Origin of the sequence: Rhodococcus sp. NPDC019647, from assembly GCF_044389235.1 — a bacterium.
GTDB classification, from domain to species: Bacteria; Actinomycetota; Actinomycetes; order Mycobacteriales; family Mycobacteriaceae; genus Rhodococcus_F; species Rhodococcus_F oxybenzonivorans.
Genome location: NZ_JBIRXS010000038.1, coordinates 1 through 57,671 on the forward strand (window position 1 = coordinate 1; position 57,671 = coordinate 57,671).

Sequence of the window (57,671 nt, forward strand, 5' to 3'; positions counted from 1 at the left end):
CGGACCTGCACCGACACCTCGAACGACTCGACCACCACGACCGAACCCGACAAGCGGCATGACCCCCGACGAATTTATGAACCCAACCACTAAGTTTGGCACCGGAATACGACCGCCGCCCGGCACAGGGCCGGGCGGCGTGATACTGATCAGAGGGTGCCGAATCGATCTACGCGATGCGGTTGCCGATCGACCAGGCAATGGCCTGAGAACGGTTGGTCGCACCGAGCTTCCGCAGGATGTGCTTGACATGCGATTTCACCGTCCCCTCCGTGATGACGAGGGACTCGGCGATGTCGTTGTTGGTCGCCCCCGCCGCCATCAATGTGAACACCTCTTGTTCCCGGGAGGTGAATTCGGCGAGAGGGACCAAGCTGGGACGTGAGGCGAATTCCGCCGACGAGTCCACTCCAGCAGGATCGGAGTCGGCCCGGCCGACCGAGGCCATCCCCGATTCGCACAGCTCGTCCATCGTCGCCACCGTCGACGAGAGGATTTCCCTGATCTGGTCGCGTTGGCTCCGCAACCGCTCCATCAGCGACGTCCGCTCGTAGATGTAACCGACCCCCTCGGTGAAGGCCCACAAAACGTCGCGGTCGATCTCGTCGATCCGGCTCGGAACCGGGAAATGATCGGCATGCAGCAAACCGACAACGTTGTTGTCGAGGACCAAGGCCGACACGACGTACGACCGTGAGCGACCCGACTCGACGATGATCGGCCGGTATACCGGCGCGTTTTCGGTGTCGTAGACGATCGCCGGCCGATGATCGGTCAGCAGCCGCGCCTCAGGTGCCCGTTCATCGAACGGTATCCCGCGATCGATCCAGTCGGTGAACCATGAGTCCGATTCATCGCCCTCGCCCAGGTACGCCTTCCACGGTTTCCACGTTCCCGCCTCGACTCGCGACAACACCACCCGCCGGAATCCGCAACGAACGGCCACGTCCTCACAGAGGCGGTCGAGAAGGTCCGAGGTGCTCGGGACGGTCCGCAAGCGGTGGAGTCCCGCCGAACACTCGGCCAGACGCTCGGTCCTGCGGCCCATTTCGTTCAGGTACAGATCCATCGCCAACTGCTGCAGGTCGAGCACCGTCTTGGTCAGTCGCTCCACCTTGGCCGTGTCGGCTCCCGGCGCTCGTCGCAGCTCGTCGATACAGTGATGTGTCAGGACTGAAATCGCCTCAGCGGAATGGGCGGGACGCTCGTGCCGGATCCCCGGCAGAGTGGTCGAACCGACATCAGCGAAGATCTCGTCCCGGATGGCCTCCAGCCGAGTGATCAGCTCGAAGTCTTTACGCCGCCATCCCTGCAAGGATCCCCGCGCCGTCTGGTGCTGCGTCGTTGCGATCAATGCCTGTGTCATAGCGTCCGTCCCATCGAGCGTTTCATCTTCCCGTAGCGCGCGATGGCGCCGGCCCTGTTAGTGGCTCCCAGCTTGCGGAAGATGTGTTTCACGTGGGATTTCACCGTGCTCTCGGACACGGTGAGCTGGGCAGCGATCTCCGCGTTCGACGCGCCTTTCGACAGCAGTTCCACCACATCAACCTCCCGTGCGGTCAGTTGCCGTTCGGGCCGCCCTGAGACTGGCACCTCCGACGCTCCGCGCTCTGGCCGAGAAGGATCGACAGCCGCCGGAGGCAACATCCCGATGGGGGCGTCGAGGGTCAGCGGGCCACCGTGAACGTCGTCGATCATCGCTTCCGTGGCGCTGAAAACCATACCGAGACGATCACGCTGTTCACGCAGCCGCGCCGTGAGCACCATCCGTTCGTAGATCGGTCCCAGTCCGTCGGCGAAGAGCCGAACGATGTCACGGTCGGCGGACGTCAGCACCCGGCTCGAGATATTCGTGTCGGCATGAAGCAGGGCGACGACTGTTCCGTCGACCACTACTGGCGCAACGACATAGCTTGTGGTTCTCGACAACCTGATGAGCGGACGATACGTCCGGGTTTCTGTACCGGCATCGCTCACCAGCATCGGGATCCGGCGCCGTACAACATCGGCCTCGAGCGGCGACGCGCTCAAGGGGATCTCGAGATCGCTCAGATAGTTGCGCAGCGCGGCGGAGATGGCCTCGGAGACCAGGTGCAGGGTGTGCGGAATCCACATCGACCCCTGGATACGAGAGACCAAAACCCGGTCGAATCCTCCTGCGGTACAGAGTTCTTCGGCCGAGCTGCTGAAGAACTGGCCGGGCCCGGCGGCCGCCGAGCGTAGGCGGGCCAGCGAACCGAGCACTCGTTCCAGGCCTTGCTGGGGCGTCAGGCAGGCCTGCTCGTAGAGGACGCCCTGCGCTTGGTGTAGATCCTCGAGAATGGCGGACAAAACACCGGTCTCATCGATCGCGTCACCCCTGTTCGGGGCCTCGGTGAACGCCACCCCCGCCATTTCTCGCATCGCGGACGCCATCTCGCTCAGCCGGTGGGCGACGGACATCTCGGCGGCGGAAGTATTCACTGATCCTCCATGTCGAGGCGCGGGGCATCCATCGCCGCCATATCGGCGACATTCCTCCTCGGGATGCTGCGGCACTGCACCTGCCTTCAATTCACCATGTCGTGGCTCGAGATTTACTTACGCCTGCCATTGTGGTGACCCGGATCACTATTGTCAACGCGGCGACTTTGTATACCCCCTAGTCAGGAGGCGCATGCCGGAATCGAGTGAGGCTGGCTGATGGTTCGATAGTGAATTGCGCTTAACTATGGGGGTGAGGAGGGTCAGCCATACAATGCGCGGCGGGCGGCCAGGCGCACACGTTCCTGCACGTTGGGCATGCAGCGCAACCGTACCGTCTTGGATACGTCGTTGACGATTGTCAGAGCAGCGTGAACACGAAATCGCACCTCGGTGTCGTCGAGTTCGGGCCGGGATTCTTCCAGCAGCTGGAACCACTGCCCGACGTAGTCGTGCTGCGCGCTGCGCACAGCGTGCCGTCGGGCGGGTGGAAGGCTGAGTACTTCGGCGGTCAGCACGGCCAGCAGGTCGTAATGGATCATCGCGAACGCAATGTACCCATCGACCGCGGCATCCAGAGCCTCCCGGGAGGTGTCCGCAGAGAACAGCGCCTGCGAGAGCCCCAACTGGAGCGGTTCCGCGCCACGGTCGATCACGGCGGCCAGGAGATCGGCCTTCGTATCGAAGTGTCGGTAGACGCTGGCGCTGTGGACCTGCACAGCGGCTGCGATCTCGTCCATCGTGACTGCTTGGTATCCCTTCGCGCTGAACAGTCTGGTGGCCGCGCCCAGCAGTGCCTCGCGGCGCGATGCCGGCGCCATGCCGGCCCGTCTGGGAAGATTGGCGGCCGGTGCAGCTGCATTGTCCAACGGCGCCGCGCTTACGGCCATGGCCATGGTGGTGAGCAGCTCGATCAAACGCCCCGGCAGGATTTCGGTGCGGTGATAGCCCGGACTGGTCAGAACGGCAAGAGTGCACCACGCCAGCAGTTCCGCGTCAGCGCCGCTGACCCCCGGCACAGTACGGCCGAGCACCGCCGATAGGCCGGACACCACATCATGCAATCGGTCACGCAGGCCCGCCTGCTGCTCCAGTGGCAGGTGTCGAATCTCGCGATTCCACAGAACTCCGAGGACACGTCGAGTGCCGGCCGTTTCCGCCAGCCCGTGCAGCAGTGCCGTGAGGTCATCGGTTCTGTGCGAGTTCAGCAGCTCACTCGCCTGATCGAAGCTCTCGGCCACCGTGCAGGCGAGTAGTTCCTGTTTACTCCGAAAGTGCCGGTACAGGGCCCCGGCGGTGATTCCGACGGACGAGGCGATGTCCTCGGTGCCCACATTGTGGTAGCCGCGTTCGGAGAACAGGACGCTCGCGGCGGCCAGGATCTGGGCCCTGCGGTTGCGGGGACGCGGAGTGCTCGTGAGCCGAGCTCGCCGCGGGCGCACTAGTTCGTCGATGCTCCCCGCTCCTTTCGACGCATTCGATGTGGCTTGAGATTTACTTACCGGGGTTGTAGCTTTATTTTCAACCTAGCATGCGCCATCGCCGCTTTCTCGGCATTTACTTAGGTGCACACCGCCTCTCGTGTTTCTCGCAAGGAGTCTGACGTGTCCATTTCCGAAGCGTTGGCGAATCGATTGACCGTTCCGTTGATCGCCGCCCCGATGACGGAGGTATCCGGCCCCGACCTGGTGATCGCGGCGTGCCGCGAAGGCGTCGTGGGATCCTTGCCCACCCACAATGCGGCCACCACCGGCGAACTCGACCACTGGCTCACCCGCATCGAGACGGCCGTGAGCGAGGTCCCGAGGTCTGCGCCTTTTGCGCCGAACCTCGTGGTGCACCGATCGAACCGGCGACTGCGCGAAGACCTCGCGTGCCTGGTGGATCACGGCGTAGAACTCGTCATCACCAGTGTCGGGTCCCCCGAGCCCGCTATTGCCCCGCTGCGCGCGATCGGGTGCCAGGTCTACGCCGACGTCGCGACGTTGCAGCATGCGGAGCGGGCCATCGCCTTGGGCGTGGACGGGTTGGTGCTGCTGACCGCGGGTGCCGGAGGCCAGACGGGCTGGGCGAACCCGTTCTCCTTCGTCCGCGCCGTCCGCGCGCGATTCGACGGCACCATCGTTCTGGCCGGCGGTATCAGTGACGGCGTGGCGTTGCATGCCGCCCAGGTACTCGGCGCCGACCTCGGGTACATGGGAACGAAGTTCATCGCCACCGAAGAAAGTCAGGCCGACAGCGCCTATCGGCGTGCGCTGGTCGAGGCGAGCCTCGATGACATCGTGCTCTCGACGCAGGTAGGTGGCATTCCGGCGAGCTTGCTCAAGTGCTGGGTCGATCTGCAGGCCGGGGGCACCACGGCCGAGCATCCCGAACCGGACGGCTTCCGCCAAGACCAGCTCCTCAGTAACCGCACGGCGTGGAGTGGTGGGCACAGCGTCTCGGGCGTGGACGCGGTCCTTCCGGTCGCCAGGCTCATCGAGAAGACCGCCCGGGAATACCACGAGTCCCGCGCCAGGTCGATGGCGCGGGATGATTCCAGAGTGCGGGTCGTCACGTAAGTAGTTCTCGCGCCACCAGTTTCCACTCCTGAAGGTGCGGGTCGGTGGCGGGATCACGTGGATCGAGCGCGTAGGTCAGCGCGGTACCCCGCATCGAGGTGTTGAGTTGTTCGCGTACCACCTCGTAGCGGGGGCGTGCGCACAACTCGCGTCCGAAGAACGCGTCGGTCGTTGCTCGCACGAGTTGGCCCAGACGGCGTTCCTCCGGTAGCAGCGCTGCGCGTAGCTTGTCGTTGGCGCGGGAGGCCAGCCACAACTCGGTCGCTGCCCAGAAGTACGGCTGGTGGAAGGTGGGCCACATGATCTCGACTGCCCAGTCGATGCGCTCGGCGGGGTCTTGCGGCCAATCCTCGCGGTGCAGCATGTCCTCCATACGCGCCGTCGCGAGATGTTGGACGGCGGCCACGAGCAGCGCTTCCCGTGAGGGAAACTGGTGGAGGAGACGGCCACGGGAGACTCCGGCCTCCTGCTGGATCCGCAACGTGGTGGCGGCGGAGTAGCCGTCACGGAACAACACCGCCACGGCGGCGTCGAGTATCTGCCTGCGCGTGATCGCCGTCCGTTCTTGCTGGGTGCGCTTGACCGAGGCGTCACTGATCGACACCGATATCAGCTCCATCCGTTCGGAGAAAAGGGCCCTCATCGGGGTTGGCGCCACTGCCCGCAGTGGTGCCAACCCCGATCGTAAATGACGCCGTTACTCGTAGGTCTCTCCGCGCTCAGCCTTGGCCACCAGTGAGGCGGGTGGCTCGAAGCGAGTGCCGTACCGGGACGCGAGTACGCGTGCTCGCTCGACGAACGCCGCGATCCCACCCGGGTAGCCGTTGATGTACTGGAGGACGCCTCCGGTCCACGCCGGGAACCCGATACCGAGCAGGGATCCGACGTTGGCGTCGGCGACCGAGGTCAGTACCCCTTCGTCGAGGCAGCGCACCGTCTCGAGGGACTCTGCGAAAAGCATCCGTTCCTTGAGGTCGTCGAACGGGATCTCGGTGCTCCCCGACTGGAATACGTCGCGCAGTCCCGGCCAGAGGCCGACGCGGCTGCCCGACTCGTCGTACTCGTAGAAGCCGCCACCGGTCGACCGACCGCGACGATCGAGTTCCTCGACCAGCCGGTCGAGTACGGCCTCCGATCCGTGCTCGACCCAGACGTCGCCGTCCGCCTCGACCGCCGCACGGGCTTCCTGCCGAATCTTGCGTGGCAGGGTCAACGTGAGCTCGTCGAGCAGCTGCAGCGGTGGTGCGGGATAGCCGGCCTGAGCGCCCGCTTGCTCGATGATCACCGGTTCGATTCCCTCGCCGACCGCGGCGGCGGCCTCGTCGAGGAATTTCGTGATCACGCGGCTGGTGAAGAAGCCGCGGCTGTCGTTGACCACGATCGGGGTCTTCTTGATCTGCTGCGCGAAGTCGAAAGCCTTCGCCAACGTTGCCGGTGCGGTGTGTGCGCCAACGATGATCTCGACCAACGGCATCCGTTCGACCGGGGAGAAGAAGTGCACACCGATGAAGTCTTCCTTACGGTCGACGCCTTCGGCCAGCGTGGTGATCGGCAGCGTCGACGTATTAGAGCCCAGCACAGCGTCGGGGGCGACGACGTCCTGGATCGACTTGAAGACCGCCTGTTTGACCTCCACACTCTCGAAGACCGCCTCGACGACGAAATCGACATTCGCGAAGTCGGCCGGATTGTCGGTCGGGGCGATGCGGGCGAGCAGCGCGGTGGACTTCTCCTCGGTCGTCGTCCCACGCGCGAGGGCCTTGGCCTCCAGCTTTTCGGCGTAGGCCTTTCCTTTTCGAGCCGACTCGATCGATACGTCCTGCAGCACGACGTCGATTCCTGCCTTGGCCGAGACATAGGCCACCGCGGCACCCATCATCCCGGCGCCGATCACGCCGACCTTCCGCGCCGCGAACCTGGGATGCCCCTCCGGCCGGCTTCTGCCGGCTTTGATGCTCTGCAGATCGAAAAACTGGGCCTTGATCATGTTCGTCGACACCTGACCGGTGACGAGACCGACGAAGTAGCGTGTCTCGATCTGTGCCGCCGTGTCGAGGTCGACCAACGCACCCTCGGCGGCCGCGGCGAGGATGGCCCGGGGTGCCTCGAGGGGCGCCCCTGCCACGGTCCGGCGCAGGTTCGCCGTCACCGCCGGATTGAGCGCGGTACCACCGGGGATCCGGAACCCCTTCCGGTCCCACGGCTGTACACCGCCGTCGGGGTTGTCCTTGATCCACTTCTTGGCGGCGGGAACGAGTGCGTCGGCGCTGGCCACCAGGTCGTCGACGAGGCCGAGCGTCTTTGCGGCCGCGGGACTGAACGTCTTCCCGGTCAATAGCAGGCTCGTCAGTGCCTTCTCGAGTCCCAGCATGCGAACGGTCCGGGTGATTCCGCCGACACCGGGTAGCAGACCGAGCGTGACTTCGGGCAGTCCGAAGATCACCGATCTCGAATCGACCGCGATGCGGTGGTGGGTGGCCAGCGTGATCTCGAGGCCACCGCCGAGAGCGGCGCCGTTGACCGCCGCCACGACCGGACGGCCCAGGGTCTCGAGACGTCGGAACTGGGCCTTGATCCCATTCGCGAAATCCGTGAACTTGACCGCGTCCTGCGCGGTGGCCCGGACCAGGTCGTTGAGGTCGCCGCCGGCGAAGAAGGTCTTCTTCGCCGACGTGATCACGACACCGGTCACTGAGTCGCGCTCGGCCTCGAGCCGGTCGAGTGCGTTGCCCATGGACTCGACGTAATGCGAGTTCATGGTGTTTGCGGACTGGGCCGGATCGTCGAGGGTCAGCAGCACGATTCCGTCCGAATCCTGCGACCATGTGATGGTTGATGTTGCACTCATGTTGTTGCCGTTGCCTTTCAGACTCGCTCGATGATGGCCGCGATACCCATGCCGCCGCCGACACACAGGTTGATCAATGCGCGCCGGTCGCCGCGCCGCTCCAACTCGTCGATCACCGTTCCGACGAGCATTGCGCCGGTCGCTCCCAACGGGTGGCCCATGGCGATCGCGCCGCCGTTCACGTTGAGTTTTTCGTCCGGAATGGCCAGATCCTTCTGGAATTTCAGGACCACCGACGCAAACGCCTCGTTCAATTCGAACAGATCGATGTCGTCGACGGTGAGTCCGGCGACATCGAGGGCCTTCAGCGCCGCCGGGGTGGGGGCGGTGAGCATGATCGTGGGGTCGGCCCCGGTGACAGCGGTGGCGATAATCCGGGCTCGGGGTGTGAGGCCGAACTGCTTGCCGGCCTTCTCGTTGCCGATCAGGACCAGCGCCGCGCCGTCCACGATGCCGGAACTGTTACCGCCGTGATGGACGTGGTTGATCCGCTCCACCGACGTATACTTCTGCAGCGCAACAGCATCGAATCCGCCCTGCTGACCGAGTGCCGCAAAGGAGGGCTTCAGTGAGGCCAGTGACTCGACCGTGGTACCTGGGCGACGGTGTTCGTCGTGATCGAGCAGCGGGACACCGTTGAAATCCTTAACCGGAACAACCGACTTGGCGAAGTAGCCACCGGACCAGGCGGCCTCGGCGCGGGCCTGCGAGCGTACTGCGTAGGCGTCGACGTCTTCGCGGCTGAAACCCTCGATCGTGGCGATCAGGTCCGCACCGATTCCCTGCGGAGCGAAGTGGAGATCGTATGCGGTGGTCGGGTCGTTGAAGAGGGCACCGCCGTCACTGCCGAGCGGCACCCGCGACATGGATTCGACCCCGCCGGCGATCACGAGATTCTCGAAGCCCGACCGCACCTTCTGGACAGCGATATTCGTGGCCTCGAGGCCCGATGCGCAGAACCGGTTGATCTGCAGCCCGGCCACGGTCAGAGGCAGGCCGGCTACCAGTGCGGCAGCCCGGGCGATATCGCCACCCTGCTCGCCGACCGGGGACACCACGCCGAGCACGATGTCGTCGATGTACCCCGGATCCAGGTCCGGAAACCGCGCACGCAGTTCGTCGATCAGGCCCACCACGAGGTCGATCGGTTTGACCGAGTGCAGACTCCCGTTCTTGCCCCTACCGCGAGGCGTGCGAATGGCCTCGTATACAAATGCCTCTTCAGACAAGGCAACTCTCCTCGAATCGTGAACGAATCCCCTGGGAGGCAATCTTTGAAATGCGCGAGCCACAGAGGACGGAAGTGAAGAACCTGCGGTCGACTACTGTCGCCGACCGTTCGCTCACGGTATCGTCCAACCAACATCCAGTCAACCCTGACTGGATGTAAGGGAGTGTAAGGAGTTCGAATGCTGATCGACAGCAACATCGGCGGGTCCATCGACGGGACGGAAGGGGCGAACCTCTTCGACATACGCGAGCAGGTGGAACTCGCCGAGCGGGCCGGCTTCGACGGGGTGTGGTCGACGGAGGTCAGCCGCGACCCTTTCCTGCCGCTCCTCCTCGCCGCAGAGAACGCACCCCGACTCCACGTGGGCACCGCGATCGCAGTAGCATTCGCACGCAGCCCCATGACGCTGGCCACGGTCGCCAACGACATGCAATCCTTCAGCTCGGGGAGATTCACACTCGGACTGGGTTCACAGATCAAGCCGCACATCGAGCGTCGGTTCAGCATGCCCTGGTCCGCGCCGGCGCCGCGGATGCGGGAATTCGTCAATGCGCTCCGCGCCATCTGGGACAGCTGGCAGAACGACACACCCCTCGACTTCCGAGGCGATTTCTACAGCCACACCCTGATGACACCGATGTTCCGACCTCCGCGTAACGAATTCGGCCCTCCCCAGGTGATGATCGCCGCGGTGGGCCCGCAGATGACGTCCGTCGCCGCCGAGGTCGCGGACGGGATGCTCGTGCACGGCTTCACCACGGAACGATATCTCCGGGAAGTGACCGTCCCGCAGATCGAATCGGCGCGCACCAAGGCCGGAAAGACCCTCGAGGACTTCACATTGTCCTATCCCGGACTCGTCGTCACCGGATCTGATGAACGGCAGTTCGAGGAAGCGGCAACCGCGGTGCGCAAACAGATCGCGTTCTACGGGTCCACGCCGGCGTACCGGGCGGTCCTCGACCTCCACGGTTGGGGCGACCTGCAGACCGAACTCCACCGGCTGTCCAAGCTCGACGACTGGGAGTCGATGACACGGCTGATCGACGACACCGTCCTGCGCACCTTCGCGGTCGTCGGCGAGCCCGAGGCGGCCGCCGCCGAAATATCACGCCGCTTCGGCGACATCATCGACCGATTCACCCTGTACACCCCCTACGGCCTCGACGCGGCGACACAGGGCGCCGTGGTCTCCGGAGTGCACAATCGGCACACCACTCCCTGATCCGCGACGGTGGAGCTCGTCCGCCGTGGTCGCGCCGGTGAGGTCTGCGACGCCATCGCGCACCCGTTGGCGTAGCCGTTGGGTGGGCGAGGTCGATTCGACGAGCGCGCGACTCGACTGCAGGCGAAAGTACCGGTACGACACCGTGGGAATCTCCCTAAAGGTGGACCCTTATCCCCAAATGGTGTGAGGAACATGATCGCCCGGTCGGCGAGACTTGAATCACATCAGAGGATTTCACACGGTTGGGTCACAGTACGGGAGGAAGTAGATGTCGGTCGATCCTTCGGCGATCATCGTCGCAGTCGCCACAGCATTCGGCGGCGCGATACACGGATCGGAGGTCCCTCCGGCCTTGAAAGACTATGGCACCCAACAAGTACAACAGATAACCGATGCCGCACCCGCGATCGGGCAACAGGTCAACGACGCCGTCGAGCAGCTACCGCCCGAGGCGCAAGGCGCAGCACAACAAGTAATCACCGATACCGCGGATGCAGTCCAGGAAGCGATAGAAACCTACGCGCCACCACCCGAGAGCGCCTCTCCCCCACCGGAGACCACCGGCAACACCAGCGGCGAGATTCCTGTCACCGAACCCGAACCCGAACCCGACAGGACAATCCCCGAATACGGGGACACCGTTGAACGATTCGACTCGACGCCGCTTGCCGTCTCGGAGACCTCCCACCTCCCCACCGTGTCCGACGCCTCCACCCGGACGGCCTCACAGCTGGGGGCGATCGCAGTATTCGTCCCCTGGTTTCAGAAGGCGGGAAGTATCTGCGACGGCATCAAGGCTCCTGTCCTGGCGGCCTTGTACTCGGCGGAGAACAACTTCCGATACGGCGCCTCGGCGCCCGTGTCTCCGGATGGCGCCCGTGGTCCCGGCCAGTTCATGCCCGGCACCTGGGCAAAGTACGGGCGGGACGCCGACGGCGACGGAAAGGCGGACGTGCTTGCTGTCGGCGACTCGGTCATGGCGTCCGGGCATCTGCTCTGCGACATGTATGAGGAGATCGATTCGTGGAAGCAGGCCGGCATCGTCTCAGGTGACGTGCTGGACCTGACGCTCGCCGGTTACAACGCCGGCGTGGGAGCGGTCCGCCGATCGGGCGGAATGCCCTCGGGGCTTCCCGATTACGAGAATCAGACAAAGCCCTACGTGGCGAAGATCCGGGCAGCCGAATCCAGGTTCGCGTCGATCCTCGCTCCCGGGTCCGGCGACTGGGGAGGGGTCGGCGGCAGGATCGTCGAGGCCGCACTGCGTTATCTCGGTCTCCCCTACGTCTGGGGCGGCGGCAACGTCAACGGGCCCTCCGGTGGCGGTTTCGACTGTTCCGGACTCACCTCCTACGCCGTACACGCCGCAACCTTAGAAGGTGTATCGCTACCTCGCACCTCCGAAACCCAATGGAACATCGGCACCGAGATTCCCCTTGCCGACGCCAGACCAGGCGACCTGCTGTTCGGCAACTGGGGCCCGGCCGGCCCCGGGCACGTGGCAATCTACCTCGGCAACGGCAAAATGGTGCACGCTCCCACCACAGGCGACGTCGTTCGAATCGCGCCCGTGTTCGACGAGATGAAGGCTCGGCGAGTGGTGTGAGTCCGCGTCGACCAGCGCTGTTCGGAGTCGCCCCTTCATCCGGTACAGCAACACCGACACTGCCGCACCCGGGACCTTCACCCGCCGCGAAGTCGACCACAACGCGGAGCGCGCACCCGCCGCGCCGCAAAGATAGCGCGATCATCACCTCGGGGAATGCGGGTATGGCAGACGGGCTCGACAACCCCTGCGGCCTCGCACGGTCGCACCGGGAAGGAGCGGATTAATGACGACCGCACATCCCGCTCAGGGCCCCGGCCGACCCGGTTGCGACCTCGACTCCCTCCTCGCCATCACCGTGAAGGTCTTCAACGACAGGGGTTACGAGGTCACCAGCATGGAGGTCCTGGCCCAGCGGCTGGGAATCACGAAGTCGTCGATCTACCATCACGTGTCAGGCAAGACTGAACTGCTGGAGCTGGCGCTGTCGCGAGCGCTCAACGCGCTCTTCGCCCTCACCACCAAACGGCAAGCCACCAGCGGCCCGCACATCGACCGTCTCGAATACCTCGTCCGGCGCACCGCCGAGATCCTCGTCGCAGAACTGCCCTACGTCACCCTCCTGCTGCGCGTTCGCGAGAACACCCTCGTCGAACGCCGTGCCATCGCCCGTCGACGGGAATTCGACGTGTTCGTGCGCGACCTCGTCGTCGCGGCCGCCGAGGATGGGGATCTCCTACCCGGCATCGATCCCGTCCTCACCAGTCGCCTCGTGTTCGGCATTGCTCAACTCGCTCATCGAGTGTTACCAGCCGCGCACCGGGAGATCATCGCCGGATCTCGCCGACGCTGTCCTGCGCCTGACCTTCGAGGCGATGCGTCGCCGATAGGCGGCTGACCAGATCGGGGTCGGCCGCCTCCCCGTCCTGCGGTCGACACTGCGTCTTGGCCCCGGAATCATCGACCCTTGGTGGCGACCGCCGGCCCCGTTTCGAGCGGGCACGGCCAACTCCGTCGCGACATTCTGGCCTGGACATATCACCCACCTGCGGTTGCCGGCACACTCTTCGCGGTCGCCGGATACCCCGGAACTGCCGTCACGGCGCAGCCGCCTGCGAGGGCCTACGCTGAGATAACCTTGAAATCGATATGTGATTGCCATCACATCGGTCGGAGGTTGCATGAGCCGCTCATGGCAGAGCGTGGCCCGAACGCAGAGCTACACACCCATGACACACGCTCTGACCGGCGACAAAAAGGGATATGCGCATAGAGGATCGAGCTAATCGATGGACGAGTTCGACGAAGTCGACCTACCGAATACTCAGCGCGATCTGCGCCGCGACATCGCAGCGGAGTTAGACGCGGTCGGACTCGAGAAGGCGGAGGAGATCGGACGCGGAGGTTTCGGGGTGGTGTATCGCTGCACCGAGCGTTCCCTCGATCGAGTAGTCGCCGTCAAAGTGCTCACCTCCGATGTGGGCCCCGACGACCGCACTCGCTTCGTACGAGAACAACGCGCCATGGGCAAGCTCTCCAGCCATCCCCACATCGTCCAAATCCTCCACGTCGGCGTCACCGCGAACGGATCTCTCTTCCTGGTGATGCCGTACCACGAACACGGGTCTCTCCAAACCCTACTTCGGCAGAAAGGCCCCTTCCCCTTGCCGACCGTGCTCGGGATCGGAGTGAAACTGGCCGGGGCGCTGGCGGCCGCTCACCGTGAGGGCGTCCTCCACCGAGATATCAAACCTGCCAACATCCTGATAACGGGATACGGCGAGCCGCAACTGACCGACTTCGGCATCGCCCGGATCGGCGGCTATTTCGAAACATCCGCGGGCAGCATCGTCGGCACACCCGCCTTCACTGCTCCCGAGGTGCTCAAGGGACACCCTCCGAGTCCCGCATCCGATGTATACGGACTCGGCGCGACCCTGTTCTGCCTCATGACCGGACATGCGGCCTTCGAGCGACGCACCCGGGAAGGGATGGTTGCCCAGTTCGTACGGGTCACTAACCAACCAATCCCGGACCTGCGTGATCACGGTATTCCCGACAACCTGTGCACCGCAATCGAACACGCCATGGCGGGCGATCCCGCCGATCGACCCGCATCGGCCGACGCATTCGGGAACGAGCTCCGAACGGTCCAACTCCTGCACGGGCTGCAAATGGACGCGATGGCCATGCCCGCTGATCCGTTCCGAGCCACATCATCCCCGACCGGTACGGGCGGGGGTCCCGCGCCGAAGACGCTGGCAGCAGTGCCGAACACCCCGCCCACCGCCGCCACCAAATTCCGTCCCCCCACCTCGGCTCGGCCACTCGTCGAGCGCCGCCGCCTCCTCGAAACCCTCCGCGCCGGTGCTGGACGACGACTGACAGTGATCCACGCCCCCGCAGGTTTCGGTAAGAGCACCCTGGCCTCCCAATGGCGGCACGCTCTTATCTCCGACGGAATGCCCGTCGCCTGGCTCACCATCGACCGCGATGACAACAACGTCACCTGGTTTCTCGCCCATCTGGTGAAGGCGATCCACACCGCGCTGCCCACGATCGCCCCCGAATTGGAGCGCATCCTCGAAGACCACTACGACGATGCCACGCGGTACGTGCTGCCCTCGTTGATCAACGACATCCACGACGGTGGCCGCGCGATCGCCATCGTGATCGACGACTGGCATCGGGTGACCTCCACCGAAACCGTGGCGGCAATGAACTTCCTACTCGAGAACGGATGCCATCACGTCCAGGTTATCGTCGCGACAAGATCCCAGGCGGGTCTTCCCCTGAGCCTCATGCGAGTACGCGATGAACTCGTCGAGATCGGGCCGACGGCAATGCGCTTCGACAGCGCGGAATCCAGGGCATTCCTGGTCGACGTCAACGGACTCGCACTGGACGATGAAGAAGTGAGCAGCCTGCGCGAATCGACCGACGGGTGGGTCGCGGCGCTGCAACTGGCATCCCTGTCGCTACGCGGGCGCAGCGATCGCTTGGACTTCATCGCACATCTCTCCGGCGGCCACCATGCCATCCACGAGTACCTGGTAGAGAACGTCCTGAGCACGCTCGAACCGGCGATCCTCGAGTTCCTCCTGTCCACAGCCATCACGGAGAAGACCTGCGGTGACCTCGCAGGCATGCTGACACACGTTCCATCCGGCCAAGAGATGCTCGAAGACATCGAACGACGAGACCTGTTTCTGCAAAGCATCGATGACGAGAGGGAATGGTTCCGCTATCACCACTTGTTCGCCGATCTCCTCCATCGCCGCCTCGAACGCGTCCATCCGGGCCGTCGTGAAGAACTCCACCGGATCGCCGCGCACTGGTTTGCCAACCACAACATGCTCAGCGAGGCTGTCGACAACGCGCTTGCCGCCGGCGACACCGACCACGCTCTTCGACTGGTCGAGGACGGTGGCATGACACTCATCGAGGACTCGCGGATGACGACCCTCCTCGGGCTCGTCGCGAAACTTCCCCCGAACCTTGCTGTGACAAGTGCCCGACTTCAATTGAACATCGCTTGGGCGAACATATTGATGCAGCGTCCACGACAGATGAGAGCAGCACTCGACCTCTTCGATGCCGCACTCACGAACACCGAGGCAGACGAGGCTGCAATACATGCCCTTCGCATCGAGGCCGCCGTCGTCCAAGCATCGGTCAAACTCTTCGCCGATGAGATCTCCGGGGTGCAGGAACTCATCGCAGATTGTTTGCACCACCCGAACGCGGTGCGGCCCTTCCTCGCGTCAGGCGCCGGCAGCATCGCTTCCTTCGTGGCCCTCTACACATTCGACTTCGACGCAGCGCGCCGTTGGCAGGACTGGGCCGCCGCTTACCATGCGCAAACCAGCGGACCCTTCAGTGTCATGTACGGATACTGTCTGGCCGGCGTGGCGGCATACGAACAACTCGATATACCCGCGGCCGAGAATTACCTCCGATCCGCAGTGGCAATGACGGGAAAATCTGGGGTCCACGCTCATGCCGCACGACTCGCCGGGGCCTTACTCGGAGCCTTTCTCTACGAGATGGGACAGATCGCCGAGGCCGAACGGCTCCTGGACGAAAGCTACAAACTCGGCTCCGAGGGAGGTGGCCTCGTAGAGTTCATGCTCGCGACCTACGGCACCGGATCACGGGTCAAATTCTCCCTCCAACATCATGAGGAGGGTGAACATCGGCTCGACGAGGGCGCCAGGATCGCCGAATCGCTGCGGCTGCCCCGTCTGGCCGCCCGGATGGTCAACGAGCGGATCCGCGCAGGGCTTCCCGTCGGCGAAGAGATCCGCACGCGGTTGATGGCGTTGAAGGCGTACCGTCCGCAAGCAGACGGGATCGCCACCATCACATCCGAACTCGACGAAGACTCTTCGATCCGGCTCCTGCTACGTGAGGGTTCCCCCGACAGTGTGGCGCACGCCTGTGCGCGCGCGAAGGAACTCGTGCTCAGCATCGAAAGTCAGACCAGACCTCGGGCGCTCATCCGCGCGAAAGTGCTGTTGACGGTGTGCTTGTCCGCCGCGGGGCAGTTCGCGGATGCGCGGTCCGTGCTGGCGCCGGTCGCAGCGAAATGCACGGAGCTCGGATTGATCCAAGTATTGTTGGACGAGGACGCACGGATCGCCCACATACTTGCCGCGACCTGACAATGCACACGTGGCGAGACCGGAACTCATCGAGTACAGACCACCCACGGACAACCGTGCACCTCACGGGCATACCGAAGACGATCGGCTTTCCTCCACTGGGGAAGACCCGGGTACGGCATCACAAAGGCGGACGCTTTCGCGCGATTGACGTCAGTCGCACTCCACTGATTGCTGGGCGTCCACGGACACGGTTGGCCTGGACTCACGGTCCGCCTCCATGTTCAAGATGACCACACCGGCCACAATGCACATCAATCCGGCCACTCGTGTGACCGATGCAGCATCACCGAACAGCAGCACTCCCACCACCGCAATTGATGCGGTGCCAATTGCCGACCACAACGCGTACGAGACACCGAGCGAGAGTGATCTGAGCGCTTTCGACAAGAAGAAAAAAGACAGGATGTATCCGGCGAGGACCCCGATCGTTGGGATCGGCCGTGTGAACCCTTCAGTCGAGTGAAGACCGGTTGTGGCAGAGATTTCCACGACAACCGCCCCCATAAGGTAGACCCAGCCCATAGCCGTCACGCTCCGAAGTTCATAGCGACGATACCCACGACGGTCAGCGCCAGACCGGCGATCTTGACTCGTGAGACACGTTCGCCGTGAAAGAGGGCGCCGAGTGCAACTACCGCTGCCGTTCCCAGCGCCGACCACAGTGCGTACACAACGCCGATGTCGATCTGTCTGACCGCGTTCGACAATAGAAAGAAGGCGCCCCCATAGAGCACCCACACCGCAGCAGATACCCGAAGCCGGGTGAACTCGCGGGTGAGCGGCAACATGCTTGTAGCCGCGACCTCGAGAACGATCGCTATAATAAGCAACATCCACGCCATTGAAATCGAGTCCCATCATCGTGAGGATTTGCCGTATCTTCCACGCAGATCGCCGCTGTGGCGGCTCGTGCCGAAATGTTGCTCACCAGATTTGCTGTCTCACCGCGCTAGTTATCTGCTGTTCAGAGTTTCGATTCCGGGAGCACTGCCCGTACCGACTGCGTCACGCGATCTCGCGGTCCGAATCGAGGGGGTCGGGTGCCGAATCGCCGCTTCGAACGGCGGTCACCGCGCGTATGAAGTCCGCGATACGCTCAATTGCCCTGCGTGCTTCGGGCAGAAGGTCAGCAGCCACATGAAAGACGTGGAACTGGCCATCCCAGATCTCCAGGGCAGCCGGGACCCCATCATCGGCAAGGCACTCGAACATCAGCCGCGCATCGGGATACAGCATGTCTTTGGATCCGACCTGAAGTAGTACCGGGGGTAGGCCGCGCAGGTCTGCATCGACAGGAGACAAAGGCAGTGCCGATACGCCACGAGTACGGCGCTCCACGCGCTCGGTGAGGGCCGTCAACGCCATCAGCGCCGAACTGGGAAGGATCGGGCATTGCGCAGACGCTGGATGCTGCAACTTGACGGACGGGTCCAAGTCGGTAAGCGGTGACAATGCGACCAGACCGGCCGGCCTCGGCAGATCCAGGTCGGCGAGGGCGAGCGCCACCATGAACACGAGGTATCCGCCGGCGGAATCGCCGCAGATGACGATCTGGGTCGGGGAAAATCCTCGTGCAAGCAACCAGCGATAGCCGGTGATCCCGTCGGCGACGGCGTCCCCTATCGCATGTGTGGGCATCAGTCGGTAATTGACACTGAGCACGCTGGCATCGGCCGACTGCGAAATCCGAGAAGCGAGACGGCGATGCGTATTGAGGCCACCGGTCAGGAACCCCCCGCCGTGAAGGTAGAGGACCACGCTGTGCATGTCGGTGTTGTGGGCCCGGATCCAGTCCGCGTCACAATCTGTCAAACGCACACGACGATGCCCGACTCCATCGAGCGGGGGGAGCACACGCGCGGCCTGGTCAACCACCCGCGCGGCCCAGCCTGCGCTCGGAATATGTGCCCATACACCGAGCGCCGGCTTGACGGTCACACGCAACGCGTGTGTCAGGAGCTTTGACTGAATGCTGTTGCCCGGAAAGAGGCTCGAACGTGTCAAGGAATCCGATTCGGTCTCCACTTCTCGTGTTGGGTTCATTCCGATAACGCCAACCCCCTCCCCGGGCTGTTCGACCGAGCTGACGGCTGACATCGGAACTCCAAACTTCCAGGGATGACCATGGCGGGATCTGAGGCACATAGACCCAAACGCCGCATTAAGACGTCTCTCAAGATATGGCTCGCATCACCCGACTGGACTCCCCCCAGGGGGGAAATGCACTCCCCAACAGAGGGATCCTTCCTGCACGGAGTTGCGGGCCGGCCCGCGCGCTGGTGCACTGGACAGATCGAATCGTCTCCGCACTCGGTAGGAATTTCACACAGCAGTCCCTCTCTGGCGACAGCCTGAACCGGTTCTGGGCACTGTCGCGGAACAACTCGGTCGGGAAGACGCATCTCCCACGTTTGTCCAGGTATGACGGTTGGAGGTAGTACCGTGATCGACGACTCTGCACTCGAAGACCTGCGGATCATCGAGTTCGCGCGCCGATGGCTTCCCTACGGCGGTGGCACAACCGGCGACCTTCTAGTCGAATTCGGCATGACTCCGGCCTGCTACGTCGCGAGACTGGACAGCATCCTGGCAGGGCCGACAGCCAACCAACTCGATCCCAACTTCCGCGAGGACCTCCGCCGTTTCGTATCTCTACGCGCGCCCACGGCTCGCCCGACATCGTAGATACAGAACCTCGAACAACGGGACACTTCGAGACGTGACCTACGGCCGGACCATGCCGCCGCGCGGCATACAGCTCGTGGTCCCGAAACGAGTCCAGCGCCAGTGGGCAGGAACACCGACATCGTTAGCGAGTCTGCGAGTGGTCCCGGCACACCCACCCCGAAATGGGAACTACGCATCATAAGCCGGACGAAATGGTTTGCGCCCGGAACGGGTGTATCGACACGGAGCGCTCAGTTCATCCTCAACGTGAGAAGTCGACGAACCAATCAACCACCGCAGAACACTGCGCCGGAGAATCTGCCTAGACTAAGCCTGGATCCGTGGAGACTACGCCCGGCCGTAACGGCGTGTGAATGACGAACGCGCCTCCCGTAGTGGAACAATCAAGATTCTCATCGTCGCGTACGGAAGTTGCGGCGTTGAGGAGATCACCGAGATCGAGGCGTTCCTCGACAACGCCACCGCGTATGTGAATCGGTCGGGCAGTGCCGGTCCCCGGTCTCCGCGGCCGTGGACGCGCCGCGAAGATCACCTGGATGTCTCTGCAGCACATCGTCAAACACGAACCCAGTCCCCCTAAAAAACAACGCAACTGGGCAACGTAGGCGCGTCGGCACCTCGGTCTCACCGGGCCGGCAGCGAGGTACGAGCTCGAATGACAAGTCTGAGAACCGCCTTGAGGGCGATGACGCCTCGTCTACGTCACCGCCGACAGCGAGTGGAGTTACCCGTCGGCGGTCGTGAATTCCGATGTGGTCGCAGCCTCTCTCCCAAGTTACCCTCTGGGTGGTCCCGCTATACGGGACCACGGTCGCCATGTTCGGTGTGACATCTCCCCCCGTTTCAAATTAGTGGTAAGAGCGGCTGTTGCGAGGGCCGAGTAGCAGCCGCGGTCATCGTAGGTGGTGCGTACCATCGACAGGCCCGCGTGGCATACCGGATCGCCAACTGTCAGGGCGCGTGGTTTAAGCGGCGTAGGTTACAGTCAGGAGGTCCTGCCGAGACGCACCCCAGTACGTTAACGGTGCGCTCCAGACGTCGGAGTAAAGTCAGCAATCAGGGCAGCCTGGAAGAGGGCGCTGGCGCAGCGCATACTTCGCCCGTTCCCGCTCAGGTCCAGACGGTGCCGATGTCGACGCCCTCGCGTGCCGGCGGGGTGGGGACGCCGGCGGGGGTGCGGGAGAAGCGGGGGGCCGGGGCGTGCTGGGTGACGCCGTCGAGTTCGATCAGTGAGCCGCGGGCGGCGATGTGTTCATTGGACGGCGCCTCCGAGAAGGTGAGGACCGGGGACACACACGCGTCGGTGCCGAGGAAGATCGCGGCCCACTCGTCGCGGGTCTTCGACAGGAACTTCTCGGCGAAGACCTTCTTCATCTGCGGCCACGCAGACACATCCATCTGGTGCGGCAGGTCCGCGGCGTCGAGTTCGAGTCCCTGCAGCAACAGGGCGTAGAACTGCGGCTCGATCGATCCCACGGCCATGTACTTGCCGTCGGCCGTCTCGTAGGTGTCATAGAACGGCGCGCCGGTGTCGAGCAGGTTGACGCCCCGCTCGTCCGACCACACACCGCGGCCACGGAACGCCCACATCATGTGCGACAGCGCCAGGGCGCCGTCCACCATCGCGGTATCGACAACCTGACCCTTGCCGGAGGTCTGGCGTTCCACCAGCGCGGACAGGATGCCGAAGATGAGGAACATGGAGCCGCCGCCGAAGTCGCCGACCATGTTCAGCGGGGGAACCGGGCGCTCACCCTTACGCCCGATGGCGTGGAGGACACCCGTGAGGGAGATGTAGTTGATGTCGTGGCCGGCGGCATTGGCCAGCGGGCCTTCCTGTCCCCAGCCGGTCATCCGGCCGTAGACCAACCGCGGGTTGCGCTCGAGGCAGACGTCGGGGCCCAGGCCCATGCGTTCGGTGACGCCGGGGCGGAAGCCCTCGATGACGACGTCGGCGCGCTCGATCAGCTCCAGCACCTTCTCGACCTGCGCGGGATCTTTGAGGTTGGCTTCGACGACGCGACGTCCGCGCTGAATCTGGTCGTAGGGTCCGTCCTGCGGGATCACACCGGGGCGCTGCACGCAGACGACGTCCGCACCGAGATCGGCGAGCAGGGTGGCCGCGTGGGGGCCGGGTCCCAGACCTGCAAATTCGACGATGCGAATGCCCGCGAGCGGGCCCTTCTTCTCTGTAACGGGAGCAGACACTCAAGTTCCTTCCGACGGACGACGTATCCCGCCGACATTAATTTGAGGTGGAGAGCGGGCCGCTGGCTCGGCAGATCAACCCTGGTGTGTTGTCCAAATTCTCATCGCACTGGAACTGAGGCCGCCGGCAGGAACGAGCACACGCCCCTGTCACCAGCCTGTGAGCGATGCGCCGTCGGACCTCCGCCTACTGTGTCCTAAAACCCCTGGAGCAGGCCTCAGTCTGGATCGGCGAATGACGGAGCGCGTTTGCAGACGCCCGCTGTGACGGCCTCGACCTGATTAGGTTTTCCGTAAAGTGCGGTTTGCAAGTCCGTTTCCAGCATGAGCGCGGCGGCGGCGTCGGCGCTGGACCAGGTCTCGTCGTAGAGGCGCTTGGCCGCGCGGACCGCGTCGGGTGACTTCTGGGCGATCTCGTTCGCCAATCTCAACGCGGATGCCAGCGGGTCTTCCGCCGTGCGAGTGACCAGACCCAGCGCATCGGCCTCATCGCCGGCGAGGATGCGGCCGGTGAAAGTAAGTTCCTTGGCGACGTCGATGCCGACCAGCCTGGGTAGCGACTGTGTGATCGCCATGTCCGGCACGAGCCCCCACTTGACCTCCATGATGGAGAGTTTCGCGTCAGGCGCGGCGATACGGATGTCGGCGCCGAGTGCGATCTGCATGCCTCCGCCGAAGCAGTTGCCGGTGATGGCGGCGATCACCGGTGCAGGGACGCGCGACCAGTCATGAGCTGCGCGTTGGGCGAAATTGGCCTTGCGGCCGTGCTGTCGGACGAGTAGCACATCGATACCCGTTGGACCAGCCAGAAAGCTCGGAACGTCCAGGCCCGCGCAGAAACTCTTACCCTCCCCATGGAGCACGACTGCTCGAACACGTCGGTTGGTTGCCAACTCGTCGGCGGCATCGAGCAATCCTTCGAACATTGCATGATCCAACGCGTTGTGCCTGTCGCTGCGGACCATGGTGACCGTCGCGACACCGTTATCCCCTACTCGGACACGCACCCTGTCTTCGCCCATGGGGGAAATCTAGCCGTCCGACGACGTTGCATCCTCCGCCTGGCGAAAGATCCCTGGACGGTGTTCCAATAACTCTTTCTACAGAAACACTCGGGTAGTCGGCGGAGGACGTGCCCCTGTCGTTGGCGTGCAGCGTAAGCCGGATAAGCCTCTAGCTGTGCGATCTCTACGGTCCCTCGCAGAGTCAGTTGCCGCCTTGCGCGGGGCGCATGGGGTCACCCGGTCCCGATCGCGCGCACGTGCAGCCTCAACATTGGGAGCCGACGGCCCAAGTCCGACCACCCCCATGATGGAGCTCGAGACGACGTATCCCCGCTGGGCATGGAATCGGCACTGAGTCTGGTCCGGAGCCGCCTCGGGGCGCGGCCTGAGACAATCGTGACGTGCCGTCGTCAATGGGTAGTCAGTTGTCCGCGTTCGTCCGAGTTTTTCGACGGCACCGGCGTATTCGCGAATTCGCAGAGGTGGGCTTGTTGGATGGCCTGGACGGAACAGAACGATCTACTCGCATCCGGGTACTGCAATATCTCGCCGACCGAGGGATCAGTACCGATGGCCTCGTGTCCGCAACTCGTGAAGGCCAGTTAGGTTACGAATTGCTCGACGTGACCTTGTCGCCCCACGGCGCCATATACTCGTTGGAGCAGATTTCACAATCGACCGACATTTCGCCGGAAGACGTGGAGAGATGGTTTAGGTCAATGGGCCGCGGCGTGTCTGAAAGTACTTCGGTAGATTATAACGATGACGACCTGCGCCTTGCGCAACTGCTCAACGAGTATCGCGCTTTGGGTATCGCAGACGCCGGGTTGTTCGCGTTCGCCCGGATCGTGGGCCGAAATACCTCGACTTTAGCCGACGCGAGCAAGTCATTGATACAGAACAATCTGCACACCAACCGTGATCGACCCGAAATCGCTTTACAATTTGCACGCGAGTTGCAACGGTTCGCCGAATTTCAATCCCAACTTCTCCACCGGGCAGTCGCCACTCGCCTTCGACAGCAAATCAGTCAACAAATTCGTGCAGACATCGCTACTGAACATACGTCTGAATCACATGTGATCGCAGCGTGTTTCGCCGATATGGTCGGGTTCACAGTGTTAGGCGAACAGTTGACGCCGACCGAATTGGGCGACTTGGCGGATCGACTCGACACCCTAACTACAGATTTGGTCGAACCACCGGTCCAGTTCGTCAAAACAGTGGGCGACGCGGTGATGTTATTATCACCCGATCCAACACGACTGGCTGTAGTTGTGCTCAAAATTCTTGCCGCCGCTCAACAGCAGGGCCTTCCGCCCATACATGCCGGCATTGCGTGGGGTACCGCTGTCCGCAGCGCTGGCGATTGGATTGGCCAACCGCTGAATCGGGCCAGCAGGATCGCCACCATAGCCGAGCCGCTCGAGGTACTTGCAGACAGTGCGACCATGCGCCGAATCAGCAGTGCTGAAATAACCATTGAATCGGCCGGAACATATCAACTGAAGGGATTAACCCAGGGCAGTCAGCTATATCGAATACGCGTGAAGCAGCAAAGGGATGACCGATCTCCGGCGCAGGATCGTTGATGTGGTGGCCGCGCGTGCAGAACAGGAAGACAGACGAATATGTCCCTGCACGCGAGCCGCGTGCAAGTTCGCAAATTGGCAGTCAGGTACCTCGGGTCCGCCCCGTAAGGACCGCTCACCACCTCGTGGCTCTCGCCCAAACTGTCGTTGACAGCCTCGACCTCGACGCGATGGATTGGACGGGACTCCCGGCTCTGTGACTCGATCATGCAGCACTCCAGCTTTCTGCCCATTTTGAGTGTTGGGTGACTCAACAAGAATCTGACGACGGGAGTGCTGGCCAGGTGGCGATCTGGTCGTGCCGGTTCATCCCACTGACGTGGTTTTTGTAGTTCTGCACAGCAAGGGCCCGTCGAGAAAGAATCCTGTTACTGACGTTACTGAGACGATCAGCACATGCTTGCCGGTCCGAGGCCCACCCCACTATCTGAGTCGGCGATGTCCGACCTGGTTCTGCGTCGTCCGACGATGCGGAGAATGTGCTCGGCCTGTGGTGGTCAGCTTCTTCATCACACCAACACGGACACCTGGAGTAATTCATGACCATGTATCGCCTGGATCGCCTGCCGCTCGGCAAGTACCCGTGTCAGCGCGACCTCAGCCTGGTGTTCGGGGACATTGACACCATCGGCCATGTGAACAACGTGGCGATCGCGAGATTTTTCGAAGAGGCACGGGTCCATCTGTATCGAATGGTAGACAGCTATCTGTCCGAGAAACGCACAATGAGGATGGTGCTGGCACACGTCGAAATCGACTATGCCGCGGAAGTTTCCTACCCCGGCGAGGTACAGCTCGGAATCGGCGTCCAGGAGATCGGAAGAACCTCGGTACGGCTAGGGGCTGCTCTCTTCCAGGGGGGCCGCTGTGTGGCCGTGTCGCGGTCTGTCGACGTGAATACCATCGAAGGCCAAGCCGGCGCAGCCGGGTTGAGTGAGGACTACCGGCTCGCGTTACATAAGTGCCTGCTGCCCCAGATCCAACTTTGAGAGGCCACGGACCTGTGAGACGGTTCATGAAGAAGCACGGACATCCGGCCTCGCAGGACGGTACCTAATGCGTTCGGCCGTCCGTCAATGACGCCGCAGACCTGCCGTCAAAGTTCACCGAACGCACGCACAATGGGTACGGCGCCAGCTGCTTGCCGCCCATTGCCAGCGCCGCCCAGCAAGATCAACGCCGCAACAACGTTCGGCTCGTACGTCGGTGGGCCTGCTGTCCCGGGATGCACCGCCTTCGGGATCAAAGCTGCCCTCAATGCCTGTCGCGATGCCGCCGGTCGCGGGTGCACAGCTCGTCGAGATTTTCGCCATACCCGGCTCGTCGATCGCGATCGCCGTGGACGGCCCTACGGTCAGCCATGGTCAGTTCCGTCATCCGGTCCTACCGTCGACCACCGCACCGACGTGACAGAAACGCCCGCTATGCGAGCATCCTCGGTGAGGCCGCGCGGAAATTTCACATCAGGGTTTCTCATCGCGAGCATGGCACTGCATGGGTCATGTGGCAGGCTTCACATTATGGGTTACCTCCAGGCGTGACCCAGATCAACGGAGATTCGTGTGAGCACTGCAGCCCCCCTGCCTGATAAGCGTAAACCGGCTGGCACGGCACCCGGTTCGTACCGCGCCGACATCCGGGCGTGCACCGCGTTTCGTGAGGTGGCCGAGGCGTTGGCCGAGGGACGCGATCTCGATGTCGTATTGCATGTGATCGCCGAAAAGTTGTGCCAATTGACCGGTGCCGACCGATGCAGCATCCATCTGGTGGATAAGGAGACCGGGCTTCTGCACGGTCGGGCGGCGCATGCCCCGACCAATATCGACGCCCAAGTCAAACAGCTGGTCAGCGGCACGATGCAGGACAGTTTCACTCGGGAGATCCTCACGACTCGCCGACCGGTGGCCCTCTTGAACACCCTGTCCGACCCGCGACCGATCAAATCCGCGATGCGCCGATGGAACGCTCAATCCGTCCTCGGTGTTCCGATGGTCCTTCACGATGAAGTCATCGGGGTCGTCTACCTCGACAGCGAAAACACCCCGGTCGAGTTCAGCGCCGCGGACCAGGAACTCGCTGTCGCGTTCGCGGACCTGGGGGCCACGGCGATCCGGCAGACACAGCTGACCACTCGGCTGCGCTCGAGTCTGTCCACGGTAGCCACCCAGATCGAACAACTGCGGCAAGCCGCCAGCCTGGAAGAGCAGTTGACAGAGATAGTGCTTCGAGGGTCGAGCCTCAAGGAGATTGGTGACACGGTCGCCCGCCTTCTGGGCAAACCGTGCGCGATCTACGACAACGCCTTCCGACGACGAGTTTTGTCCTCCCCCGCCCGGTCCGCGCAGAACTTCACCCCTAAATTGTTGGACAAGGATATCCGCGAGGCTCCAGCGGTCAGGGAATCGCTTGCCCAATTGAAGCCCGGAACGCCCACGGTGATCCAACCTCTCCCCTGGCTTGGGTTGCATCATCGTCTCCTCCTCTGCGCCGTCATGCTCGAGGGGGATTGCTGGGGCTACGTGGTGGTAGCCGAGCACGGTCGTCGATTGAGTCCGCTCGATGAGGCCGTGGTTCGCCGCGCCGCGCTGAACATCGCGCTGGAAAGATCCGGTGAGCGACGCGCCGGTACCGTTCAATGGCACACGATCGAGGCGTTCACGGGAAGTCTGTTACGTGGAGATGAGTCGGTCGCGGCGCTCGAGGAGCGGGCGGAGGTGTTGGGCCTGCGTCTGGATGTTCCCCGCGTCGTATGTCTGGTTGCCGCGCGGCAGAAGGATGCGGCCCTGCAGATTTCACCTCAGATGCTGGCCAAACGGCTCACCGATCGGGAATCCCCCTCGGCGGTCATGGCGGCGCCATCCGGGAACGACATTGCCCTGATTCTCGAGCTTCCCGAGAGTGCCGATCACCGCCGCGGTGTCGCCTGGGCCAAAGCGCGAGTCCGCGCCGCCCTCACCGGAATCGCCTCCGAGGAGGCGCTGAACGTTGCCATCTCCACCGTGGCCCACGCCCCGGGTGAGGACACCCGCGCCTTCAACGAGGCCCGTCAGGTCCTGTCCTGCATGCACCACCATTTGGGTATTCCCGGCACTCAATTCCTCACCGTGGACGAGCTGGGCGCCGGCCGTCTGCTCTTGTCCTCCACCGACCCGACTGATGCCTTGCGCTACGCGCATGACGCACTTGGCCCGCTCCTGGCGTCGGACAGCGCCAAAACCCGGGAGTTGTTGACCACGCTCAGCGTCTTCTTGGATGCCGGGTGGAGCGTTCGACGCGCCGCGCGACTTCTCGGGGTACACGCCAACACCATCCGCTATCGCACCGCCAGAATCGAGCAGCTGACCGGCCTCGACGTCGCCACCGATGCACACGCCCAGCTCACTGCCCAGCTCGCACTCCTCATTCTGCGGATGAATGGTCTACTCCCCCCGGCATCCGCGATGACAGATCACCTCACGGAAACCAGCGATCAGAACGACGCCAACGACGCCAACGACGCGGACGACGCGGACGACGCGGAAGTGGAATAGCAACTCTGAGGTTGGCGGTTTCAGACGTTCCCGCGTGCTGGGACGCACTGCGATCTGCGCTGATCAGTGACCTTCGTGGGCGCCCTACGAGGCCAAGGATCCACGCAGGACCTGTTGCGGCTAGTGAGTCTGATGATGTTTGGTCATATCCAGGGAGAAGTCGTACGTCCCAGTCGATGGAGTTGTTGCAGCCTGGGACCGCGCCGCGACGTTGGAATCTCAACTTTTCAGCTCCCACGAAGGTAGCCAGGGGCGAAGAAGTGGCCCGACGATGGTTCTACCTGGGCCGCGGCGGTGTCTGCCTCTGCGGCGATAGGTCGCCCAGGGTTCGCTGCCATGATCCGAGGCGGCATTTTGTGTATCCCTACAAAGAGGCGTGCAGTGGTCGTTCCACAGTCACCAGCCCGACTGCCGATCGACGCAGGTGATGCGTGGGTTCCAGGGGCTGCAGGATGCCGGTGGTGGCGCGGGCTCCCTTTGACGACCCGGTAGTAATGCTCGTTCCCTCCCCGAGCTCCTGATCCGTCACGGCAAATCAGTCATATCGACCCGCTCGGGGCCGTCGTACTCCCAGGACGCAGACCGCTGCCCGAAGTCTCTCGGGGAAGCCACCGCATGAAAGTCGCCTGATGATCGGACCCCGTGAGGCAGCTGCCGAGTGGTGCCGTCGGCGAGGTTCGTCTGTCGGGGTCGAACCAGCAGCCCCGCTCAACCAGCCAGACCATACCGGTGCCGGGGCCGCGGGTCCCGTTCCGGCAGAGGCGTCGCCTTCTCCGCAGGTCGACGCCCCCCAGATCGATCCGGATCCCGCACTTATCGCCGCGGGAGCCCAGCGGAGCCGTTCCTCGGACGCTTCTGTATTAGTGCACAAACTTGTGCTGGGCACGAGGATGACCGGTTCTGAGATGCGTGTCACAGTGGCTCATGACCGTTCCCCTCCAGCGAGTCGTCACTGGCGTCACCACCGAAGACATGCGCCTTTCGGTGGGCGGCCGGGTCCAGGACGAGTCCGACCCGGCTGGCACCCACGGCAGCGCGCCGGCCACCTTGCCCACCTAATCCTCGACGCCAGTTCGTCGATCTAGATAGACCGCCGATGCCGGCGCACCCAGCAACACACAACCTGAAAGATCGAAGGGACCACCCGTTATGCCATTGCAGACCCTGTCCGACGTGGACGCCGTCGTCATCGGCGCAGGCTTCGCCGGCCTGCGCACAATCCACTCCCTGCGCAAGCTCGGCCTGTCCATGCAAGTGTTCGAGGCCGGTACCGATGTCGGCGGAACCTGGTACTGGAACCGGTACCCCGGCGCGCGGACCGACACCGAGAGCTGGGCCTACTGCCTCTCCTTCGACCGTGAGGGCTGGGAGCAATGGGACTTCCGTGAGCGTTTCTCCGCGCAGCCCGACACGCTCGACTACCTTCGCCATGTCGCCGACAAGCACGACATGCGCAAGCACATCCGGTTCAACACGCAGGTCACGGGCGCGACCTTCGACGAGAACACGAACCGTTGGACCGTGGTCACCAAGGACGGCCTCGAGGTCAGCTGCCGGTGGTTGATCACCGGCCTCGGGTGGCTGGGCGTCGCCTTCAAGCCCCCCTTCCCTGGAGCCGACTCCTTCCAGGGCGAGTACTATTCGACGTCCCAGTGGCCCCACGAGCCTGTTGACCTGGCCGGCAAGCGGGTCGGCGTCATCGGTACCGGCGCCACCGGGGTCCAGGTCATCCAGAGTGTCGCGCACGTCGCCGAGCATCTGACGGTCTTCCAGCGCACCCCCAACTTCGTGGTGCCCACACGCAACCATGCGTTGTCGCCCGAGCAGAAGGCCGAGCTCAGTCGCGACTACGAGAGTGTCTGGGACAAGGCGTTCAAGCACGTCTTCGGCTTCCCGATGGAATCTCCGCAGCGGCTTGGTTCCGAGCTCAGCGACGAGGAGCTGGAGAAGGTCTTCGAGGCCGGTTGGGAGGCCGGCGGTTTCCGATTCATCTTCGAGACTGTCGACGACCTGTTGGTAGACCAGCGCGTCAACGACGCGGCCGCGGAGTTCGTCCGCCGCAAGATCCGGACCATCGTGAAGGATCCGCACACCGCCGAGCTGCTCTGCCCCACGACCCACCCGATCGGCGGCAAGCGCCCACCGCTGGGAACCTTCTACTACGAGACGTACAACCGTCCGAACGTATCTCTGGTGAGTGTGCGGGAGGATCCGATCCACGAGATCACCGCGACCGGTCTACGTACCGTGAGCGGCGCCGAGTACGAGCTTGACGTGATCATCTACGCAACCGGATTCGACGCCATCACCGGCCCCCTGGCCAACCTGGACATCCGCGGAGTCGGAGGTCGCACGATCGCGGAGCAGTGGGCAGATGGGGCCAAGATGTTGCTCGGTCTGTCCGCGGCCGGCTTCCCGAACCTGTTCACCATCCTGGGACCTCAGGCGCCTTTCGCCAGCCACCCACCGGTCATCGAGACGCAGGTCGAGCTCATCGAAAAGATCCTCGAACGCGCCCTGGCCGAGAAGGCCACCCGTGTCGAGGCCACTCCGGAGGGTGTCGAGGCCTGGTCGGACCAGTGCGACATGGTCCTCAAGGCGACGTTGCTCGAGCAGGGCCTGGGTGATCGGCCGTGGTTCCTGGGCGCGAACGTACCCGGAAAGAAGCCGAGCACCTTGTGCTACCTGGGCGGCTTGGGCAACTACGTCGCAGCGGTGAAGCAGGAGGTGGAGAGCGGGTTCTCGAGCTACGTGCTTGATGCGGCGCACGCTCTTGCCTAGCTGACATCGGCGCGTTTTTCAGGGCCCGCTCGTTCAAGAGGACGAGCGGGCCCTCAAAGCGCGATGATCCGAACGGGAAAGGAATCGATGTGGGACCCCTGCACGGACTGCGGGTACTCGAGCTCGGGGGCCGAGGTCCGGTGCGTTTCAGCGGAATGCTGCTGGCCGATCTCGGCGCCGAGGTGATCAGCATCTGCCGCCCTCGGCCCGCCGATGACATCACACCGTCAGGAGACGTCGGGATCGGGCGGGGCCGGCGGAGAGTGAGTCTCGATCTGCGCACCCGTGCGGGCCGGCGGGCCGCGCTCGCGATCGCGAGCCGGGTCGATGCCGTCATCGAGGGCTTCTTACCCGAAGTCACTGAGAGCCTCGGAGTGGGACCCGCCGACTGTATGGCCGCAAATCCCCGGCTGGTCTACGGACGCATCACCGGTTGGGGGCAGACCGGGCCCTTGGCGAACCAGCCCGGCCACGACATCAACTTCCTCGCCGTCTCCGGCGTTCTCGCCCACCTCGGACGCGCCGACACCGTGCCGGCACCCCCGATGAACTTGCTCGCCGACGGTGGGGGCGCAATGCTGCTCACGCTCGGAGTGACCGCTGCCGTGCTGGAGGCCCGCGAGTCCGGCATGGGACAGGTGGTCGACACCTCGATGCTCGAGGGCCACGCGCTGCTGAGCACCATGAGTCACGAGATGCGCAACGAGGGCCGGTGGAACGACGACCGAGGTTCGAACCTCAACGACTCCGGCGCCCCGTTCTACGACGTATACCCAACATCTGACGGCCACCTTGTCGCGGTCGGAGCCGTGGAGGAGAAGTACTGGAAGTCCCTACTGGCGCTGCTCGAAATTCGAGACGACGGGCCGGATCGGTGGGATCGTGCCACCTGGCCCTGGTGGCGTGAACGACTCGGGGCCGTCTTCGCCCAGCGCACGCAATCCGAGTGGTCCGAGCACCCAGAGGCCGCTGGTGCCTGCCTCTCCCCGGTGTTGACGGGGACGGAGGCCGCGGACCATCCGCACAACCGGGAACGCGGAATCTTCACCCGAGCCGGCGACGATCTCCTTCCCTCGCCGGCGCCCCGGTTCAGCCGAACGACGCTTCGGCCGCTGGGCACCAGCGCGTGGGGAAGCGACCAAACGCGCCAGGTGCTCGCCGAGCTCGAGATCGACGAGACAGGCATCCTCGACGATCCGTCGGGCGGTGGCCGGAACGGCCTTGAACCGGCCCAGTAGCGTTCGCCCTAGCCACTGACCGGGAACGCCCTCCGGGCCCTCATGTAGTCGCGATTGCCGGGTCCTGATCGGCAAGCGAGCCAGTGATGCCCCGCTGAAAACGTTAATGAGGAGCGATTTCAGGAGCCTCGAGCAAACTGCGAGCGCATCTCGGGATGTGGGGCCGGCCTCCTCCCGCAGGGGTGCTCGTCCGCCAGATCATCGTCAACAGCACCTGCTGCATCCCGATCGGGCTGATCGTAACTTCTGTCGCCTCCCGCCCCAGGGATCGATGCGCACACCTCGCCAGTCGAACCAGTCCGGCCCGCACCATCCGCAATACGCTTGAACGTCAGCTCTCCCCCCGATCGCCGGGTCTGTGCGATTGCTCACCGATACCGCCGAATGGGCAGGTGAACTGCAAATCTCCCGGCCGACACGCGGCCAATGTCGCCGGCGGACAGTCGCGATCGGTGGGGAGCTGCGCCGCCGCTCGGTGAACCGAGTCGGGAGGGCTCGCGAACAGCAACGAGGCAGACCACCCGCCCACTCGCCTAGACCGACACCCAACGACCGGCCACTGCCTGGACGTCGTTGCTGGCCCCCTTCAGAGCGTCATGTGACTCGATGACACGCCACGGTGCTGTTGAGACGACACGGTGCTGTTGAGACGACACGCCCGCAGTATCGGGCAGGCACCCCACTCGACGGCCTTCGGCCAGACCATCGACCCGTCGAGTACGAGGGGTGTCGTGTCCCCGCGAAAAAGGGGCCAGGAGTTCAAGATCGGCTGACTACGCGTCGCCGGGCCGGGCGGAATTCGTTCCGGCCCGGCCCTGTGGACTGTGTCAGCTCGCTGCTGCGGCGATCGCCTCGGCGATCTCGGCCGGTTTGGTGAACATCGGTCCGTGTCCCGCGTCCACCTTGACGACAGTGTCGACGTGGCGTGCGAACTCGTGCTGCAAGGCGACGGAGAACATCTTGTCCTGGAGCGTGATCACGTAGGTGGTGGGGTGTTGCTGCCAGCCGAGCCCAGTGGCGCTCTCGCCGAGCGTGCCGAGCGCGTGTGGTCCCATCTTGTCCAATATGTGGGCGACTTGCTCGTCTGGGGCGTCGTTGAACATGGTCTCCCGTGCTGCCTCCCGCGCGAGGGTGGCGGTGCCGTCCTCCCGTGGCTCGAGCGCTGCCGCGAGATCACCCTGTGGCTCCGGGTCGCGGCTCAGGAGGTCGCTTACGGATTCGCCGGTCTGGGGCAGAGCTGCACAGACGTAGACGAGATGTGCCACGGCGTCGTTGTCCGCGGCGGCACGGGTAATTACGGCCCCACCGTACGAGTGGCCGACCAAGACGGCCGGCTCGTCGAAATCCTTCAGCGCGTCGCGGACTGCCTGGGCATCTCGCTCGAGCGTTCCGTCCGGACCGCGGCTCGTCAGATTTACGGTGTCTACCCGTATGCCGTGTTGTTCGAGTTCGGCGATCACTTTGTCCCATGCCCATGCTCCGGTGAAGGCACCGTGCACGAGAAGTACGGGCTTGGCCATACGTTCCACCTCAGTTCGCGTTACGCCGGGTGGCCGCATCAAACAGCCGCCGGCAGTTGGTTACTTGATCGCCCGTCCTTGTTGCTGGCCCAGTTCATGCGTGTGAACTGGCCCGCCGGGCACGTCTTCCTTGAATGGGAACGAGTTCGGTCACGGAGCCTACTGCCCGGTGTTCGGGTTACGCGGTGCGGACATGTCGGCGGCGATGTCGCGGCCGATGATTTCCTTCATGATTTCGGTGGTGCCGCCGTAGATGGTGTGGACGCGGGTGTCGACGTAGGCGCGGCCGATGGGATATTCCAGCATGTAGCCGTAGCCGCCGTGCAATTGCACACACCGATCGACGACACGTTTCTGTAATTCGCTGGCCCACCATTTGGCCTTGGCGGCGTCGACGGCGGTCAGCTCCCCGGCATTGAGGGCCAGAACGCACCGGTCGATATGCGACTGGGTGACTTCAATTTCGGTGAGCATCTCGGCGAGAGCGAAGCGAGTGTTCTGCAGGTCGCCGATCGGTGCGCCGAACGCGGTGCGCTCGAACACGTAGTTCTTGGTCCATTCGTAGGCGGCGCGTGCGCCGGTGATCGATGCGACGGCGATGGAGGTCCGTTCGAGTGGAAGGTGCTCCATCAGGTGGAGGAAGCCGCGGCCTTCGGCGCCGAGCAGGTTCGATCCTGGTACCCGCACCTGGTCGAAGGACAGTTCGGCGGTGTCCTGGCCGGCCAGGCCGATCTTGTGCAGTTTGCGTCCTCGGGTAAAGCCGGGCATGTCGCGTTCGACGACGAGCAGGGAGAAGCCGCGGGCGCCGGCACCGGGGTCGGTGCGGGCGACGACGATCACCACGTCGGCGTGGATGCCGTTGGTGATGAAGGTTTTCTGTCCGGTGAGGATCCAGTCGTCACCGTCGCGGACGGCGGTGGTCTTGATTCCTTGCAGGTCCGATCCGGTGCCGGGTTCGGTCATCGCGATCGCCCCGATGAGTTCGCCGGCGGCCATGCCGGGCAGCCAGCGCTGCTTCTGATCGTCGGTACTGAGATCGATGATGTACGGAAGTGCGACGTCGTCCTGCAGGCTCATACCCGCACCGAAGGAGGTGGTACCGGTGCGGGCGATCTCTTCGGCGACGACGTTGCGGAATCGGTAGTCGGTCACGCCGGAACCGCCGTATGCCTCGGGGATGGCGAGGCCGACGATCCCGGACTTGCCGGCGGCGAGCCAGGCGGAGCGGTCGATGAGCCGCTCGGTCTCCCACCGCTCGTAGTGTGGTTCGACCTCGCGGGCGAGGAATTCGCGCACCGTCTCCCGGTACGCCTGGTGGTCTTCTTCGAAGAAGGTGCGCTGCATCGTTGTTGTTCCGACTTTTCGTTTCAGAGGCGTTCGATGATGGTGGCGTTGGCCATGCCGGCGCCTTCGCACATGGTCTGCAGGCCGTAGCGGCCACCGGTGGACTCGAGGTGGTTGATCAGCGTGGTCAGCAACCGGGTGCCGGACGAGCCGAGGGCGTGTCCGAGGGCGATCGCGCCACCTCGGGGGTTCATCCGGGCCGGGTCGGCCCCGAACTCGTGCGCCCACATCAACGGCACCGGCGCGAAGCCTCGTTGACTTCGAAGGCGTCGATGTCGTCGATGCCCAGCCCGGACCTGGCCAGCACCTTGCGGGTGGCGGGAGTGGGGGCGGTGAGCATGAACAGCGGATCGTCCCCGGCGACGGCGAAGGAATGGAACCGCGCCCGGGGAGTCAGGCCCAGTTTGGCCGCGGCTTCCTCGCTCATGATCAGCACCGCTGACGCCCCGTCGGTCAGCGGCGACGAATTGCCCGGGGTGATCAGCCACTGCGCCTCGGGGAACCGGGCGGCGTACTCGTCGGTGCGGAACGACGGCTCGAGGCCGGACAACCCGGCTGCGGTGGTCGCGGCGCGTACCGTCTCGTCGTCGGTGTGTTCGACGACGTTGCCGTTGTCGTTGTGTACCGCTATGGGCACGATCTCATTGGCGAAAAATCCGGCCGCGGCCGCGGCGGCGGCCCGGCGGTGGGATTCGGCCGAGAACACATCGAGGGCCTCGCGGTCGAACTTCCACTTGGCCGCGATCAGCTCGGCGGAGATGCCCTGATGGACCAGGCCTTGCCGGTAGCGGGTGGCGATGCCCGGTCCGGCAGTGTCCTGACCGATCGACGCGGCGCCCAACGGGATGCGGCTCATCGATTCCACCCCGCAGGCGATGACGATGTCGTACGCGCCGGCGATGACGCCCTGCGCCGCGAAATGCGCGGCCTGCTGGCTCGACCCGCACTGGCGGTCGACGGTCGTCGCGGGCACCGACTCCGGGAACCCGGCCGCCAGCAGCGCAGAGCGGGAGATGTTCAGCGCCTGTTCTCCGACCTGGGAGACGCAGCCGCCGATGACATCGTCGACCAGAACCGGGTCGAGGTTGTTGCGGTCGACCAACGGCGCGCAGCACGTGGGCGAGCAGGTCGACGGGGTGGGTGCCGGACAGGGCACCACCCGGCTTGCCCTTGCCGGAGGCGAGGCGGACGGCATCGATGATCACCGCGTTGGTCATGAGTTGAACTTCTTTCGGTTGCAGGGGAAGCGGTCGGTGCCCGGAGGGGGGCTGGCATGGGCGCCGACCGCCTCGAGGTCAATGGCCTCCTGGGGCCGCTTCTCGGCACAACTGGTACTAGGCCGGTGGTGCGAAGTGTGGTGGCAGCGAACCCAGGTACTCGAGGCAATCACCGAAGGTGAGAGTGATGTTCCTTGTGTAGCAGGGTATTAGCGCGGTTCCCTCGGCGGGCGCTTGGCAGAATTGGACAGTCCCACAAGCACCACCACGATGACGTGGACCCGTGTTCGGTGAGGATGCCGTCAGACTCCGCTGCTGCCGCCGTCGACGAAGAACAGTGCACCCGTCGAAAAGGCGGAGGCGTCGGAGAGTAGCCAGGCAGCCTGCTCGGCGATGTCGATCGAGTTCCCGACATGTCCGATCGGTTGACCCTCTGCCAATGACTTCGCCAGCACCGGATCGTGCAGCACCGAGTCGAGCATCGGGGTGGCGATGGTGCCGGGCAGGATGACGTTGACCCGGATGCCTTGGGAGGCGTAGTCCAGGGAGGCGGCGCGGGTGAGTCCTACGACGCCGTGTTTGCTCGACACGTACGCCGGCATCCCGGGAACCGCCTTGTACCCTGCCAGCGATGCGGTGTTGACGATTGACCCGCCGCCGTGCTCGAGCAGGTATCCGATTTCGTGCTTGAGGCAGAAGAAGACACCGGTCAGATTGATGCCGAGGGTGCGGTACCAGTCTTCGGCGCGGGTCTCGTGAAGTGGTGACTGCGGCCCGATTCCGGCGTTGTTGAACGCGCCGTGCAGGCCACCGAATTTCTCGACCGTGGTGTGCACCAGGGCCTCAACCTCTTCTTCGACGGAGACGTCGGTGCGCAGGTATTCGGCCCGGCCGCCGTCGGATTTGATCTGCTCCGCGGTCTCTTTCGCGTTCTGCTCGTTGATGTCGGCGACCATCACGTTTGCACCACGCGCAGCGAACAGCTCTGCACTGGCGCGGCCGATACCGCTGCCGGCTCCGGTGACGATCAGCGATCTGTCCGTCAGATCGAGCGACTTGTAAGGGTTGGTAGGCACAACAATCTCCTAGGTATCCCGGATGCCCGGGCGGGGGGATCTGTTTCGGCGGCAATGTTGAGGTCCAGCCGACTCCTACTTGTCGACGTCGAGGATTATGTAGGCGAGGGTCGCCGGCTGGTCGCTTCGATTGCGCCAGGCGTGGCGTGCGCCGTTCTGCACGATCGTCGCCCCGGTGGGAAGGTGGACCTCGGCCCCGTCGTCGAGTTCGAGGTAGAGCTCACCTTCGACGACGATCGAGTAGTCGACCGTTTTGGTCTGATGCATACCTGGGGCGTCGGGCTCGAAGACGCCGACCAGGCCGGGAAGCTTGGCTTCGGCCTCTGTGGCCCACTCGGAAAGCTCCTCTTCCGTGGGCGCAGGGGCGTCCGGCTCTGCCGCGGACTCGGGGGGGAAACGGAGCAACCCGAACCGGGTGCCCCCCGGGCCGGGGAAGAAGGTCTTGTTGTCCGGTTGCGGGGAGACAACGGGACTCTCGAGGGCTCCCTCGGTGCCCCAGATCGCGAAGAACTGGGCGCCGGGCATCATCGCCAACTCGACGGGTGCAACATCGGACGCTTCGTAGGCGACCGACTTGCCATTGGAATCGATACCGGTGACCACGCGTTTGATTGAAAGGCTCATGTGACGACAGTCTCATAACGCTCTCGTTTGGCGCGGGGCCCGTGAGACGAAATTTTGTACCCTTATCCAACTTGACGAGGACACCGTGTCGTCAGGCCTGACTGCCGAAAGGCCAGCAGCGGCGAGGAGTACCCACGGCGCTCGCCTCCGTCCTCGACTGTCCGCCCATCCACGCCCGCATCTCGCCACCCACCAGGGTCGATGACTATTTGTGCCGATGTCCAATGTTTTGGACGTTAACGGCCACGGGTCCGCACTCATCCGTGTGATGCTCGAAACACGAGCCGGCCACGTCCCAGCCGCGGGTAGTCCGAGCCGCGGATAGAAGTGGTGGCCCCCAGCCACATGATCTGGAGAAAATTGTGCCTACTTCGACTACTAAATTCGACCCGACGGATCCTGCGACCCTCCGTGACCCGTATGACACCTTCGCCCGGATGCGGGCCGAGGCCCCCGTGCACTGGAGCGCGGAGCTGTCGGCCTGGTTGGCGGTGGACGCGGCGTCCGTTCAGACGGTGTTGACGACACCGGCGGTGTTCTCGGCGAACCGTTTGGTGCCGGTCTTCGATCGGCTCAAGGAAAAGGATCAGGCCTCCGCCGCCGACGTCATGCGGTGGTTGTCGATCTGGATGGTGTTCCAGGACCCGCCGAACCATACCCGTCTGCGCCGCCATCTGGCGGAGGTGATCAACCCGAATATGACGAAGACCCTTCGCGAGCCGATCGTGGAAATCACCACGGAATTGCTCGACGGTCTCCCGAAGAACGAGTCGTTCGACTTCTACACCGACTTTGGCCTGCAGCTGCCCGGATATGTCGTGATGGATCTGCTCGGCGTCCCGCGGGAGCGGCTGCCGGAGGTCAAGCAGTGGTCGGACGAGATGATGTTGTTCATCGGCAGTGCCCGATCGGTGGAGAACAAGTACGGCCGGGCCCGCCACGGCGCATTGTCGATGGCGGAGTTGTTCCGCGAGTTGATTGCGGACCGGAAGGCGGCGCCGCAGGATGATGTGCTCACCCGCATGATCACCAGCGAAATCGATGGCGAGACACTGACCGAGGACGAACTGGTCGCCTCGATGATGATGATCGGCAATGGCGCCCAGGAGACCACCGCCCACTTGATCGGCAATGCCCTCCTGGCGTTGCAGGAGCACCCGGAAACCCTGGCTGAATTGCGCGCAGATCCGGCCAAGGTGACACCGGGGGCAATCGAGGAATTCCTGCGCTACGACGGTCCGGTGCTCTCGACAGCCCGGATCGTTGCCGAGGACACCGAGCTGGGTGGACAGCACCTGGCCGAGGGCGACCGCATTTTCGCGATCCTTGCCGCCGCCAACCGTGACCCTGCCGTGTTCGATCGACCCGACGAACTCGATCTTCAGCGTCGCCCGAATGCCCATGTTGCGTTCTCCAAGGGCGCACACTTCTGCCTCGGAGCCCCCGTCGCCCGGCTCGAGGCGCAGATCGCCCTGACGGAAATCGTGCGGCGCTTCCCGGACTACCGGATCAGTGAGCCGGTCGAGGAGATCGCCTGGAGTAACTCGATGGTCACCCGTGGCCCCACCCGGCTCCCGGTGAAGTTGAGCTGATCCATGGAGCACCTCGACGAGCAGTTTCCCCTTGCACCACTCGACGATCACCTCATTCATCAGACCCCGGATCCGATCAGGGTGGCCTACTCCTCGGACCCACGGTTCTACGAGCGATACTGGAACGTCTTCCACGACGAGGTGGGTGATCTGCTGATCGCTGCGGGGGGAACCTTCTACCCGAACCTCGACTTGGCGGAGGCGTATGCGATCGTCAATTATCGCGGCATCCACCGGTCCATCCGTGCGTTCCGGCCACTCGGCGTCGACCGCATGGACCTGCAAGTCGGTCCGATCCGGCCGTCTATCGTCGAGGGGCTTCGACGATGGCGCCATGTACTTGCACCCAACGACTGGGACATCTCCTACGACCTGGACTGGGTCGACCGCAAGCGGCAGGTCTACAGCGCCGCCTACGGATCTTTGAAATCAGCAACGCCCGCGGGTTCCCAGAAGCACGTGACCGCGGGTTTCGAAGGCTTCGGCGACGTGACCGGGTGGGTGCAGATCGGCGACGCCCGAGTCGAATGGCCGGAAGGTGCCGCGCGCGGAACCCGGGACCGGCATTGGGGTATCGGGCGTGGTGTCGGCGGACCCGGAATGCATCCGGGCCGCACAGTGAAGGCCGGCTGGAAGGGCGGGAACTGGATCTGGTTCGACGACTTCGCGATCTGGGGTCGCACCGTCCTCTACGACTTCGGTGATCCCCGCCCGGGAGCGGGAAGGGTGGTCAACGTCGAACGCCGGCTCCGGTTCGAGGAAGACACCAAAATCTTCACCGAGGGCGTGATCGACTACACCTTCGACACCGGTGAGCAGCGGCAAGTGCACTTCGAACGGTTGGGTTTCCAGACCGCGTACATGAAGTGCGGCCTCTACGGTGGGAGCCCGGAAACGGGTCTGCATCACGGCGAATACTTCGGAGAGCCGATGGTGGAAGGCGACGAATTCGACGTGCGGGAGGCCTCCGTGCGTTCGAAGCTCAGCGGTCTCAACGAGCACCATTGCCGCATCACCTGTGAGGACCGCACCACCACGGGGATCTTGCAACCATTGGAACCGGACGCCTACGAGTCCTGCGCCCGCGGTGAGCGCGGGTGGGCCTTCCTCTGATCCCCGGTGTGCCGATCAGAGGGACCCAGCCGACGAACCGGATCTTGGACTTGTGCACAAAGGATAGAGGTGACTAGTCCAAGAAATTTCGCCTTCGTTCCCTAGTGTGGCTATCACCACAGTGTGACTCCCGCACCCGGTGCATGTGTCGCGGCCGCAGGGCACCACACGCACCGACCTCCCAATCCGCATGAAGCGCTACCACCGCACAGGAGAGCACCCCATGACCCTCGAGTACGACTTTCCCCTGATGTGTCCGGACGTGATCAGCCACAACGGTCGCGTCTTCACAGATCAGACTGCGTTGGTGTGCGGGGACACCCGGATGACCTGGCGTGAGGTCGACGAGGCGACCAATCGGTTCGCCAACACCCTCCGGGACCTGGGACTGGGCAAGGGTGACAAAGTCGCACTCCTGATGCCCGCCTCGATCGACACCTTCATCGCGTTCTGGGGAAGCGCGAAGGCCGGGTGCGTGACCGTTCCGCTCAACGTGTTGCTCGACGGCGACTCACTGGCCCGTCTGCTCAACGATTCCGATGCCGAGATCATCTTCGTCGATTCGCAGACCGCGGCCCAGATCGAGTCCGTTCGCTCGAAGCTGACCAACATTCCCGCGGATCGGTTTTTCACCTTCGGGGCGCCCGGGACGGGATGGTCCGATATCCGGCCCCTGATCGAGGGCGCTTCACCTCAGGCGCCGCCGGTGAAGATCAAGCCGCAGGACACCATCACGATCCTCTACACCTCCGGAACCACCGGGATGCCGAAGGGCATCGAACACACCCATCTGAGCCGGATGATGTATCCCTACGGCTTCGGCATGGGGCTGCGGATCGATCGGTACTCGACCGCCATCCTGGCCACTCCGCCCTACGCGTCGGGTACCTGGATCACGATGATCCCCACGATGTACCGGGGAGGAAAAATCGTGATCTTGGAAAAGTTCACCTCGAACGCCTTCCTCGCAGCGGTCGAACGGGAACGGGGAACACACGCCTTCCTCGTGCCGACCCAGTACATCGCGTTGCTCGAGGATCCGCACTTGAACGACTTCGATGTCAGTTCGATGCAATGCCTGGTTACCTCCGGTCAGCCGATCGCCGAGAAGACCTACAACGCCATCGACCGCGCCTTCGAGAACGCCGGCGTCTACGAGGTCTACGGATTCTCGGAAGGCTTTGCCTACCTGCGCATCCCCCAGGACGCGGCCCAAGGCAAGCGGACCTCGGTCGGCAAGCCGATCATGCTCGAGGAGGTACGCATCGTCGGCGACGACGGTATTGAACTGCCCGTCGGTGAGACCGGAGAAATCGTCGCCCGGTCCATCGGCATGATGAAGGGCTACTACAACAACCCGGAGTTGACCGAAGCGGCGACCTGGTACGCACCGGACGGTCGTTCCTTCATGCGCACCGGCGACGTCGGCCACGTCGATGCAGACGGCTTCCTCTACGTCTCCGGGCGTGCGAAGGACATGATCAAGTCGGGCGGCATCAATATCTTCGCCGTGGACATCGAGCAGGTCTTCATGCGCCATCCCGACGTCCTCGAGGTCGCGGCGATCGCCAAGCCGGACCCCAAGTGGGGAGAGACTCCGATCCTGATCGCCATTCCCCGCCCCGGTGCCGCGATCACCGAGGAGGAACTGCGCGCCTGGGGTAACGACCAACTCGCGAAGTACCAACGGGTCAGTGCGGTGATATTCCGGGAGGACTTGCCGCGCGCCGTGTACGGAAAAATCCAAAAAGAAGCTCTGCGCCGTGAATTCGGTACCGGCGCACCCATCGAATACGTCGGAGGAACCGCCTGATGCCCACCCCCAACAACGCCGCGACGGCCCCGGAAACATCTCCGGTCGTCTACCCCGACTACGAAAGCCTGAAACTGGACCGGCCCGCTCCTCATGTGCTGCGGGTCCTGCTCTCCCGCGGCAAAATGAACTCGCTGAACTTCCAGATGCACAAGGACCTCGGATCCGTCTGGCGCCTGATCGACGAGGACCCAACCGTCTCAGCGGTCTTGCTGGCAGGCGAAGGCCGCGCTTTCTCCGCCGGCGGCGACTTCGACATGGTCCAGCGGATCATCGACGACTACGACTTCCGCTGCCAGATGTGGAAGGAAGGGCGCGCACTGGTGCAGAACATGCTCGACTGCACCAAACCGATCGTCTCGGCAATCAGCGGCCCCGCCGCCGGCGGCGGACTGGCCGCAGCACTACTTGCCGATGTCACAGTCGCGGGACGAACAGCGAAACTCGTCGACGGACATACCACCCTCGGCGTTGCCGCCGACGACCACGCGGTCGCGCTCTGGCCGCTGCTGTGCGGCATGGCCAAGTCCAAGTACTACCTCATGACCAGCGACGCGATCACCGGCGAGGAAGCCGAGCGCATCGGGTTGGTGTCGTTCTGCGTGGACGACGATGAGGTCGATACTCGCGCCCTCGAGATCGCGGTCCGCCTCTCCCGCGGGGCGCCCAGCGCGATCCGATTCACCAAACTTGCTCTCAACAACTGGATTCGGGCCGCGTGGCCGTCCTTCGAGGCGTCACTGGCCTTCGGAATCCTCGGCTTCACCGGCCCCGAAGCCAAAGAGGGGCTCGCAGCGCTGCAGGAAAAGCGGCCCCCCGTATTCGAGCAGCGCTCCTACATCTGATCACCGTACGACCACACCAGAAGGACGACCACACATGTCAACTCAACCTTTTACCGCTCCGCCCCGATCCAACCGGGCTCTGCAGGATCGGACCTACATCGTGACCGGAGCGGGTGGCGGCATCGGTGGCGCCGCGGTAGCCCGACTCCTGCGCGTCGGTTCGAACGTTGTCGGGGTTGATCTGAGCTCGCGACGACTGGCGGAGACGGAGGACAAAACCAAAGATCTGCCCGGGAAGCTGAAGACGATCAAGGTCGATGTGACCACCGAGTCCGGCACCCAGGACGCCGTCCATTACGCGTTATCCGAGTTCGGCTCCGTGCAAGGCATCGCCAACGTCGCCGGTGGCATGGTCAACATCAACCAGGATGTGTACGACCTGCCGTTGTCGGACATCCCACTCGACTACTTCGTCGGAACCTTCGCACTCAACGTCAACAGTGCCTTCCTGTTGTCGAAGGCAATCGAAGAACATTTCTACGACGAGGGTTACGGCAAGATCGTCAACGTCGCCTCACTGGCCGCCTTCGCCAACCGCCCCGAGCTCGGCAACGCCGCCTACAACTCGGCAAAGGCCGCCGTCGTCGGATTGACTCGCAGCTTGAGCATGTCGATGGGCCGCAAGGGCGTCCGCGCCAACTGCATCGCCCCCGGCCTGGTCCTCAGTGACCGCGTCAAGTCGTGGATCGAACCGGGCTATCACGAGCGCCACCTCGCCTACACCGCTCTCGGCGACCTGGCCACACCCGAGGATCTGGGTGAGGGAATCGCCTTCTTCCTCGAACCGCAGTCCGACGCCGTCACCGGTGAGGTCATGCGAGTCGCGGCCGGGGTGCGCTGACCATGGACGATTCGGAGATCGGCGAGCGGATCGAGGAGCTGCTGCGCGTCTCGATCACCGGCGCTCGCGACGTACGGACCGACGGCGTCGAGCGCGTCTTCGGCGGCAACGCCCGACGCGCCTGGGCATCGACGGCCCGTTGGACCGACCAATCCGGTGCCAGCCGCTCCGAATCGGTCATCATGCTCAGCCGCACGAACGGCTCACAGGTCGACGTCGACCCGAAATGGGAGTTCGGTGTTCTCAGCGCACTCGGGCACTCGGCGACTCGCGCACCACGCGCCTTCGCGCTCGACGCGGACGGCTCCGTGGTCGGGGCGCCGTCGATCCTGCTCGAGCGGATGCCTGGAAGCGCCGATCCGCTCGGTTTCCTGCGATCCGAGGACCGGGAAGGCGCCCGAAAGCTGACCCTCGACCTCGCCCGGGCCGCCGCGGAACTGCACTCCTCGGACTGGGAAGGACTCGGCCTCGGTGAAATCCTCGCATCCGGACCCACCGACTGCAGCCCACTCGCACAGATCGAATCCTGGGAGGCCCAGTTCCGGACCAACCGCATGGAGCCTCATCCAGCACTGGGATACGTATTCGGGTGGCTGCGGGAAAACCTGCCCGAGCCCACCCGGATCAGCGTGGTGCACGGGGATTTTCGCCCAGGAAACTTCCTCTACCACGACAATACCGTGGTCGCGTTGTTGGACTGGGAGATGGCGCATCTCGGTGACCCGGTCGAAGATCTCGCCTGGGCCTACCGGGCGCTGTGGAGTCCGGAAGGATTCGTCGGCCTCGAGGAATTCGTCCGATCGTACGAGGAGTTCGGCGGACCGAAGGTGACCGAACACGCGTTGCGGTTCTACCGGGTCTTCGCCGAAGTGAAGTTCGCAACCATCTCCCTGCGGGCCTCCCGCTCGTTCGCCGACGGTGTCAGCGGGAACCTCCGCTTGGCGGACCGCGCCGCGACCGTCACCGCCTCGCTCAAACGCAGCTTGAACTGGATCGCCGACGACGGGAAAGGATGGGCCTGGTGCTGAAACCCACGACCACAGAACTGCTCGGCGGGGTACGCCGCGGCTTGACCGAGGACGTGCTCCCGAAGGTGTCCGACGGGGGCGCCGCCCGCCAACTTCGGGCGGCACTGCACATCCTCGGCAGACTCGAACGCTCCTGGGACCGGATGCCCGCCTATTTGGCGGCCGACAACGACGACATTGCCGCAACCTTGAGCATCGCCCTCGCCGACGTCGCCGCCGCGACCACCGGGGCTGACTACAGCGACCTCTTTACTCGCCTGACAAAAGCAACCGGCGGTAACGGTGCGGATACACGGCAGTACCGCGTGCACGACCACAGATTGGCCATGGAAATGGCCGTCAACGAGTCCCTTCAGGGCCTCCTCGAGGACTTCGACCGCCGCTGGCGTTCAGACCAGTCGCTGGACGGAATGCTCCGCGAGCAACTCGAGCAAAAAATATTGGAACTGTACTTGCGCATGGTTGAGCGCGAAGCACAAGCGGCAGGAACCGACGATGATCACTAGCGGAAACATCAAGACCGACAGCATGTCCCAACCTCATGACGTGACCGGATTCGACGTCCTCGTCGAAATCGTGCACGAGGAATCCGACGGAGTGCGAACCTTATCCTTGGTCACGCCCGACGGCAGGCCGTTACCGGGTTGGGATCCCGGCGCACATATCGATCTGGTACTGGACGACGGACTCGAACGGCAGTACTCCCTGTGCGGACCCCGAGACGACCGGTCCCGTTGGCGGGTAGCGGTCCTCCGCGCCAGCGAGAGCCGGGGCGGCTCCGAATGGGTTCACGATCGCATCCGAGCCGGCGACCACCTCCGGGTACGGGGCCCGCGCAACAAGTTCCCGCTGAAATCCGCCCGCAAGTACCTCTTCATCGCAGGTGGAATCGGCATCACACCCCTCCTGCCGATGATCGAAGAACTCGACGCGACCCGTCCGGAAACACCGTGGACACTCGTGTACGGCGGCCGCCGCCGCGAATCCATGGCGTTTCTCACCGAACTCGGCCGCTTCGGCGACAAGGTAGAGATCTGGCCCGAAGAGGAGCGGGGCCTGATCGACCTCGACACCGTTTTGGGTACGCCGCAATTCGGGACGGCTATCTATTGCTGTGGCCCGGAACCTCTGATCAAAGCCGTCGAACGCCTTGCACGCTCATGGCCCCCCGGATCACTGCACGTGGAACGATTCCAAGCACCCGTTGCCACGGGAGCGGAGTCTGCAGGGCAGGCGACGTTCGAGGTCGTCGCAACACAGTCCGGGGTAACCGCAGAGGTACCCGCCGGGCAGACCATCGTCGACGTACTCGCCGGATACGGCATCAGCATTCCCGTCTCCTGCGGTGAAGGTGTTTGCGGAACCTGCGTGACAAAGGTGCTCGAAGGCATACCAGAGCACCGCGACGCAGTGCTCACCGAAGAGCAACGCGCCTCCGGAGAGGTCATCACCCCGTGCTGCTCCAGGTCGAAGACCCCTCGCATCGTCCTCGACGTATAGCCCTCTCCCCAGTTAGCAACAGGCCGTTTTCGTCGCGGGTTGATAACCTCTCGTGGTCGATACGTGTCGTCCCAACGAGGAAACGCGTGTAAAGCAGGTGAACTCCTGAGAGTGGCATCCTTCGAGGATCTGCTTTCCACATACTTCTCTCGTTGAGTGCTGGTTCGGCAGGAGTCAACTTCGGGCCGCTCAGGTGGCTTGCTCAATCGGTGTGCGTTAAAGCGAAGGCACAGTTCGGGTGTGGATTCTTTCCTTCATCGCCGCAAGTGCACCTGGATGCGCCGACTTCGGCACCGCAGCAAGAATAGTATTGGCCTGCTTGCGGAATCAGCAGCGCTGCTGCTCGCGGGTTTCGGGGAACACCTCGCGCAGCGCGGCCCTCCAGAACCCCAGCGCGCCGTCACCGACCGCAAGGACGGGAGCGGTCATGCCGGGGCGTCGTCAACTGCGCAGCAGGTCCGCCCACGACTCGGTGGACTTGCGGTACCCGTCGGTGAGGGCGACGAGCTCATTCCGGCCGGCCTGCGCGCGGACCCCGATCATCACCGCAGGCATAGTTTGTCCTGCTCAAGCCTCACCTTGAGGTGGATGCCATCGACCCACAGATATACGAAGTCGTGCCCAAGAGGTCCCGACCCTGGAAGGCGTTGGCCTCGTCCTGCCGCTGGGTCGTCAACCGGGTGATCGAGACCGCCGAGAGCCCGGCGCTCCGATCCGAGGAACCGCTCTTGCCCAGCTCTAGCCCCGGCCCGGAGTCGCTGGTGGAGAGCCCCGTGCAGATACAGCAGCGCAGCACCTCGTTCATCTGCGGGGATTTGCGCACCCAGGCCGGAAGGATCGCGAACGAAAATCGCTGCGCATGTCCGGGTCGATGCGCATATCGTTGCCCCGGAGGGCTTTCACAGTGGTCCCGCCCGCGGCGGTCAGGCCGTCGCGTCCGTTGGTGGTAGCCGTTGCGCACCACCAGGCGGCGACCGTTCTCGTCGACCTGATCAGCGAACTGTTCGATATAGGCGGCGACCTCCGCCTGCAGAGCGGCCGCGAGCATCTGCCGGCACCGTCGCGGACGATCTCGTCGAGCAACGACTGGCCACGGGTGGGGTTGTCGTCGTTGGACTGGTCGTGGTCGTGAGCACAGGCCCGGTTTCTTGTAGACCATCATCCGGGAAGGTACGCCCTCCCCGATCCGCAGGTATTGATCATTGCTCGGCTCCTTCCAACCCACTCCGGAAAAGGATCTGTGTAGCAGAAGGTGTCGTGCGATTCTCCTCGTGTCTGTCGGCCATTGTCGTGCCGATCGCGGTGTCATTCCGTTGGGAAGGTCAGACTCTCAGGCCGCGGCTATTCGCCGCGGCCTGAGAGCTTCACACGTTCTTGACCGGCGTCGGCGGGTGGGTGTGTGCGGTCGGCGGAGGAGCAGCTGGATGCTTGACGCTCTGCAGACGGCCGTTGAGTCGCACGGGCGATTCGTCTGATGTCCAGTCGTTCTGTAGAGACCCCCGACAATTCAGTCTGCTCTCAGGTTCACCCACCTACTGCAGTGGTGTATCGAAGGTTTCCCGAACGGCAAATGCGGCACATGCTGACACTGCGACGATGGCCATCGCATAGAACGCCGGCATCGTTGCGCCAGCGGCGCCGGCCAGCGCGGCCAGCGCGACCGGAGTGGGGCCCGAGAACAGCGTGGTCGCGATCTGCCAGCCCAACGACAATCCGGTGTACCGGTTGGCGGTAGTGAATAGCTCAGTAAGGAGCGGGAGCACCGCCGTTACATTGGCTGCCATTAGCGGCGTGACGATGACCATACCCAAGACAGCAAGAGCAATACTGCCAAGTGATACCAACAGGAAGGATGGATAGATTACGAGGACAAGCGCGATCGTCGAGGCGATCAACTGTGGGCGGCGCCCTATCTTGTCGGTCAGCCTTGCGAAGGGAACGATTGCCAGGCAGTAGACGGCCAGTCCCGAGAACGTGATGAGTTGGGCAGCGGCGGCCTCGAAAATTCCCAAATTGCTTCAAAGCTGATGGCAGATAGATGAAGTAGACGGCCAGCAAGCTTGCGTTCGTGGCCGCGAGTCCAATTGCGAGTACCACCGTCCTGTAGTCACGTTTGACAGTAGTTGCCAGCGGTTTGTTTACCGCCTTTTCTTGCGAGCTCAGCGCAGCAAAGTGCGGAGTCTCCTCAAGTTTGAATCGGATGTACAGGCCGACAAGACCAAGCGGTAAGGAGAGCAGTAAGGGGATACGCCATCCCCATGAGAGCATGGATTCCTCCGGCAGCATCCGTGTAAGGGAGAGAGCCACGATCGATCCGGTAAGAAGTGCAAGACCAGTTGTGAGAGCTATGAATCCGACGTAGAACCCACGCTTATCGGGTGGGGAGAACTCGGCAATCAGCGAGGTTGCGCCACCGTACTCGCCACCGGCTGAGATCCCCTGTAGGACACGAAGCACGGTGAGCAGTATCGGGGCGAAGAGACCGATCTGTGCATATGTCGGTAGAAGCCCGATCGCTGCGGTCGCAAGGGTCATCATCAAGATGACGACGGCAAGTACGGTTTTGCGTCCGTACTTGTCGCCAAGCGGGGAGAAGATTACCGCGCCCAGCGGACGCGCCACGTAGCTCGCAGCAAAAGCCCCGAAGGTGAGCAGTAAGCCGACGAGGGGATTGTCGGAGGGGAAGTACGCATGGGCGATGTACACAGCGACATACCCGTATACGACAAAGTCGTAATACTCCACGTATGTGCCGAAGCTTGCCGCAACAATTGCCTTCCTGGCGCTGCGGGTAACTTTGCTGCCCGCACGAGTGGTAAGCGTGCTTTCCGATACCATCTGGCTTCTCTCTGGAGTAGGGGCGTGGGGCTCGAGCCCGATACGAGCCCCACGGATGTTGATGGAGATACTTCCTGTCCGGCTCTTTTCCACGTTTCCTGTGAAGGAGAGGGGCAGGTTCCTGAGCCCGAATGTGGGCTTCTGAGACGTGATGCAGCCGGCGTTGTTTCGCTGGTGCTCCTTTGTGGTCAATGAAACATCCACCCGCTGCAGCGGTGGTGTCTGGCCGAAAGGTCCGTACGCTCTTAACAGTCGGTATGCGAATGTGCTCGGGCAGCTGATGGGTGTCGGTTGGATTTGGATGGCACTGAGAGCGCGCGGTCTTTGCGGTGGTCCCGAAGCTCGCATGTGACGATCGTCTCATTAGCGCTGAGGAGACGGCTTTTCTTGGGATGCCCCCATTGTGCGCAAGTCCAAAAACACGTGCCGGGTGTACCTTGTCGTTCCCAACCCTGCGTGCGATCGCAATGATGAACGCGGAGGTGATCGCCAAGACCTATCCCCTGGCCGCACAGCGGAACGGTGTGCGGCCAGGGGGCGGTATGGGAACCCTGTTGGCCACGGTCCCCGACGCCCACCCCAACCTGCGGGGCATCCTCGTCGATTCACCCGGGTCCCAGGGAAGCCTACGCGCGGCGCCGTCATCAAGCGGTAGCCAGTGCCGCCATTCGCGATTCTTGTTGGAGCCCCACGCTGCGCCCGCGAGCGATACGGCGTTGTCCTTCCCGTCAGAGAGTGGCCCGACGTAACAGCACTGTCCCCTCGTCGCGTAGGTACCTGACCTCGACTGCATCGGTCCATGTCACGGTTCAAAGTTGATTCCGACCGACATGAAAGGTGGAAACCGACACGCCGCCGACACGCAATCTGGAAACTGACACGGAGCCGCGAATGTCCTTTGCCCTTCGATCTGAGGCAGAACAGGCCCCTGACCATCGATACCTCAACAATGCGGCAAGCGGCGCCGTGGCGTTTCTGCCACATTGTTGAGGCAAGGGACGTCGAGCGTGCGGGGTTGTCGGCAAGAACGTGCAGGTAGCGATTGCCTTGCCTCAACTTTGTGACGGCAACCTTGCACTTGCCTCGAGTGCTGTGGCAATGCCTCAGATCCGATGGCACAGGACAAAAAAACGGACTAGAGACCCTCTCCATGGCACCGCTCCGTGTCACTCATGGTTTGTGCGCACTAGGCCACGATAATTTCAGTTATCGCAGCTAGTAAGTTGGTTATTCGCATGTCCCGCGAATACGACCACTGGTGGTAAGGCTCCTCCGCTGCCGTCGCTGCGGGTATTGACCTGCGGCCTTTACGGATTGGGGAACGCGGTGACATCTACGATGCGCAGTTCGTCGGCGGCCGAGCCGAGCGAACAGAACAGCATCTGACCTGGCTGTTCACCTCCAGCGATTGCAGGATATGCATTTCGAATGCAGAATTTGCACGGACTGAGGGGGCTGGATGGGGCGGTTGGTGTACCTACCGGCGGGCGCGGCTGGCCCGGATCCGGAAGCGTTTCTCGACGATGTGCTGTCCGGGTGGAGGCAGGCCCATTTGGCGCAGAACTTCTCGGACGACACCGTGCGTCGACGGGCCAGTTCGGTCAAGCAGATGACCGAGTTCGTCGGCACCTATCCGTGGCAGTGGTCACCGGCGGATGCGGACGACTTCTTCGGGCACCTGCGGGGAGTCCGGAATCTCGCTCATACCACGGTTCGGGCGTATCAGACGGACGTGAAATTGTTCTTCGACTACGCAAGTGACCCGTCCTACGACTGGAACGAGCATTGCGGACGGCTGTTCGGGACGGTGTTCTCACAGGTCATCACCGAGTTCAATCGGGCTCGACACGTGCAAGCCAACGACGCGCGGCCGGTGAAGCGGGCCGTTCACTCCCGTCGAGCTACAGCAGTTCTTCGATCTGGCCGACCTCGAACCGGAGCGAATCTTGCGGTCCGGCCGCAAGGGCGCCTTGACGGCGTGGCGTGATGCGGTGGGGTTCAAAACCCTCTACGGATGGGGCCTGCGCCGCAACGAAGTCCGGCACCTGCAGCTGGTCGATCTCTCCCGCAACGCCCGCGCACCGTTCTTCGGCGAATGGGGTCTGGTACGTGTGCGGCACGGCAAAGCGATGCGAGGCGCGCCCGCCAAGCAACGAACCGTGCTCACGGTGTTCGACTGGGCCGCGGAGGCACTCGCCGACTGGTGCGAACGCGGACTTCCCCGCTACGGCCATCCGATCGACACCCTGTTCCCGACCGAAAAGGGCGGCATGATCCCGACGCGCAACCTCTGGCAGCGAATGGGTTGTCTCGTCGATGAACTCGGCTTCCCACCGGGCCTGGACTTGCACTCGTTCCGACGCGCCTACGCCACCAACCTGCAAGTCGAGTACGGCTACGACGTCAGCTTCGTACAACTTATCTTGAGCCATCGGAAGGGTGTTCATGACGTGCTCCACGCACTGTCGGTGAGTGGATGTTCGCGTGGTGGAGGTGGTTATCTGCGGCTGTCCATTACGCAGATTCCCCGGAGGTCCGATGCTTGTACAGCGCGTTTTGATGCCAGACTCGTCGTTCGAGTCGTGGACGGTCCTCGACGACAGCGGGCCTGTGGCACCGATCGAGCGCTACCTGGCCTACCTCACCGACATCGAGCGGTCGCCAAACACGGTCAAGGCATACGCCCACGATCTGAAGGACTGGTTCGTGTTCCTTCAGATGCGGGGGTTGGAGTGGCGTGAGGTCCGGTTGGAGGATCTCGGCGAATTCGTGGCCTGGTTACGGCTGCCTCCGGCAGGCCGGTTCGGCGGGGTGGTTATGTTGCCCTCGGCCGAGCATTATTGCTCGGCCGGCACCGTCAATCGGAAGTTGGCGGCAATCAGTGGGCTCTACACGTTTCATGCGCGGCATGGGGTCGATCTTGGCGACCTGGTCACCGAACTGCACCCGGCTGGTCGGCGGCGTTCGGGTTGGAAGCCGTTCCTCTATCACTTGAGCAAGGGCGAGCCGGAGCGGCGGCGCACGATCAAGCTGCGCGCTCCGCGCAAGCACCCGACCATCCTGACGGTCACACAGGTGCAGGCGATCTTGGATGCGTGCACCCGGCTTCGGGATCGTCTTCTATGGGCCTTGTTGTGGGATAGTGGGATTCGGATCGGTGAAGCTTTGGGTCTGCGGCACGAGGATCTGGCTGCAGCGGAGGGCGAGCTGATGATCGTCCCGCGTGTCAATGACAACAGGGCCCGCGCGAAGTCGGGGCAACCGCGTACCATCCCGATCGGCCCGGAGGTGATCCGTCTGTATGCCGACTAACTGCACGACGAATACGGTGACCTCGACTCCGACTATGTGTTCGTCAACCTCTGGGGTGGGCCGTTCGGGCAGCCTTGGGGTTATCCGGCGGTCTACGACCTGGTGTTGCGGCTGCGCCGGATCACCGGCATCGATTTCGATCCGCATTGGTATCGGCACTTTGTCCCCGCTTAGTTCCCGTGTTGCGATTCATCTGAACGGCCGGGTAGCCCTGGGTGTTTGGGCGTTGCGCGCAGCCGTGTGGTGTTTCTACTGTGGCCACTCATGATCATGAGTTTCTTTTCGTCGCGGGGCTGGCAGTCCTGGGATGTCGAGCATCGGCCGGTGATCCCGGAGGGCATGCCGTTCCTGATCGATGACGACCTGCAGCTGGAGGACGGTCCGACAGCGCTGCGGCCGGCGGCGGTGGTGAATCGGTGGCTGCGGCAGTTACCGGCCAGTGGGGCGCCGGCGCCGAGTTCGTGGGAGAACTACGCGCGGGCGGTCAAGGAATGGGCGGAGTTCCTCGCCGAGCACGGTATCGGGTTGTTCGATTCCCGGGATCGGTTGAAGGCCGGGCTGAGTCGGTATGCCGAGCATCGGGCGGCCGGACCGGTGCAGGCGCGGTTCGCGGCGACGACGTGGGGCCAGCACGTGAGCATCCTGTCGTTGTTCTATCGGTGGGCGATCGACGAGGGTTATGCGCTGGCGGAGCCATTCACCTATCGGTCGGCACGGGCGGTCTTCGCCGGGACCGGGCGGGAGGTACGGGTGAATCTGGCGGTGCGCCGGACCCCGAAACCACACGTGACCATCAAGTATCTGGAGCCGGATTTCGTCGCGCTGTTCCGGAAGGGCTTGCGCGGCGTGGCTCCTGATGGCACGGCGGACACCGGGTTCGCGGGTCGGGAGTTGACCCGCAACGCCGCGATCGGGGACTTGGCGTTGGCGACGGGGCTGCGGTTGGGCGAGTTCACGCATCTGCTGCCGTGGGAGATCCCCGCGCTGCCGCCCGCGCCGACGGCGATTCCGATTCCGTTTCCGGTGCCGGGTGGGATCACCAAGGGCCGCAAGTTCCGCACCACGTGGATTTCCTACGAGGCCCTCGCCGGATTACACGACTACCTGCTACTGGACCGTGCGGCGTCCACTGAGGGATCGAGCTGGCGACCGCCGCGCCGGTGGGGTGATCCGCTGATGGTGACCGAGCCGGATGCGCGGGGCGGGCGGATCAACGGAGTCCGCCGGTCCTGGGAATCGCTGACCCCGCCGGAGCGGCGGCGGCTGGTGGCACCGGAGGGCGGGTCGTGTCTGCTGGCGGTCAAGGCCGGTGGCGGTCCGTTCACGGCGTGGGCGACGGTGTTCGAGCGCACCGCCGACCGGATCCGGGCCCGGTTCGAGCCGCGGTTCCCGCATGTTCATCCGCACCGGCTGCGGCATTGCTTCTCGATGCAGACTTTGGAGTATCTGGTGACCGGCTACTACCGGCAGGCGGCGAAGCTGGTGCGCGACACCGATGCCGACGCGGCGCTGGTGTTCTACCTGACCAAGGCCGACCCGTTGCTGGTGCTGCGGGACCTGTTAGGGCACTCGACCGTCCTGACCACGGAAAAATATCTGAAACGCCTTGATACGACACGGATCTACCGGCAAGCCTACGACACCGCCGGCGCGGCGGCCGGACTCATCGAGGACCGGGCTGCGCAACGGGAAGCCGATGTCGAGTTCGACGACCTCACCGAGGCGGTTCGGTGATGCCGACGATGGTAACCGAGGATCCACTTGGCCTGAGCTGCGTGTTCAGCGACGGCAGCCGAGCGAACTTCGATCTGTCGGATCTGCCGAACCCTCGGCTGGCGCGCGATCTGGCCGTCGGTCTGGTCGAGTTGATTCACCCACACGGCAGCGTCGACACCGCCGGAACGGTCGACGTCTACCTGCGGGGGCTCCGCAGGATGGTCCGCACGTTCGCCGACCGGGAGTTCACCGGCGGCGTGGGCGAGTTGCGGCGTGGGCAGCTGGCGCAGTTCTGGCTGGCGGGCCCGGCATGGGTGGAGGCGCTGACGCGGGCCTTGGTGGAGGGTTACGCCCGATCCGGCGGCAGCCTCAGCAATGAGGTGCTGGAGCTGGCGGCTGGGCGCCATTTCAACATCCAGCCGAACCGACGGCCCTTGCCGCCCTATTCGGAGGCCGAATGGCAACAACTGACTGCGGTCTGTCAGAAGGAGGTCGAGGGATCCTATGCCGCGCATCGGCGGGCGTTGGAGGCTGTCCCGCGAGGCCGGTATCCCGGCGACGGCAGCTGGACCTGGGAGAACTTCTGCTGGTTGCTGTCGAAGCTCGGACCGGTCGGCAGCTGCGAGGCCGCCGACGCCATCGGGGTGTCGATCAACGTCTTTCGCAAGCGGAGAACCAACGCTGTCTTCTACGAGGCGGCGCTGGCCGTGTTCCCGCACCTGGACGTCCTGATCGCCTACCGGCTGCTGTTCGGGATCTATTCCGGCATCGTGCCCGACGGCATCGCCGATCTGGATGTCGGTGACATCGACTGGGCCGGGGATTCGACGGTCCTGCTGTCCTACATGAAAAGGCGCACCGCCGCCGAGAGCATCATCTTGCCGCGGCCGGCGGTGCGATTGCTCGAGCAGTGGCTGGCGCACTCGGCGTTGCTGCGCAGTTTCGTCCCACCGGAGGAACGCACCAAGCTGTGGTTGGGGATGGGTCAGGTCGGCTACTCCCGCCGGATCGACGGGGTCGGCCGGGTCGCGGTGCAGCGTTGGGTGCGTCGTCACGGCATCGTCGGCGACGACGGCGAGCCGTTGAAGATCCACCGATCGCGCATCCGCACCACTCACCATGCAATGCGGGACAAGAAGTCCTGGACCGGGAACGCGCGGGCCACGATCGATCCGAACCACACCCCGTCGGTCGAGGGTGACCACTACCTGTCGGCCACGACACCCGGCCAGCGGCACGCCGTCGAGACGATCATCGAAGACGCCCAGCACGATCTGCTCCGCCGCGCTCACCCACCGACGGTGATCACCGAGGAGGACGCCGCCTCGCTCGCCGACGGCTACCCGCAGCTGATGGCGGCGATGAACATCGACGACGCCACGATCGGCGAATTGGTCGGCGGAGCACGCGACGTGTTCACCGCGGCCTGCGCCGACCAGTTGGCCGGCCTGCACGGTCCGGTCGGCAAGCCATGCCCGGCCAGGCCCTGGGTTTGCCTGCTCTGCCCGCTGGCGGTGTTCGCGCCCCGGCACGCGGTGAACCTGCTGCGGCTCAAGGCGTTCTTCTCGCGCCAATGGCAGCAGATGCCCGCCGTCCACTTCATGGCCGTCTTCGGCCCCTACGCAGCGCGGATCGACCAGATTCTCGACCGCTTCGACCCCGCCGAGCTCGCGGCCGCGGCGTCGAGGGTCTGCGACACCGACGACGAACTCCCGGTGCGCCCAGAGGAACTCACCGCATGACGATCAACACCGCAACCACAGGATCCGCCGCGAACCCGCCGTCGCCGTTCGCCAGCGCAGACGTCTGCCACGAGGCCGGTCTGACGCTGCCCGACGGCGCCGGCCGCCCGACATTCGGCGACGATCTGTGGGACTTCACCGACGTCATCGGGTTGCCGACCCAGATGGCGTTGTATCGTCGGCGATTCGATTTCACCACGATCGCCGACCCGCGCTGGCGTCTGGTCACCAAGGAACTGATCCTGGCACTGCTCGCCCCGAGCCATCCCGCCGTCGTTCCGCTGCCGCGCGCCTACCGCGCACCGCTGCATGTGAGCAGCTGCTACAGCCGTCTCTACGAAGCCGGCCGCTTCTTCGGCTGGCTCGATCGCCGAGGAATCGCCACCCTCGCGGCGATCGACACCCGGATCTGCGAGGATTATCTGGCCTTCCGGCGCTACGTCACCGACGACGACGGCACCGTGGTGGGCGAGAACAGCCCGGGTGTTCGGCGCGCGGCAGCGCAGATCATCGTCGACCTGGTCGACTACCGGACCCTGTTCACCGCCGAGCGTGTCCCGCCCGGCTTGCGGCCATGGGGCGGCGCAACCGCATCCGCTATCGCCGAAATGCCGTCCGGGAGACAAGGCAACAAGACCGCTCCCGTCCCTGATGCGGTTCTGCAGCCGATGCTGGTCGCGGCGTTGCACCTGGTGCAGATTCTCGCGCCTCACACGGTCGAATTGAACCAGCAGATCGCCGAAGCCGACCGCAGTTGGGCCGTGAAGGCCCCCGGTCTCCGCCACGGCTCGTCAGCCCTGGTCGACGACATCACAAGCCTGCTCGCCGACCACGCCGCCACCGGCACACCCTTGCCGATGCTCGAAGACCACGACATCAACCGGCGACTGACCGCTGGCTGGTCGGCCGACGACCCGCTACTGCCGGTCTCCACAGGGGCCCTGGCCAGGCGAGCCGGCTACTCCCAGTTCTCGGCCAAATGGATGCCCGCACTGCGCGAACCACTGATCGACACCCTCGACTCAGTCGGAGTGGAGAAGATCTTCGCCCGCAACGCCGCCGACGCACCCACCGCCGACGGCGCAACCACACTGCCCTGGACCCTGCCCTTGCACAGGTCCGAAGCTGTCGCCCTGATCGGCATCGTCCGCACCGCAGCCATCGTCGTCCTGGCCGCGGCATCGGGAATGCGGGCCAGCGAGTTGATGGAACTACGCGTCGGCTGCCGCCTCCCGATCGAGGAACCGATCCCCGGCCTGAAGCGCTATCGTGTCGCCAGCAAGGTCGTCAAAGGTCAACCCCTCGGCGGCACCGACGATGAATGGGTCGTCATCGAACCGGTCCACCGAGCTATCGAACTCATCGAACAACTGCACCCAGACCCCCGTGACGGTGCTCTGCTGTTGTCCCGATTCAGCTTTCGGGTCCGCTATCTGTGGTTCCGTGCCTGGGTCAACTCCCCAGCCGGCGCACGTCTCGGACTTGCGCCGATCCCCGAAGAACCGGTATCACCGCGGATGCTCAGAAGAACACTCGCCTTGGAGATGGCTTACCGACCCGGTGGTGTTCTCGCCGCAAAACTGCACCTCAAGCACATTGCGGCCGCAACCACGGAAGGCTATGCCGCTCGACCGGGCGGTGCCCAAGCCGAGTTGCTGGCCGAGGTCAACAAACACGAAGCCGACCACAAACTCCAGCTCGCGCTGGCCGAGTTCCGCAACTACCAGCAAGGCATATTACCCGCCGGGCCCGGCGCTCGAAACCTCACCGAATTCTTCGCCAGCATCGACGCCGATCTGCCCACGGAATCGACTGCGGCGCCGAAGATCCAGCGCAACGAACGCGACATCCTCAACCTGCTGTCCAAACGCGCGAAGGCGCTGCACCTGGGCCCGGCGAACTACTGCTGGTTCACCGATCCCTCCCGCGCCCTCTGCCTCAAATTGGCCGGCACCCCGACCGCGA

Annotated in this window: 42 protein-coding genes and 4 pseudogenes (1 of these 46 running past the window's edge); 27 read left to right on the forward strand and 19 right to left on the reverse strand. The window is 63.9% G+C overall.

The annotated features are described in order from the left end of the window. Positions 1 to 169: 169 nt before the first annotated feature. The 3 genes from ACH49N_RS35100 to ACH49N_RS35110 form a co-directional block, all read right to left on the reverse strand. On the reverse strand, positions 170 to 1,366 hold the full coding sequence (locus ACH49N_RS35100; RefSeq protein ID WP_358277424.1) for a helix-turn-helix transcriptional regulator: 1,197 nt from the start codon (positions 1,364 to 1,366) through the stop codon (positions 170 to 172). After that, positions 1,363 to 2,463, reverse strand: coding sequence for a LuxR C-terminal-related transcriptional regulator (locus tag ACH49N_RS35105; protein WP_358277422.1), 1,101 nt, complete (start codon positions 2,461 to 2,463; stop codon positions 1,363 to 1,365). Before ACH49N_RS35105 ends, ACH49N_RS35100 begins: the two co-directional genes overlap by 4 nt. Before the next feature lie 263 nt (positions 2,464 to 2,726). Further along, positions 2,727 to 3,905: a TetR/AcrR family transcriptional regulator gene (locus tag ACH49N_RS35110; RefSeq protein WP_358277420.1), complete on the reverse strand. Its 1,179-nt coding sequence runs from the start codon at positions 3,903 to 3,905 to the stop codon at positions 2,727 to 2,729. A gap of 162 nt (positions 3,906 to 4,067) precedes the next feature. On the opposite strand from ACH49N_RS35110, the gene ACH49N_RS35115 reads away from it, so the two are divergent. Next, positions 4,068 to 5,024, forward strand: a complete 957-nt coding sequence (locus ACH49N_RS35115; RefSeq protein WP_358277418.1) for a nitronate monooxygenase — start codon at positions 4,068 to 4,070, stop codon at positions 5,022 to 5,024. On the opposite strand, the gene ACH49N_RS35120 is transcribed toward ACH49N_RS35115, so the two are convergent. The 3 genes from ACH49N_RS35120 to ACH49N_RS35130 form a co-directional block, all read right to left on the reverse strand. Further along, entirely contained in the window at positions 5,017 to 5,643 is a 627-nt protein-coding gene (locus ACH49N_RS35120) for a TetR/AcrR family transcriptional regulator (RefSeq protein ID WP_358277430.1), read from the reverse strand. The genes ACH49N_RS35115 and ACH49N_RS35120 overlap by 8 nt on opposite strands. A gap of 78 nt (positions 5,644 to 5,721) precedes the next feature. Continuing rightward, positions 5,722 to 7,872: a 3-hydroxyacyl-CoA dehydrogenase NAD-binding domain-containing protein gene (locus ACH49N_RS35125; RefSeq protein WP_358277416.1), complete on the reverse strand. Its 2,151-nt coding sequence runs from the start codon at positions 7,870 to 7,872 to the stop codon at positions 5,722 to 5,724. 17 nt (positions 7,873 to 7,889) lie between these two features. Then, positions 7,890 to 9,101 (reverse strand): acetyl-CoA C-acetyltransferase, encoded by a 1,212-nt coding sequence (locus ACH49N_RS35130; RefSeq protein WP_358277414.1) that lies wholly within the window; start codon positions 9,099 to 9,101, stop codon positions 7,890 to 7,892. A 180-nt stretch (positions 9,102 to 9,281) separates the two neighbouring features. Here ACH49N_RS35130 and ACH49N_RS35135 point away from each other — a divergent pair, with 180 nt between their 5' ends. The 4 genes and pseudogenes from ACH49N_RS35135 to ACH49N_RS35150 all read left to right on the forward strand — a co-directional run bounded on the left by ACH49N_RS35135 (position 9,282) and on the right by ACH49N_RS35150 (position 16,541). Next, on the forward strand, positions 9,282 to 10,328 hold the full coding sequence (locus tag ACH49N_RS35135) for an LLM class F420-dependent oxidoreductase (RefSeq protein WP_358277412.1): 1,047 nt from the start codon (positions 9,282 to 9,284) through the stop codon (positions 10,326 to 10,328). 271 nt (positions 10,329 to 10,599) lie between these two features. Continuing rightward, the gene (locus tag ACH49N_RS35140; protein WP_358277410.1) at positions 10,600 to 11,937 is read left to right on the forward strand and encodes a bifunctional lytic transglycosylase/C40 family peptidase; all 1,338 of its coding nucleotides are present in this window, start codon (positions 10,600 to 10,602) and stop codon (positions 11,935 to 11,937) included. Positions 11,938 to 12,163: 226 nt separating this feature from the next. Further along, a pseudogene (locus ACH49N_RS35145) lies at positions 12,164 to 12,767 on the forward strand (TetR/AcrR family transcriptional regulator). A gap of 399 nt (positions 12,768 to 13,166) precedes the next feature. Beyond that, on the forward strand, positions 13,167 to 16,541 hold the full coding sequence (locus ACH49N_RS35150) for a protein kinase (protein ID WP_358277408.1): 3,375 nt from the start codon (positions 13,167 to 13,169) through the stop codon (positions 16,539 to 16,541). Positions 16,542 to 16,694: 153 nt separating this feature from the next. On the opposite strand, the gene ACH49N_RS35155 is transcribed toward ACH49N_RS35150, so the two are convergent. The 3 genes from ACH49N_RS35155 to ACH49N_RS35165 form a co-directional block, all read right to left on the reverse strand. Beyond that, positions 16,695 to 17,066 carry a DMT family transporter gene (locus tag ACH49N_RS35155; RefSeq protein ID WP_397505024.1) on the reverse strand — a complete coding sequence of 124 codons (372 nt, stop codon included), beginning with the start codon at positions 17,064 to 17,066 and terminating at the stop codon, positions 16,695 to 16,697. Between the two features lie 5 nt (positions 17,067 to 17,071). Beyond that, on the reverse strand, positions 17,072 to 17,377 hold the full coding sequence (locus tag ACH49N_RS35160; protein ID WP_358277406.1) for an SMR family transporter: 306 nt from the start codon (positions 17,375 to 17,377) through the stop codon (positions 17,072 to 17,074). A 172-nt stretch (positions 17,378 to 17,549) separates the two neighbouring features. After that, positions 17,550 to 18,362 (reverse strand): alpha/beta hydrolase, encoded by an 813-nt coding sequence (locus tag ACH49N_RS35165; protein WP_358277404.1) that lies wholly within the window; start codon positions 18,360 to 18,362, stop codon positions 17,550 to 17,552. Positions 18,363 to 18,986: 624 nt separating this feature from the next. On the opposite strand from ACH49N_RS35165, the gene ACH49N_RS35170 reads away from it, so the two are divergent. Further along, positions 18,987 to 19,229 carry a DUF3263 domain-containing protein gene (locus ACH49N_RS35170; protein WP_358277402.1) on the forward strand — a complete coding sequence of 81 codons (243 nt, stop codon included), beginning with the start codon at positions 18,987 to 18,989 and terminating at the stop codon, positions 19,227 to 19,229. Positions 19,230 to 20,342: 1,113 nt separating this feature from the next. Here ACH49N_RS35170 and ACH49N_RS35175 read toward each other — a convergent pair. Both ACH49N_RS35175 and ACH49N_RS35180 read right to left on the reverse strand, forming a co-directional pair. Beyond that, the gene (locus ACH49N_RS35175) at positions 20,343 to 21,440 is read right to left on the reverse strand and encodes a CaiB/BaiF CoA-transferase family protein (RefSeq protein ID WP_358277400.1); all 1,098 of its coding nucleotides are present in this window, start codon (positions 21,438 to 21,440) and stop codon (positions 20,343 to 20,345) included. A 218-nt stretch (positions 21,441 to 21,658) separates the two neighbouring features. Then, positions 21,659 to 22,462, reverse strand: a complete 804-nt coding sequence (locus ACH49N_RS35180; protein WP_358277398.1) for a crotonase/enoyl-CoA hydratase family protein — start codon at positions 22,460 to 22,462, stop codon at positions 21,659 to 21,661. A 464-nt stretch (positions 22,463 to 22,926) separates the two neighbouring features. Here ACH49N_RS35180 and ACH49N_RS35185 point away from each other — a divergent pair, with 464 nt between their 5' ends. The 7 genes from ACH49N_RS35185 (at position 22,927) to ACH49N_RS35215 (ending at position 31,585) form a co-directional block, all read left to right on the forward strand. Next, a complete protein-coding gene (locus tag ACH49N_RS35185) occupies positions 22,927 to 24,036 on the forward strand; it encodes an adenylate cyclase regulatory domain-containing protein (RefSeq protein ID WP_358277426.1) in 1,110 nt (369 codons plus the stop codon). Between the two features lie 539 nt (positions 24,037 to 24,575). Continuing rightward, complete coding sequence (locus ACH49N_RS35190) at positions 24,576 to 25,025, forward strand: acyl-CoA thioesterase (RefSeq protein WP_358277396.1); 450 nt, start codon at positions 24,576 to 24,578, stop codon at positions 25,023 to 25,025. A 268-nt stretch (positions 25,026 to 25,293) separates the two neighbouring features. After that, positions 25,294 to 25,446, forward strand: a complete 153-nt coding sequence (locus ACH49N_RS35195) for a hypothetical protein (RefSeq protein WP_358277394.1) — start codon at positions 25,294 to 25,296, stop codon at positions 25,444 to 25,446. Between the two features lie 152 nt (positions 25,447 to 25,598). Beyond that, a complete protein-coding gene (locus ACH49N_RS35200; RefSeq protein WP_358277392.1) occupies positions 25,599 to 27,566 on the forward strand; it encodes a GAF domain-containing protein in 1,968 nt (655 codons plus the stop codon). A gap of 924 nt (positions 27,567 to 28,490) precedes the next feature. Next, on the forward strand, positions 28,491 to 28,625 hold the full coding sequence (locus ACH49N_RS35205) for a hypothetical protein (protein ID WP_358277390.1): 135 nt from the start codon (positions 28,491 to 28,493) through the stop codon (positions 28,623 to 28,625). Between the two features lie 90 nt (positions 28,626 to 28,715). After that, positions 28,716 to 30,347, forward strand: coding sequence for an NAD(P)/FAD-dependent oxidoreductase (locus ACH49N_RS35210; RefSeq protein WP_358277388.1), 1,632 nt, complete (start codon positions 28,716 to 28,718; stop codon positions 30,345 to 30,347). Positions 30,348 to 30,436: 89 nt separating this feature from the next. Then, positions 30,437 to 31,585 carry a CaiB/BaiF CoA-transferase family protein gene (locus ACH49N_RS35215; protein WP_358277387.1) on the forward strand — a complete coding sequence of 383 codons (1,149 nt, stop codon included), beginning with the start codon at positions 30,437 to 30,439 and terminating at the stop codon, positions 31,583 to 31,585. Positions 31,586 to 32,412: 827 nt separating this feature from the next. Here the strand turns inward: ACH49N_RS35215 and ACH49N_RS35220 are convergent. The 5 genes and pseudogenes from ACH49N_RS35220 to ACH49N_RS35240 form a co-directional block, all read right to left on the reverse strand. Then, positions 32,413 to 33,105 (reverse strand): alpha/beta fold hydrolase, encoded by a 693-nt coding sequence (locus tag ACH49N_RS35220; RefSeq protein WP_358277385.1) that lies wholly within the window; start codon positions 33,103 to 33,105, stop codon positions 32,413 to 32,415. Positions 33,106 to 33,264: 159 nt separating this feature from the next. Continuing rightward, complete coding sequence (locus ACH49N_RS35225) at positions 33,265 to 34,449, reverse strand: acyl-CoA dehydrogenase family protein (RefSeq protein WP_358277383.1); 1,185 nt, start codon at positions 34,447 to 34,449, stop codon at positions 33,265 to 33,267. A 23-nt stretch (positions 34,450 to 34,472) separates the two neighbouring features. Beyond that, positions 34,473 to 35,666: pseudogene (locus ACH49N_RS35230) on the reverse strand (thiolase family protein). A 302-nt stretch (positions 35,667 to 35,968) separates the two neighbouring features. Further along, complete coding sequence (locus ACH49N_RS35235) at positions 35,969 to 36,742, reverse strand: SDR family oxidoreductase (RefSeq protein WP_358277381.1); 774 nt, start codon at positions 36,740 to 36,742, stop codon at positions 35,969 to 35,971. Between the two features lie 75 nt (positions 36,743 to 36,817). Next, positions 36,818 to 37,366, reverse strand: coding sequence for a cupin domain-containing protein (locus tag ACH49N_RS35240; RefSeq protein ID WP_358277379.1), 549 nt, complete (start codon positions 37,364 to 37,366; stop codon positions 36,818 to 36,820). A gap of 362 nt (positions 37,367 to 37,728) precedes the next feature. On the opposite strand from ACH49N_RS35240, the gene ACH49N_RS35245 reads away from it, so the two are divergent. The 8 genes from ACH49N_RS35245 to ACH49N_RS35280 all read left to right on the forward strand — a co-directional run bounded on the left by ACH49N_RS35245 (position 37,729) and on the right by ACH49N_RS35280 (position 46,098). After that, on the forward strand, positions 37,729 to 38,958 hold the full coding sequence (locus ACH49N_RS35245; protein ID WP_358277377.1) for a cytochrome P450: 1,230 nt from the start codon (positions 37,729 to 37,731) through the stop codon (positions 38,956 to 38,958). Between the two features lie 3 nt (positions 38,959 to 38,961). Continuing rightward, positions 38,962 to 40,071 (forward strand): hypothetical protein, encoded by a 1,110-nt coding sequence (locus tag ACH49N_RS35250; RefSeq protein ID WP_358277375.1) that lies wholly within the window; start codon positions 38,962 to 38,964, stop codon positions 40,069 to 40,071. Between the two features lie 223 nt (positions 40,072 to 40,294). Continuing rightward, a complete protein-coding gene (locus tag ACH49N_RS35255) occupies positions 40,295 to 41,884 on the forward strand; it encodes a class I adenylate-forming enzyme family protein (protein WP_358277374.1) in 1,590 nt (529 codons plus the stop codon). Next, positions 41,884 to 42,729 (forward strand): enoyl-CoA hydratase/isomerase family protein, encoded by an 846-nt coding sequence (locus tag ACH49N_RS35260; protein ID WP_358277372.1) that lies wholly within the window; start codon positions 41,884 to 41,886, stop codon positions 42,727 to 42,729. The genes ACH49N_RS35255 and ACH49N_RS35260 overlap by 1 nt, the downstream gene beginning before the upstream one ends. Before the next feature lie 34 nt (positions 42,730 to 42,763). Continuing rightward, complete coding sequence (locus tag ACH49N_RS35265; RefSeq protein WP_358277370.1) at positions 42,764 to 43,570, forward strand: SDR family oxidoreductase; 807 nt, start codon at positions 42,764 to 42,766, stop codon at positions 43,568 to 43,570. Positions 43,571 to 43,572: 2 nt separating this feature from the next. Continuing rightward, complete coding sequence (locus ACH49N_RS35270) at positions 43,573 to 44,598, forward strand: phosphotransferase family protein (RefSeq protein ID WP_358277368.1); 1,026 nt, start codon at positions 43,573 to 43,575, stop codon at positions 44,596 to 44,598. Beyond that, a complete protein-coding gene (locus ACH49N_RS35275; protein WP_358277366.1) occupies positions 44,583 to 45,104 on the forward strand; it encodes a hypothetical protein in 522 nt (173 codons plus the stop codon). Before ACH49N_RS35270 ends, ACH49N_RS35275 begins: the two co-directional genes overlap by 16 nt. Further along, positions 45,094 to 46,098 carry a PDR/VanB family oxidoreductase gene (locus ACH49N_RS35280; RefSeq protein WP_358277364.1) on the forward strand — a complete coding sequence of 335 codons (1,005 nt, stop codon included), beginning with the start codon at positions 45,094 to 45,096 and terminating at the stop codon, positions 46,096 to 46,098. The genes ACH49N_RS35275 and ACH49N_RS35280 overlap by 11 nt, the downstream gene beginning before the upstream one ends. 249 nt (positions 46,099 to 46,347) lie before the next feature. Here ACH49N_RS35280 and ACH49N_RS35285 read toward each other — a convergent pair. The 3 genes and pseudogenes from ACH49N_RS35285 to ACH49N_RS35295 form a co-directional block, all read right to left on the reverse strand. Continuing rightward, positions 46,348 to 47,181, reverse strand: a pseudogene (locus ACH49N_RS35285) (transposase); the annotation flags it as partial. Positions 47,182 to 47,630: 449 nt separating this feature from the next. After that, positions 47,631 to 47,882: a hypothetical protein gene (locus tag ACH49N_RS35290; protein ID WP_358277362.1), complete on the reverse strand. Its 252-nt coding sequence runs from the start codon at positions 47,880 to 47,882 to the stop codon at positions 47,631 to 47,633. Next, on the reverse strand, positions 47,842 to 49,128 hold the full coding sequence (locus ACH49N_RS35295; RefSeq protein ID WP_358277361.1) for an MFS transporter: 1,287 nt from the start codon (positions 49,126 to 49,128) through the stop codon (positions 47,842 to 47,844). Before ACH49N_RS35295 ends, ACH49N_RS35290 begins: the two co-directional genes overlap by 41 nt. 1,267 nt (positions 49,129 to 50,395) lie before the next feature. Between ACH49N_RS35295 and ACH49N_RS35300 the strand changes: the two genes are divergently transcribed. From ACH49N_RS35300 to ACH49N_RS35325, 6 genes and pseudogenes are all read left to right on the forward strand, one after another. Next, positions 50,396 to 50,923 (forward strand): site-specific integrase, encoded by a 528-nt coding sequence (locus ACH49N_RS35300; RefSeq protein WP_358277359.1) that lies wholly within the window; start codon positions 50,396 to 50,398, stop codon positions 50,921 to 50,923. A 4-nt stretch (positions 50,924 to 50,927) separates the two neighbouring features. Then, entirely contained in the window at positions 50,928 to 51,677 is a 750-nt protein-coding gene (locus ACH49N_RS35305) for a tyrosine-type recombinase/integrase (RefSeq protein ID WP_358277357.1), read from the forward strand. After that, positions 51,568 to 52,407, forward strand: a pseudogene (locus ACH49N_RS35310) (tyrosine-type recombinase/integrase); the annotation flags it as partial. The gene ACH49N_RS35305 and the pseudogene ACH49N_RS35310, both read left to right, overlap by 110 nt. Before the next feature lie 111 nt (positions 52,408 to 52,518). Then, the gene (locus ACH49N_RS35315) at positions 52,519 to 53,982 is read left to right on the forward strand and encodes a tyrosine-type recombinase/integrase (protein ID WP_397505033.1); all 1,464 of its coding nucleotides are present in this window, start codon (positions 52,519 to 52,521) and stop codon (positions 53,980 to 53,982) included. Next, entirely contained in the window at positions 53,982 to 55,706 is a 1,725-nt protein-coding gene (locus ACH49N_RS35320; protein WP_358277353.1) for a hypothetical protein, read from the forward strand. The genes ACH49N_RS35315 and ACH49N_RS35320 overlap by 1 nt, the downstream gene beginning before the upstream one ends. Continuing rightward, a protein-coding gene (locus tag ACH49N_RS35325; RefSeq protein ID WP_358277351.1) for a site-specific integrase crosses the window boundary here: on the forward strand, positions 55,703 to 57,671 show its 5' portion. It continues 239 nt past the right edge of the window; the window shows 1,969 of its 2,208 coding nt (coding positions 1-1,969); it begins with the start codon at positions 55,703 to 55,705; its stop codon lies beyond the right edge, outside the window. The genes ACH49N_RS35320 and ACH49N_RS35325 overlap by 4 nt, the downstream gene beginning before the upstream one ends.

Excerpts from the sequence above, each read along its gene's own strand:
- ACH49N_RS35280 (WP_358277364.1), top strand. The coding sequence starts at position 45,094 with ATGATCACTAGCGGAAACATCAAGACCGACAGCATGTCCCAACCTCAT.
- ACH49N_RS35300 (WP_358277359.1), top strand. The coding sequence starts at position 50,396 with ATGGGGCGGTTGGTGTACCTACCGGCGGGCGCGGCTGGCCCGGATCCG.
- ACH49N_RS35210 (WP_358277388.1), top strand. The coding sequence starts at position 28,716 with ATGCCATTGCAGACCCTGTCCGACGTGGACGCCGTCGTCATCGGCGCA.
- ACH49N_RS35265 (WP_358277370.1), top strand. The coding sequence starts at position 42,764 with ATGTCAACTCAACCTTTTACCGCTCCGCCCCGATCCAACCGGGCTCTG.
- ACH49N_RS35150 (WP_358277408.1), top strand. The coding sequence starts at position 13,167 with ATGGACGAGTTCGACGAAGTCGACCTACCGAATACTCAGCGCGATCTG.
- ACH49N_RS35320 (WP_358277353.1), top strand. The coding sequence starts at position 53,982 with ATGCCGACGATGGTAACCGAGGATCCACTTGGCCTGAGCTGCGTGTTC.
- ACH49N_RS35140 (WP_358277410.1), top strand. The coding sequence starts at position 10,600 with ATGTCGGTCGATCCTTCGGCGATCATCGTCGCAGTCGCCACAGCATTC.
- ACH49N_RS35250 (WP_358277375.1), top strand. The coding sequence starts at position 38,962 with ATGGAGCACCTCGACGAGCAGTTTCCCCTTGCACCACTCGACGATCAC.
- ACH49N_RS35125 (WP_358277416.1), bottom strand. The coding sequence starts at position 7,872 with ATGAGTGCAACATCAACCATCACATGGTCGCAGGATTCGGACGGAATC.
- ACH49N_RS35270 (WP_358277368.1), top strand. The coding sequence starts at position 43,573 with ATGGACGATTCGGAGATCGGCGAGCGGATCGAGGAGCTGCTGCGCGTC.
- ACH49N_RS35100 (WP_358277424.1), bottom strand. The coding sequence starts at position 1,366 with ATGACACAGGCATTGATCGCAACGACGCAGCACCAGACGGCGCGGGGA.
- ACH49N_RS35225 (WP_358277383.1), bottom strand. The coding sequence starts at position 34,449 with ATGCAGCGCACCTTCTTCGAAGAAGACCACCAGGCGTACCGGGAGACG.
- ACH49N_RS35205 (WP_358277390.1), top strand. The coding sequence starts at position 28,491 with ATGACCGTTCCCCTCCAGCGAGTCGTCACTGGCGTCACCACCGAAGAC.
- ACH49N_RS35220 (WP_358277385.1), bottom strand. The coding sequence starts at position 33,105 with ATGGCCAAGCCCGTACTTCTCGTGCACGGTGCCTTCACCGGAGCATGG.
- ACH49N_RS35240 (WP_358277379.1), bottom strand. The coding sequence starts at position 37,366 with ATGAGCCTTTCAATCAAACGCGTGGTCACCGGTATCGATTCCAATGGC.
- ACH49N_RS35290 (WP_358277362.1), bottom strand. The coding sequence starts at position 47,882 with ATGGCAGCCAATGTAACGGCGGTGCTCCCGCTCCTTACTGAGCTATTC.
- ACH49N_RS35155 (WP_397505024.1), bottom strand. The coding sequence starts at position 17,066 with ATGGGCTGGGTCTACCTTATGGGGGCGGTTGTCGTGGAAATCTCTGCC.
- ACH49N_RS35160 (WP_358277406.1), bottom strand. The coding sequence starts at position 17,377 with ATGTTGCTTATTATAGCGATCGTTCTCGAGGTCGCGGCTACAAGCATG.
- ACH49N_RS35135 (WP_358277412.1), top strand. The coding sequence starts at position 9,282 with ATGCTGATCGACAGCAACATCGGCGGGTCCATCGACGGGACGGAAGGG.
- ACH49N_RS35120 (WP_358277430.1), bottom strand. The coding sequence starts at position 5,643 with ATGGAGCTGATATCGGTGTCGATCAGTGACGCCTCGGTCAAGCGCACC.
- ACH49N_RS35275 (WP_358277366.1), top strand. The coding sequence starts at position 44,583 with ATGGGCCTGGTGCTGAAACCCACGACCACAGAACTGCTCGGCGGGGTA.
- ACH49N_RS35180 (WP_358277398.1), bottom strand. The coding sequence starts at position 22,462 with ATGGGCGAAGACAGGGTGCGTGTCCGAGTAGGGGATAACGGTGTCGCG.
- ACH49N_RS35255 (WP_358277374.1), top strand. The coding sequence starts at position 40,295 with ATGACCCTCGAGTACGACTTTCCCCTGATGTGTCCGGACGTGATCAGC.
- ACH49N_RS35260 (WP_358277372.1), top strand. The coding sequence starts at position 41,884 with ATGCCCACCCCCAACAACGCCGCGACGGCCCCGGAAACATCTCCGGTC.
- ACH49N_RS35195 (WP_358277394.1), top strand. The coding sequence starts at position 25,294 with ATGCCTGTCGCGATGCCGCCGGTCGCGGGTGCACAGCTCGTCGAGATT.
- ACH49N_RS35315 (WP_397505033.1), top strand. The coding sequence starts at position 52,519 with ATGAGTTTCTTTTCGTCGCGGGGCTGGCAGTCCTGGGATGTCGAGCAT.
- ACH49N_RS35190 (WP_358277396.1), top strand. The coding sequence starts at position 24,576 with ATGACCATGTATCGCCTGGATCGCCTGCCGCTCGGCAAGTACCCGTGT.